Source organism: Pseudoalteromonas sp. NFXS53, assembly GCF_056629255.1.
Genome location: NZ_JBWVBR010000024.1, coordinates 1 through 57671, shown reverse-complemented (window position 1 = coordinate 57671; position 57671 = coordinate 1). Strand labels below are relative to the sequence as shown.

At 42.4% G+C, this 57671-nt stretch carries 56 protein-coding genes and 1 tRNA gene (1 of these 57 running past the window's edge); 29 read left to right on the top strand and 28 right to left on the bottom strand.

The window, feature by feature from the left end; all coding sequences use genetic code 11:
* The 11 genes from rpoC to deoC all read right to left on the bottom strand — a co-directional run.
* Nucleotides 1–3795, bottom strand: partial view of a DNA-directed RNA polymerase subunit beta' gene (gene rpoC / locus AC1HJP_RS19510; protein ID WP_480363204.1) — the 5' portion only. 387 nt of this gene lie to the left of the window's left edge; the window shows 3795 of its 4182 coding nt (coding positions 1–3795); the start codon lies at nucleotides 3793–3795; the stop codon falls past the left edge of the window.
* 96 nt (nucleotides 3796–3891) lie between these two features.
* Nucleotides 3892–7917 (bottom strand): DNA-directed RNA polymerase subunit beta, encoded by a 4026-nt coding sequence (gene rpoB / locus AC1HJP_RS19505; RefSeq protein ID WP_480363203.1) that lies wholly within the window; start codon nucleotides 7915–7917, stop codon nucleotides 3892–3894.
* Between the two features lie 263 nt (nucleotides 7918–8180).
* Nucleotides 8181–8543 (bottom strand): 50S ribosomal protein L7/L12, encoded by a 363-nt coding sequence (rplL, locus tag AC1HJP_RS19500; RefSeq protein ID WP_058028511.1) that lies wholly within the window; start codon nucleotides 8541–8543, stop codon nucleotides 8181–8183.
* A gap of 77 nt (nucleotides 8544–8620) precedes the next feature.
* The gene (rplJ, locus tag AC1HJP_RS19495) at nucleotides 8621–9115 is read right to left on the bottom strand and encodes a 50S ribosomal protein L10 (protein ID WP_058028510.1); all 495 of its coding nucleotides are present in this window, start codon (nucleotides 9113–9115) and stop codon (nucleotides 8621–8623) included.
* A gap of 332 nt (nucleotides 9116–9447) precedes the next feature.
* On the bottom strand, nucleotides 9448–10152 hold the full coding sequence (gene rplA, locus AC1HJP_RS19490; RefSeq protein ID WP_138483556.1) for a 50S ribosomal protein L1: 705 nt from the start codon (nucleotides 10150–10152) through the stop codon (nucleotides 9448–9450).
* A gap of 6 nt (nucleotides 10153–10158) precedes the next feature.
* The gene (gene rplK, locus AC1HJP_RS19485; RefSeq protein WP_010387320.1) at nucleotides 10159–10587 is read right to left on the bottom strand and encodes a 50S ribosomal protein L11; all 429 of its coding nucleotides are present in this window, start codon (nucleotides 10585–10587) and stop codon (nucleotides 10159–10161) included.
* 162 nt (nucleotides 10588–10749) lie between these two features.
* Entirely contained in the window at nucleotides 10750–11307 is a 558-nt protein-coding gene (gene nusG, locus AC1HJP_RS19480) for a transcription termination/antitermination protein NusG (protein ID WP_130256507.1), read from the bottom strand.
* Nucleotides 11308–11311: 4 nt separating this feature from the next.
* Nucleotides 11312–11689 carry a preprotein translocase subunit SecE gene (gene secE, locus AC1HJP_RS19475; protein ID WP_058028507.1) on the bottom strand — a complete coding sequence of 126 codons (378 nt, stop codon included), beginning with the start codon at nucleotides 11687–11689 and terminating at the stop codon, nucleotides 11312–11314.
* A 132-nt stretch (nucleotides 11690–11821) separates the two neighbouring features.
* A tRNA-Trp gene (locus AC1HJP_RS19470) sits at nucleotides 11822–11898 on the bottom strand.
* A 141-nt stretch (nucleotides 11899–12039) separates the two neighbouring features.
* Nucleotides 12040–12540: a hypothetical protein gene (locus AC1HJP_RS19465; RefSeq protein ID WP_480363202.1), complete on the bottom strand. Its 501-nt coding sequence runs from the start codon at nucleotides 12538–12540 to the stop codon at nucleotides 12040–12042.
* On the bottom strand, nucleotides 12533–13276 hold the full coding sequence (gene deoC / locus AC1HJP_RS19460; protein WP_480363201.1) for a deoxyribose-phosphate aldolase: 744 nt from the start codon (nucleotides 13274–13276) through the stop codon (nucleotides 12533–12535). The genes AC1HJP_RS19465 and deoC overlap by 8 nt, the downstream gene beginning before the upstream one ends.
* Nucleotides 13277–13815: 539 nt before the next feature.
* Here deoC and cysG point away from each other — a divergent pair.
* The 6 genes from cysG (at nucleotide 13816) to cysQ (ending at nucleotide 20856) form a co-directional block, all read left to right on the top strand.
* On the top strand, nucleotides 13816–15237 hold the full coding sequence (gene cysG / locus AC1HJP_RS19455; RefSeq protein WP_480363207.1) for a siroheme synthase CysG: 1422 nt from the start codon (nucleotides 13816–13818) through the stop codon (nucleotides 15235–15237).
* Between the two features lie 37 nt (nucleotides 15238–15274).
* A complete protein-coding gene (cysD, locus tag AC1HJP_RS19450) occupies nucleotides 15275–16174 on the top strand; it encodes a sulfate adenylyltransferase subunit CysD (RefSeq protein ID WP_058028504.1) in 900 nt (299 codons plus the stop codon).
* Complete coding sequence (gene cysN / locus AC1HJP_RS19445) at nucleotides 16174–17589, top strand: sulfate adenylyltransferase subunit CysN (RefSeq protein WP_058028503.1); 1416 nt, start codon at nucleotides 16174–16176, stop codon at nucleotides 17587–17589. The genes cysD and cysN overlap by 1 nt, the downstream gene beginning before the upstream one ends.
* A 159-nt stretch (nucleotides 17590–17748) precedes the next feature.
* The gene (locus AC1HJP_RS19440) at nucleotides 17749–19473 is read left to right on the top strand and encodes an SLC13 family permease (protein ID WP_480363200.1); all 1725 of its coding nucleotides are present in this window, start codon (nucleotides 17749–17751) and stop codon (nucleotides 19471–19473) included.
* A gap of 12 nt (nucleotides 19474–19485) precedes the next feature.
* Nucleotides 19486–20082: an adenylyl-sulfate kinase gene (gene cysC / locus AC1HJP_RS19435; protein WP_421965662.1), complete on the top strand. Its 597-nt coding sequence runs from the start codon at nucleotides 19486–19488 to the stop codon at nucleotides 20080–20082.
* Between the two features lie 3 nt (nucleotides 20083–20085).
* Nucleotides 20086–20856: a 3'(2'),5'-bisphosphate nucleotidase CysQ gene (cysQ, locus tag AC1HJP_RS19430; protein ID WP_480363199.1), complete on the top strand. Its 771-nt coding sequence runs from the start codon at nucleotides 20086–20088 to the stop codon at nucleotides 20854–20856.
* A 310-nt stretch (nucleotides 20857–21166) separates the two neighbouring features.
* Here cysQ and AC1HJP_RS19425 read toward each other — a convergent pair whose 3' ends face one another.
* Together AC1HJP_RS19425 and AC1HJP_RS19420 are read right to left on the bottom strand one after the other, a co-directional pair.
* Nucleotides 21167–22501 (bottom strand): tetratricopeptide repeat protein, encoded by a 1335-nt coding sequence (locus AC1HJP_RS19425; RefSeq protein WP_480363198.1) that lies wholly within the window; start codon nucleotides 22499–22501, stop codon nucleotides 21167–21169.
* A gap of 84 nt (nucleotides 22502–22585) precedes the next feature.
* The gene (locus tag AC1HJP_RS19420; RefSeq protein ID WP_480363197.1) at nucleotides 22586–25300 is read right to left on the bottom strand and encodes a putative bifunctional diguanylate cyclase/phosphodiesterase; all 2715 of its coding nucleotides are present in this window, start codon (nucleotides 25298–25300) and stop codon (nucleotides 22586–22588) included.
* Nucleotides 25301–25458: 158 nt separating this feature from the next.
* On the opposite strand from AC1HJP_RS19420, the gene AC1HJP_RS19415 reads away from it, so the two are divergent.
* Nucleotides 25459–26340, top strand: coding sequence for an extracellular solute-binding protein (locus tag AC1HJP_RS19415; RefSeq protein WP_480363196.1), 882 nt, complete (start codon nucleotides 25459–25461; stop codon nucleotides 26338–26340).
* Here AC1HJP_RS19415 and AC1HJP_RS19410 read toward each other — a convergent pair.
* Nucleotides 26337–27023: a hypothetical protein gene (locus tag AC1HJP_RS19410; RefSeq protein ID WP_480363195.1), complete on the bottom strand. Its 687-nt coding sequence runs from the start codon at nucleotides 27021–27023 to the stop codon at nucleotides 26337–26339. The two genes, AC1HJP_RS19415 and AC1HJP_RS19410, sit on opposite strands and share 4 nt — an antisense overlap.
* Before the next feature lie 96 nt (nucleotides 27024–27119).
* Entirely contained in the window at nucleotides 27120–27395 is a 276-nt protein-coding gene (locus AC1HJP_RS19405) for a hypothetical protein (RefSeq protein WP_480363194.1), read from the bottom strand.
* 170 nt (nucleotides 27396–27565) lie between these two features.
* On the opposite strand from AC1HJP_RS19405, the gene AC1HJP_RS19400 reads away from it, so the two are divergent.
* From AC1HJP_RS19400 to AC1HJP_RS19370, 7 genes are all read left to right on the top strand, one after another.
* Nucleotides 27566–27931 carry an RNA-binding S4 domain-containing protein gene (locus AC1HJP_RS19400; RefSeq protein WP_475158322.1) on the top strand — a complete coding sequence of 122 codons (366 nt, stop codon included), beginning with the start codon at nucleotides 27566–27568 and terminating at the stop codon, nucleotides 27929–27931.
* A gap of 28 nt (nucleotides 27932–27959) precedes the next feature.
* Nucleotides 27960–28415, top strand: coding sequence for a PaaI family thioesterase (locus AC1HJP_RS19395; protein ID WP_480363193.1), 456 nt, complete (start codon nucleotides 27960–27962; stop codon nucleotides 28413–28415).
* A 153-nt stretch (nucleotides 28416–28568) separates the two neighbouring features.
* The gene (locus AC1HJP_RS19390; protein WP_480363192.1) at nucleotides 28569–28817 is read left to right on the top strand and encodes a hypothetical protein; all 249 of its coding nucleotides are present in this window, start codon (nucleotides 28569–28571) and stop codon (nucleotides 28815–28817) included.
* A gap of 33 nt (nucleotides 28818–28850) precedes the next feature.
* Complete coding sequence (locus AC1HJP_RS19385) at nucleotides 28851–29948, top strand: NAD(P)/FAD-dependent oxidoreductase (RefSeq protein ID WP_480363191.1); 1098 nt, start codon at nucleotides 28851–28853, stop codon at nucleotides 29946–29948.
* 112 nt (nucleotides 29949–30060) lie between these two features.
* A complete protein-coding gene (locus AC1HJP_RS19380) occupies nucleotides 30061–30777 on the top strand; it encodes a helix-turn-helix domain-containing protein (RefSeq protein ID WP_480363190.1) in 717 nt (238 codons plus the stop codon).
* A gap of 91 nt (nucleotides 30778–30868) precedes the next feature.
* A complete protein-coding gene (locus AC1HJP_RS19375; protein WP_480363189.1) occupies nucleotides 30869–31897 on the top strand; it encodes a helix-turn-helix domain-containing protein in 1029 nt (342 codons plus the stop codon).
* Nucleotides 31898–31983: 86 nt separating this feature from the next.
* Entirely contained in the window at nucleotides 31984–33120 is a 1137-nt protein-coding gene (locus AC1HJP_RS19370) for a nuclear transport factor 2 family protein (RefSeq protein ID WP_480363188.1), read from the top strand.
* Between the two features lie 56 nt (nucleotides 33121–33176).
* On the opposite strand, the gene AC1HJP_RS19365 is transcribed toward AC1HJP_RS19370, so the two are convergent.
* Nucleotides 33177–33581: a hypothetical protein gene (locus AC1HJP_RS19365; RefSeq protein WP_480363187.1), complete on the bottom strand. Its 405-nt coding sequence runs from the start codon at nucleotides 33579–33581 to the stop codon at nucleotides 33177–33179.
* 190 nt (nucleotides 33582–33771) lie between these two features.
* On the opposite strand from AC1HJP_RS19365, the gene AC1HJP_RS19360 reads away from it, so the two are divergent.
* Entirely contained in the window at nucleotides 33772–34245 is a 474-nt protein-coding gene (locus AC1HJP_RS19360; RefSeq protein ID WP_480363186.1) for a redoxin family protein, read from the top strand.
* Between the two features lie 90 nt (nucleotides 34246–34335).
* Here AC1HJP_RS19360 and AC1HJP_RS19355 read toward each other — a convergent pair whose 3' ends face one another.
* A complete protein-coding gene (locus tag AC1HJP_RS19355; protein ID WP_480363185.1) occupies nucleotides 34336–35124 on the bottom strand; it encodes an amidohydrolase in 789 nt (262 codons plus the stop codon).
* On the bottom strand, nucleotides 35112–36206 hold the full coding sequence (locus AC1HJP_RS19350; protein ID WP_480363206.1) for a methionine aminotransferase: 1095 nt from the start codon (nucleotides 36204–36206) through the stop codon (nucleotides 35112–35114). The genes AC1HJP_RS19355 and AC1HJP_RS19350 overlap by 13 nt, the downstream gene beginning before the upstream one ends.
* 145 nt (nucleotides 36207–36351) lie before the next feature.
* On the opposite strand from AC1HJP_RS19350, the gene AC1HJP_RS19345 reads away from it, so the two are divergent.
* The 4 genes from AC1HJP_RS19345 (at nucleotide 36352) to AC1HJP_RS19330 (ending at nucleotide 40594) form a co-directional block, all read left to right on the top strand.
* On the top strand, nucleotides 36352–36966 hold the full coding sequence (locus AC1HJP_RS19345; protein ID WP_480363184.1) for a methylthioribulose 1-phosphate dehydratase: 615 nt from the start codon (nucleotides 36352–36354) through the stop codon (nucleotides 36964–36966).
* An 82-nt stretch (nucleotides 36967–37048) separates the two neighbouring features.
* Nucleotides 37049–37735, top strand: coding sequence for an acireductone synthase (mtnC, locus tag AC1HJP_RS19340; RefSeq protein WP_480363183.1), 687 nt, complete (start codon nucleotides 37049–37051; stop codon nucleotides 37733–37735).
* Nucleotides 37732–38274, top strand: a complete 543-nt coding sequence (locus AC1HJP_RS19335) for a 1,2-dihydroxy-3-keto-5-methylthiopentene dioxygenase (RefSeq protein ID WP_480363182.1) — start codon at nucleotides 37732–37734, stop codon at nucleotides 38272–38274. The genes mtnC and AC1HJP_RS19335 overlap by 4 nt, the downstream gene beginning before the upstream one ends.
* Nucleotides 38275–38413: 139 nt before the next feature.
* The gene (locus tag AC1HJP_RS19330; protein ID WP_480363181.1) at nucleotides 38414–40594 is read left to right on the top strand and encodes a winged helix-turn-helix domain-containing protein; all 2181 of its coding nucleotides are present in this window, start codon (nucleotides 38414–38416) and stop codon (nucleotides 40592–40594) included.
* A 2-nt stretch (nucleotides 40595–40596) separates the two neighbouring features.
* Here the strand turns inward: AC1HJP_RS19330 and AC1HJP_RS19325 are convergent, their stop codons facing one another.
* Both AC1HJP_RS19325 and mtnA read right to left on the bottom strand, forming a co-directional pair.
* On the bottom strand, nucleotides 40597–40800 hold the full coding sequence (locus AC1HJP_RS19325; protein WP_480363180.1) for a hypothetical protein: 204 nt from the start codon (nucleotides 40798–40800) through the stop codon (nucleotides 40597–40599).
* Between the two features lie 297 nt (nucleotides 40801–41097).
* A complete protein-coding gene (gene mtnA, locus AC1HJP_RS19320) occupies nucleotides 41098–42123 on the bottom strand; it encodes an S-methyl-5-thioribose-1-phosphate isomerase (RefSeq protein ID WP_480363179.1) in 1026 nt (341 codons plus the stop codon).
* 120 nt (nucleotides 42124–42243) lie between these two features.
* Between mtnA and mtnK the strand changes: the two genes are divergently transcribed.
* The gene (mtnK, locus tag AC1HJP_RS19315) at nucleotides 42244–43446 is read left to right on the top strand and encodes an S-methyl-5-thioribose kinase (protein ID WP_480363178.1); all 1203 of its coding nucleotides are present in this window, start codon (nucleotides 42244–42246) and stop codon (nucleotides 43444–43446) included.
* 101 nt (nucleotides 43447–43547) lie between these two features.
* Here mtnK and hemE read toward each other — a convergent pair whose 3' ends face one another.
* Nucleotides 43548–44612 carry a uroporphyrinogen decarboxylase gene (gene hemE / locus AC1HJP_RS19310; protein WP_058028479.1) on the bottom strand — a complete coding sequence of 355 codons (1065 nt, stop codon included), beginning with the start codon at nucleotides 44610–44612 and terminating at the stop codon, nucleotides 43548–43550.
* Between the two features lie 462 nt (nucleotides 44613–45074).
* Between hemE and rsd the strand changes: the two genes are divergently transcribed.
* Nucleotides 45075–45545, top strand: a complete 471-nt coding sequence (rsd, locus tag AC1HJP_RS19305; RefSeq protein ID WP_480363177.1) for a sigma D regulator — start codon at nucleotides 45075–45077, stop codon at nucleotides 45543–45545.
* A gap of 97 nt (nucleotides 45546–45642) precedes the next feature.
* Here the strand turns inward: rsd and fkpA are convergent, their stop codons facing one another.
* Complete coding sequence (gene fkpA / locus AC1HJP_RS19300; RefSeq protein ID WP_480363176.1) at nucleotides 45643–46401, bottom strand: FKBP-type peptidyl-prolyl cis-trans isomerase; 759 nt, start codon at nucleotides 46399–46401, stop codon at nucleotides 45643–45645.
* A 237-nt stretch (nucleotides 46402–46638) separates the two neighbouring features.
* Between fkpA and AC1HJP_RS19295 the strand changes: the two genes are divergently transcribed.
* Together AC1HJP_RS19295 and AC1HJP_RS19290 are read left to right on the top strand one after the other, a co-directional pair.
* On the top strand, nucleotides 46639–47628 hold the full coding sequence (locus AC1HJP_RS19295) for a WD40 repeat domain-containing protein (RefSeq protein WP_480363175.1): 990 nt from the start codon (nucleotides 46639–46641) through the stop codon (nucleotides 47626–47628).
* Nucleotides 47625–47837 carry a SlyX family protein gene (locus tag AC1HJP_RS19290; RefSeq protein ID WP_480363174.1) on the top strand — a complete coding sequence of 71 codons (213 nt, stop codon included), beginning with the start codon at nucleotides 47625–47627 and terminating at the stop codon, nucleotides 47835–47837. The genes AC1HJP_RS19295 and AC1HJP_RS19290 overlap by 4 nt, the downstream gene beginning before the upstream one ends.
* A 39-nt stretch (nucleotides 47838–47876) precedes the next feature.
* Here AC1HJP_RS19290 and AC1HJP_RS19285 read toward each other — a convergent pair whose 3' ends face one another.
* A complete protein-coding gene (locus tag AC1HJP_RS19285) occupies nucleotides 47877–48077 on the bottom strand; it encodes a YheV family putative zinc ribbon protein (protein ID WP_058028474.1) in 201 nt (66 codons plus the stop codon).
* Nucleotides 48078–48252: 175 nt separating this feature from the next.
* Between AC1HJP_RS19285 and AC1HJP_RS19280 the strand changes: the two genes are divergently transcribed.
* The 5 genes from AC1HJP_RS19280 (at nucleotide 48253) to AC1HJP_RS19260 (ending at nucleotide 52386) form a co-directional block, all read left to right on the top strand.
* A complete protein-coding gene (locus tag AC1HJP_RS19280) occupies nucleotides 48253–50169 on the top strand; it encodes an ATP-binding cassette domain-containing protein (RefSeq protein WP_480363173.1) in 1917 nt (638 codons plus the stop codon).
* Nucleotides 50169–50615 carry a TIGR02444 family protein gene (locus AC1HJP_RS19275; RefSeq protein WP_480363172.1) on the top strand — a complete coding sequence of 149 codons (447 nt, stop codon included), beginning with the start codon at nucleotides 50169–50171 and terminating at the stop codon, nucleotides 50613–50615. The genes AC1HJP_RS19280 and AC1HJP_RS19275 overlap by 1 nt, the downstream gene beginning before the upstream one ends.
* A gap of 134 nt (nucleotides 50616–50749) precedes the next feature.
* On the top strand, nucleotides 50750–50890 hold the full coding sequence (locus AC1HJP_RS19270) for a DUF3149 domain-containing protein (RefSeq protein ID WP_083496476.1): 141 nt from the start codon (nucleotides 50750–50752) through the stop codon (nucleotides 50888–50890).
* A 254-nt stretch (nucleotides 50891–51144) separates the two neighbouring features.
* Nucleotides 51145–52122 (top strand): hydrolase, encoded by a 978-nt coding sequence (locus tag AC1HJP_RS19265; RefSeq protein ID WP_480363205.1) that lies wholly within the window; start codon nucleotides 51145–51147, stop codon nucleotides 52120–52122.
* Nucleotides 52123–52386, top strand: coding sequence for a YheU family protein (locus AC1HJP_RS19260; RefSeq protein WP_058028470.1), 264 nt, complete (start codon nucleotides 52123–52125; stop codon nucleotides 52384–52386).
* Between the two features lie 42 nt (nucleotides 52387–52428).
* Here the strand turns inward: AC1HJP_RS19260 and AC1HJP_RS19255 are convergent, their stop codons facing one another.
* The 3 genes from AC1HJP_RS19255 to AC1HJP_RS19245 form a co-directional block, all read right to left on the bottom strand.
* Nucleotides 52429–53160: a LytR/AlgR family response regulator transcription factor gene (locus tag AC1HJP_RS19255; RefSeq protein ID WP_480363171.1), complete on the bottom strand. Its 732-nt coding sequence runs from the start codon at nucleotides 53158–53160 to the stop codon at nucleotides 52429–52431.
* Complete coding sequence (locus AC1HJP_RS19250; protein ID WP_480363170.1) at nucleotides 53150–54211, bottom strand: sensor histidine kinase; 1062 nt, start codon at nucleotides 54209–54211, stop codon at nucleotides 53150–53152. Before AC1HJP_RS19250 ends, AC1HJP_RS19255 begins: the two co-directional genes overlap by 11 nt.
* A gap of 61 nt (nucleotides 54212–54272) precedes the next feature.
* The gene (locus AC1HJP_RS19245; protein ID WP_480363169.1) at nucleotides 54273–54923 is read right to left on the bottom strand and encodes a hypothetical protein; all 651 of its coding nucleotides are present in this window, start codon (nucleotides 54921–54923) and stop codon (nucleotides 54273–54275) included.
* Nucleotides 54924–55108: 185 nt separating this feature from the next.
* Here AC1HJP_RS19245 and AC1HJP_RS19240 point away from each other — a divergent pair, with 185 nt between their 5' ends.
* The gene (locus AC1HJP_RS19240) at nucleotides 55109–56317 is read left to right on the top strand and encodes a dipeptidase (RefSeq protein ID WP_480363168.1); all 1209 of its coding nucleotides are present in this window, start codon (nucleotides 55109–55111) and stop codon (nucleotides 56315–56317) included.
* 118 nt (nucleotides 56318–56435) lie between these two features.
* On the opposite strand, the gene AC1HJP_RS19235 is transcribed toward AC1HJP_RS19240, so the two are convergent.
* Nucleotides 56436–56936 carry a hypothetical protein gene (locus AC1HJP_RS19235; RefSeq protein ID WP_480363167.1) on the bottom strand — a complete coding sequence of 167 codons (501 nt, stop codon included), beginning with the start codon at nucleotides 56934–56936 and terminating at the stop codon, nucleotides 56436–56438.
* Nucleotides 56937–57009: 73 nt separating this feature from the next.
* On the bottom strand, nucleotides 57010–57174 hold the full coding sequence (locus tag AC1HJP_RS19230) for a hypothetical protein (protein WP_480363166.1): 165 nt from the start codon (nucleotides 57172–57174) through the stop codon (nucleotides 57010–57012).
* Nucleotides 57175–57671: the final 497 nt, after the last annotated feature.

Sequence of the window (57671 nt, the reverse complement as noted above, 5' to 3'; positions counted from 1 at the left end):
TTGTTCACCAGCTAAGAACTCAGTATCACCACCGTCTAGGATGATGCACTTACGTAGCATTTGGCGAATGATCGTTTCAATGTGCTTATCGTTAATCTTTACACCCTGTAAGCGGTAAACTTCTTGTACTTCGTTAACGATGTAGTTAGATACATCAGTAACACCACGAAGACGAAGGATGTCGTGCGGAGACTCTGGACCATCGGCAATAACCTCGCCTTTAGAAACCTGCTCACCTTCGAATACGTTAAGCTGACGCCATTTAGGGATCATCTCTTCGTATGCATCACCCTCTTCAGGTGTGATAACAAGACGTTTCTTGCCTTTTGTCTCTTTACCGAAGCTCACAACACCTGTGATTTCTGCAAGGATTGCAGGATCTTTTGGCTTACGCGCTTCGAATAAGTCAGCAACTCGAGGTAGACCACCCGTGATATCACGAGTCTTCGAACCTTCTTGTGGAATACGCGCTAGAACCTGACCAGGTGCCGCTGTTGCGCCATCTGTGATTTCAATCGTTGTGAATGAAGGTAGACGGATCTCTTGAAGACCACGTTCTTCGTTCTCAATGATTAGTTTAGGCTCTTTCGCATTAACCTTAGATAGGTCTTTAACAACAACACGTGTTAAACCTGTAAGGTCATCAGTCTGCGCTTCTGTGTTGCTATCATCAATGTCAGAGAATGACACTTTTGACTCATGCTCAAGAATGATTGGGTGACTGTGCGGATCCCATGTTGCAACGATATCGTTACCTTTAACTTCTGCACCATCTTGTACAGAAAGTACAGCACCGTAAGGTACCTTATAACGCTCTTTCTCACGACCGTGATCATCAATGATTGTGATCTCAGTTGAACGTGAAGTGATAACAATCTTACCGTCAGTATTTAATACATATTTTGCATTATGTAACTTCAGGCTACCGTTATTTTTAACTTGTACGCTGTTTTCTGCTGACGCTCTTGATGCCGCACCACCAATGTGGAACGTACGCATCGTAAGCTGTGTACCCGGCTCACCGATTGACTGAGCAGCGATTACACCTACAGATTCACCTGCGTTAATGATGTGACCACGTGCTAGGTCACGACCGTAACAGTTAGCACATACACCATAGTCGTTATCACATGTGATAACTGAACGTACACGTACTTCGTCAACTGAGTGCTCTTCTAAAAGGTCACACAGTTTTTCGTCAAGCATGATGTTACGCTCAACAAGTACTTCGTCAGTACCTGGCTTTAAGATGTCTTCAGCAACAACACGACCTAGTACACGCTCGCGAAGTGGCTCAACAACGTCACCACCTTCGATTAGTGGCTTCATTGTTAGACCGTCTAACGTGCCACAGTCCGCATTAGTGATAACTAAGTCTTGTGCAACGTCTACTAGACGACGAGTTAGGTAACCCGAGTTCGCTGTCTTAAGTGCCGTATCGGCTAGACCTTTACGCGCACCGTGCGTCGAGATGAAGTACTGTAGTACGTTTAGACCTTCACGGAAGTTCGCCGTGATTGGTGTTTCGATGATTGAACCATCTGGACGTGCCATTAGACCACGCATACCCGCTAACTGACGGATCTGAGCAGCACTACCACGTGCGCCTGAGTCGGCCATCATGAATACCGAGTTGAATGAAGGTTGCTCTTCTTCTTCACCCTGTGCATTCACAACTGTATCTTTCGATAAGTTCGCCATCATTTCACGTGAAAGGTTTTCGTTAACACGTGACCAGATATCGATTACTTTGTTGTACTTTTCACCCGCAGTTACAAGACCTGATTGGAACTGTTGGTTAATTTCAGATACTTCCGCTTCAGCTGCTTCAATGATGCCCGCTTTCGTCGGTGGGATTACCATATCGTTAATACCGATAGATACACCTGACTTCATCGCGTAGTGGAAACCTGTGTACATCACTTGGTCAGCAAATACGACTGTGTCTTTAAGACCTAGACGACGGTAACACTCATTTAGAAGTGCAGAAATCTGCTTCTTACCTAATGCACGGTTGATAAGCTCAAATGGTAAGCCTTCAGGTGTGCTTAGAGAAAGGATCGCACGACCAACAGTCGTATCTACAACAGAAGTCTGTTGTGAACGCTCGCCAGTCTCTTCGTCGATAACAGTTTCTGTAATACGAACTTTTACGCGAGCATGAAGTTCAGCAACACCTGTACGGTATGCTTTTTCAGCTTCTTTCGCATCTTTAAATACAATGCCTTCACCTTTGGCATTGATGCGATCACGCGTCATGTAGTAAAGACCTAATACAACGTCCTGTGAAGGTACGATAATAGGCTCACCGTTCGCTGGTGATAGAATGTTGTTCGTTGACATCATTAGGGCACGTGCTTCTAGCTGTGCTTCTAATGTTAACGGTACGTGTACCGCCATTTGGTCACCATCGAAGTCAGCGTTATATGCCGCACACACTAGTGGGTGTAGGTGGATTGCTTTACCTTCGATTAGAACTGGTTCAAACGCTTGGATACCAAGACGGTGAAGTGTTGGTGCACGGTTAAGTAGAACCGGGTGCTCACGAATAACTTCGTCTAATACGTCCCATACCTCTGGTACTTCACGCTCAACCATCTTCTTCGCAGCTTTGATGGTTGTCGCCATACCACGACGCTCTAGCTTACCGTAGATGAATGGCTTGAATAGCTCAAGTGCCATCTTCTTAGGAAGACCACACTGGTGAAGTTTAAGCGTAGGACCAACTGTGATTACAGAACGGCCTGAGTAGTCAACACGCTTACCTAGAAGGTTTTGACGGAAACGACCTTGCTTACCTTTGATCATGTCTGCAAGCGATTTAAGTGGACGCTTGTTAGAACCTGTGATCGCACGACCGCGACGACCGTTATCAAGTAGCGCATCAACCGCTTCTTGTAACATACGCTTTTCGTTACGTACGATGATGTCTGGTGCAGCTAAATCAAGTAGACGCTTAAGACGGTTGTTACGGTTAATAACACGACGGTAAAGGTCATTCAGATCAGACGTTGCAAAACGACCGCCATCTAGTGGTACTAGAGGACGAAGATCTGGTGGAAGAACCGGAAGCACGCTCATAATCATCCACTCAGGGTTGTTACCTGATTGGTGGAAAGATTCCATAAGCTTAAGACGCTTAGTGATCTTCTTACGCTTAGTTTCAGAGTTGATTGTTGGTAACTCTTCACGCATTTCTGCGATAAGCTGACCTAGGTCTAGTTCTTTAAGTAGATCAAGTACAGCTTCTGCACCCATCTTAGCTTCAAACTCATCACCGTGCTCTTCAAGTGCATCTAGGTACTCTTCTTCGCCTAATAGCTGACCGCGCTCAAGCGTTGTCATACCAGGCTCAGTTACTACGAATGATTCGAAGTAAAGTACGCGCTCGATGTCACGAAGTGTCATATCTAGCATCAGGCCGATACGAGACGGTAATGACTTAAGGAACCAAATGTGTGCCACTGGGCTAGCTAGCTCAATGTGACCCATGCGGTCACGACGTACTTTAGTTAAAGTAACTTCTACGCCACACTTTTCACAAATAACACCACGGTGCTTTAAGCGCTTATATTTACCACATAAACACTCATAATCTTTTACTGGGCCGAAAATACGGGCACAGAATAAGCCGTCACGCTCAGGCTTGAACGTACGATAGTTAATTGTCTCAGGCTTTTTAACTTCGCCGTAAGACCAAGAACGTACCATGTCTGGTGAAGCAAGACCGATGCGGATCGCATCAAATTCTTCGGTCTTATTTTGTTGCTTCAAAAACTTAAGTAAGTCTTTCACCTTAGCTCTCCTGTCGGAGTTAATCTCGAGGGCAAGCATTGCTTGCCCCTACATTCTTTCAGTCCGGGGAGCCGCAGCTAAGCTGCGGCTGTCGGATTAATTTTCTTCCAACTCGATGTTGATACCTAGTGAGCGGATTTCTTTCAACAATACGTTGAATGACTCTGGCATACCCGGTTCCATCTTGTGGTTACCGTCAACGATGTTCTTATACATCTTAGTACGACCATTTACGTCATCTGACTTAACTGTCAGCATCTCTTGAAGAGTATAGGCAGCACCGTATGCTTCTAATGCCCATACCTCCATCTCACCGAATCTCTGACCACCGAACTGTGCCTTACCACCCAGCGGCTGCTGAGTTACTAGGCTGTAAGAACCAGTAGAACGCGCGTGCATCTTGTCGTCTACTAAGTGGTTTAGTTTCAGCATATACATGTAACCAACGGTTACTTGACGCTCAAACGCATCACCAGTACGACCATCATATAGCGTTACCTGACCGCTACGTGGGTAACCACCTAGCTCAAGAAGGTCTTTGATCTCTGATTCACGTGCACCATCGAATGCTGGAGTCGCGATAGGTAGACCACCTTTCAGGTTGTTCGCAAGACGACGAACTTCATCATCAGAGAAGCTAGCAATATCGACTTTCTGACGGCAATCACCTACAGCGTAAGCTTTTGCAATGAAATCGCGCATTTCGTGAATTTCACGCTGCTCTTTCATCATCTCTTCTAGCGTTTCACCGATACCACGTGCAGCCAGACCCATGTGTGTTTCTAAGATCTGACCGATGTTCATACGAGATGGTACACCCAGCGGGTTAAGTACGATATCTACAGTACGACCTTTGTCATCGTATGGCATATCTTCTACTGGTACGATTGTCGAGATAACACCTTTGTTACCGTGACGACCAGCCATCTTATCACCTGGCTGGATACGACGTTTAACAGCTAGGTATACTTTAACAATCTTAAGTACGCCTGGTGCTAAGTCATCACCTTGAGTGATCTTGCGACGTTTGTTTTCAAACTTCTTGTCGTACTCAGCTTTAAGCTCATCGTACTGTGCAGCAAGTTGCTCAAGATCAGCTTGTTGCTGTTCATCAGCTAGGCTTTGAGTTAGTAGCTTGTCAGTACTTAATTCAGCTACTTTATCTTCACTTAGACCCGCTTGTACAAGCAATGTACGAACGCGTGTTAAGATACCGCCTTCAAGGATTCTGAACTCTTCGTTGAAGTCTTTCTTCGCTTCACGAAGCTGCATTTCTTCAACTTCTAACGCACGCTTGTCTTTTTCAACGCCGTCACGAGTGAATACTTGTACGTCAATTACAGTACCAGTTACAGAGTTTGGTACGCGTAATGAGCTGTCTTTAACATCAGATGCTTTTTCACCGAAGATAGCACGTAGTAGCTTTTCTTCAGGAGTAAGTTGCGTTTCGCCTTTAGGTGTTACTTTACCTACAAGGATGTCGCCACCTTTTACTTCTGCACCGATGTAAACAACACCAGACTCATCCAGTTTACCAAGTGCAGACTCACCTACATTTGGAATATCAGCTGTGATCTCTTCAGGACCAAGCTTAGTATCACGTGCGATACACTGAAGTTCTTGAATATGGATTGTTGTTAGACGATCTTCTTTTACAACGTTCTCAGATAGTAAGATTGAATCCTCGAAGTTATAACCATTCCATGGCATGAATGCCACGCGAAGGTTTTGACCTAGTGCTAAGTCACCTAAGTCAGTCGAAGGACCATCTGCTAATACGTCACCACGTACAACCGGCTCACCAACCATACAAGTAGGTTTCTGGTTGATACATGTATTTTGGTTAGAACGTGTGTATTTAGTTAAGTTGTAAATGTCGATACCCGCTTCACCTGGGATGCGCTCTTCTTCATTTACGTTAACTACGATACGGCTTGCGTCAGCATATTTAACAACACCGCCACGCTTAGCAACGATTGTTACACCAGAATCTTTTGCTAGTGTACGCTCGATACCTGTACCTACTAACGGCTTATCAGCACGTAGTGTTGGTACTGCTTGACGTTGCATGTTCGATCCCATTAGTGCACGGTTAGCATCATCGTGTTCTAGGAATGGGATTAGTGCTGCTGCAACTGAGATAACCTGCTGAGGTGATACGTCCATATATTGGATGTCATCACGACCCATAAATGTCGATTCACCTTTGTGACGACATGGGATTAACTCATCAATAAATTCATTGCTGTCGTTCAGGTTCGTGTTCGCCTGTGCGATTACGAATTGACCTTCTTCGATAGCTGATAGGTAATCAACTTCGTCGCTTACTACACCATCAACAACCTTACGGTATGGTGTTTCTAAGAAACCATAGTCGTTAGTACGTGCGTATGTAGAAAGTGAGTTGATTAGACCGATGTTTGGACCTTCAGGCGTTTCGATAGGACAAACACGACCGTAGTGCGTTACGTGTACGTCTCGAACTTCGAAGCCTGCACGTTCACGTGTAAGACCACCCGGACCTAAAGCAGAAATACGACGCTTGTGCGTTACTTCTGAAAGCGGGTTGTTTTGGTCCATGAACTGTGACAGCTGTGAAGAGCCAAAGAATTCTTTAACTGCTGCTGAAATAGGTTTTGCGTTAATTAGGTCTTGAGGCATTACATTATCAAGATCACCTAAGCTTAAACGCTCACGAACAGCACGTTCAACACGTACTAAACCAACACGGAATTGGTTTTCAGCCATTTCACCTACAGAACGGATACGACGGTTGCCTAGGTGGTCGATATCGTCCACTTCGCCTTTACCGTTACGAATATCGATCAATACTTTCATTACTGATACGATATCTTCTTTGCTCAGTGTACCTGGGCCTGTATCTGAATCATAACCTACACGGCTATTGAACTTCATACGACCTACAGTTGATAGGTCATAACGCTCTTCAGTAAAGAATAAGTTTTCGAATAAAGCTTCTGCAGCTTCTTTCGTTGGTGGCTCACCAGGGCGCATCATACGGTAGATTTCTACAAGCGCTTCTAAACGGTTTGTAGAAGAATCAATACGTAATGTATCTGAAATGTATGCACCACTGTCTACATCATTGATATAAAGTGTGTCGATTTGCGCGTGACCTGCTTTAACAAGCTCAGCCATTAGCTCTAGTGAAAGTTCAGCATTCGCTTCTGCGATGATTTCACCAGTCGACTCATCGATGTAGTTTTTCGCTACTACACGGCCAATGATGTACTCATGTGGTACTTCAAGTTGTGTAATTTCTTTCTTTTCAAGAGTCTTGATATGACGAGCAGTAACACGACGACCGGCTTCAACGATCACGTCACCGTCTTTGTCTTTAATATCAAATGCAGCTGTTTCACCACGAAGACGTGAAGGAACAAGCTCCATTAATACTTTACCGTTAGCAACTTCGAACGTTGTCGTTTCGAAGAACATTGCTAAGATCTCTTCAGATGTAAACTCTAAAGCACGTAGAATGATAGACGCCGGTAACTTACGACGGCGGTCGATACGTACATATAGGTTATCTTTTACATCAAATTCAAAGTCTAACCATGAACCACGGTAAGGAATAACACGTGCGTTATAAAGTACTTTACCTGAAGAGTGTGACTTACCACGGTCGTTATCAAAGAATACACCAGGTGAACGGTGTAGCTGAGAAACGATAACACGCTCTGTACCATTGATTACAAAAGTACCGGTATCGGTCATGAGCGGGATTTCGCCCATGTAAACTTCTTGCTCTTTAATGTCTTTAACTGTGCCTGGTGCTTCTTTATCCATTAGCACAAGACGTAATTTTACGCGAAGTGGAGCAGAATAAGTCACGCCGCGAATTTGACATTCTTTTACATCGAATACTGGCTCGCCAATACGGTAACTTACGTATTGGAGCTCAGAATTACCCGAGTAGCTTTTAATAGGGAAAACAGAGCGGAATGCAGCTTCCAGTCCATAGTCGCCTACAGCGTCAGGATTCAAGAATTTTTTGAACGATTCTAACTGTGTAGACAGTAAGAAAGGTATATCCAAAACTTGTGGACGTTTACCAAAATCCTTACGGATACGTTTCTTTTCAGAATAAGAGTAAGCCATGGGGTTCCTCAGCTTGCTGATCTTTGACCCAACCTGTTCTTGTAAGAACAGCATTACTGGCATCTAAGCCATGATAACAACATCTCATTGTTGCACTAAATGCCACTGCTATTAGCAAAAACTTAAGTTATTGAAATAAAAGTGAAATTTAGAGTTTTTTGCGTCTAGCAAATATGATCATACTAGAGCGCAAAAGGGCCGGTGATTAAATAATCACCAGCCCTTGCCTGATTGCTCAGGCAGCGAACCTAGCCGTAGCTAGATTACTTGATCTCAACTTCAGCACCAGCTTCTTCAAGATCTTTCTTAAGTGCTTCAGCTTCTTCTTTAGAAACAGCTTCTTTGATTGGCGCAGGAGCAGACTCAACAAGAGCTTTTGCTTCTTTAAGGCCAAGACCAGTTGCACCACGTACAGCTTTGATAGCAGCAACTTTGTTACCGCCAGCAGCAGCTAGGATTACGTCGAACTCAGTCTTTTCTTCAGCAGCTTCAGCTGGACCAGCAGCAACAACAGCAGCAGCTGCAGTTACGCCGAACTTTTCTTCCATTGCTTCAACTAGTTCAACAACTTCCATTACTGACATTTCAGCAATCGCGTCAAGGATTTGGTCTTTAGTTACAGACATTGTAAATTTCCTAATTAATTACGAACCCATGAGGTTCAAAAAAATTTTTAAATGAGAAAGTGAATAAAGGCTTAAAATTAAGCAGCTTCTTCTTCTTTCTTAACGCGAACTGCTTCAATTGTTTTACACAATTTGCCAGCAGACGCTTCTTTCATAGCGCTCATTAAGCGTGCAACAGCTTCGTCGTAAGTAGGTAGCTTAGCAAGCATATCTACGTCAACGATATTGCCTTCGAATGCAGCAGACTTAAGCTCGAATAGCTCATTCTTTTTCGCGAAATCTGAGAAGATACGCGCAGCAGCACCAGGGTGCTCTGAAGAGAAAGCGATTAGGCTTGGGCCTACTAGAGACTCGTTAAGACACTCATAATCAGTACCTTCAACAGCACGTTTAGCTAGGGTGTTACGAACAACCTTCATCCAAACGCCTGCTTCACGAGCTTCTTTACGAAGAGCAGTGATAGCATCAACTGTCACACCACGAGAATCTGCAACTACTGCAGATAGAGCACCTTTGGCAACTTCATTAACTTCAGCAACAATTGCTTTCTTGTCTTGAAGGTTTAAAGCCATGGGTGTTACTCCTGGTTAATTAAAAACCTAATGGTTTTCAGTTCTACTCTTACCTCAACAAAATTGCTGAGGTGCTTTTTACGGCGAGAGCCAGAAGATTAGGAAAATCTAGCTGGGATTCACACCGTCTACGTAGGAATTATTAAGGCTTTCACCACCTACGGTCTTGGACGGAAACGCAATTTATCGTTTGATTGTAGACCAACTGGTTAACAATACACGAAATTATGCGCTTCAACCCGAATTCTTTACTTCGTTAGAGAACAAGTTCTCAACGAAATGGCGCAAAATTATAGTTCAAATTTTACGCCATGTAAATGCTAATTTCTAAATTACGCTACTTGCGTGTTTAGAGTAGCTTGGTCAACAGCAACACCTGCGCCCATAGTTGTTGAGATGCTTACTTTCTTCAAGTAAGTACCTTTCGCTTGAGAAGGCTTAGCCTTCTTAAGAGCAACAAGTAGTGCTTCAAGGTTTTGTTGTAGCTGTTCAGCAGTGAAGTCAACTTTACCGATAGTCGTGTGAACGATACCGTTCTTGTCGTTACGGTAACGAACCTGACCAGCTTTAGCATTTTTAACTGCTTCTGCAACGTTAGGTGTTACAGTACCAGTTTTAGGGTTAGGCATAAGACCACGTGGACCTAGGATTTGACCTAGTTGACCAACAACGCGCATTGCATCTGGAGAAGCAACAACAACGTCAAAGTTCATTTCGCCTTTCTTAACTTGCTCAGCAAGCTCTTCCATACCTACTAAATCAGCACCCGCTTCTTTAGCAGCTTCAGCGTTTGCGCCAGCTGTGAATACAGCTACGCGAACGTCACGGCCAGTACCGTTTGGAAGTACAGTTGCACCACGAACGTTTTGGTCAGATTTACGTGCATCAATACCAAGGTTAACAGCAACGTCAACACTTTCAGTGAATTTAGCAGTAGCTAGTTCTTTAAGAAGAGCAACAGCTTCGTTGATTTCGTACTCTTTAGTTACGTCAACTTTTTCGCGGATTACGCGCATACGCTTAGTTAATTTAGCCATTCTCAATTACCCTTCTACATTCAAGCCCATTGCACGTGCAGAACCTGCAATCGTGCGTACAGCTGCATCCATATCAGCAGCAGTAAGATCAGGACGTTTAGTCTCAACGATCTCTTCTAGTTGAGCACGTGTTACTGTACCAACTTTTTCTGTGTTAGGACGGCCAGAACCAGACTTGATGCCAGCTGCTTTCTTAAGAAGGTAAGAAGCAGGTGGAGTTTTCATGTCGAAAGTGAATGAACGGTCGTTGTAAACAGAGATGATTACAGGAACCGGAGCGCCTTTCTCGATAGACTCTGTACGTGCGTTGAACGCTTTACAGAATTCCATGATGTTTACACCGTGTTGACCTAGTGCAGGACCTACTGGAGGACTAGGATTAGCCATACCAGCAGCAACTTGTAGCTTGATTAGAGCTTCAACTTTCTTTGCCATTTTAAATAACCTCGTTAGTTGGGTCTTTGCCTTGTGCGCGCGAGGACGCGTACTCAAGCGGCTTCCCAAATTAAAAAAATCTGTGCTTTTGCTATACCAGATAACAAAAGGCCGCTGATTATAGATTAACCAGCGGCCTTTTTCAATCTCTTCGAAAAGAAATTATTTGTCTTTTTCTACTTGACCAAATTCTAGGTCAACTGGTGTAGAACGACCGAAGATAAGAACAGACACTTTTAAGCGGCTCTTCTCATAATCAACCTCTTCAACTACACCACTGAAGTCTGCAAATGGACCATCGTTAACACGTACCACTTCACCCACTTCAAATAGTGTTGCAGGCTTAGGCGCTTCAGCATTTTCTTGAATACGGTTAAGAATACGATCAGCTTCTTTCTTGCTGATTGGTGCTGGACGATCAGACGTACCACCAATGAAGCCCATTACACGTGGCGTGCTGTTTACTAAGTGCCAGCTTGCATCGTTCATGTCCATTTCAACTAGAACATAACCTGGGAAGAACTTACGCTCAGATTTGCGCTTTTGACCAGCACGCATTTCAACTACTTCTTCAGTAGGGACTAGTACTTCACCAAAGCTATCTTCTAAGCCTTCGATCTTAATGTGCTCAATAATTGTTTGAGCAACGCGCTTTTCGAAACCCGAAAACGCTTGAATTACGTACCAGCGTAATTTCTTTTCTTTGTTCTCATCCGACATGGGATCAGATCTCCAATCCAGTTAAAAAGCCAACAATACGGAATAAAATGCCGTCTAAACCCCAAAGGATTAACGCCATTACTACTGTTGCTAGCATTACGATAAAAGTTGTATGCGTTGTTTCTTGACGCGTTGGCCAAACAACCTTGCGTACTTCAATTCTAGACTCTTTTGCAAAAGCAATAAAAGTACGACCTTTTTCAGTAGTTGCCAGTAGACCTAAAGCGGCTGCTACTGCAACAACAACACCTACCGCACGCACTAACACAGATAGGTCAGCGTACATGTAATTACCTACAACTGCACCTAATAGCAATGCAATTGATACTAGCCACTTAACCGTATCCATCGAGTTTGACGGAGTTTCTACATTCGTGCTCATAAAAAATTTACCTTAAATACAGACACAACGACCCTGCATATGGCAGGGTAAATCCATTAATCCAAATCTACAAATAAGCGAGAGGTTCATTGAACGGCCACATTATTTTAGGTTTAGACTAGCTGTATGAATTGGCAGGGGCGGCAGGACTCGAACCCGCAACCATCGGTTTTGGAGACCGCTGTTCTACCAATTGGAACTACGCCCCTGCAAAGTGGATGCCCATTATACTGACGAACAAAGCGAAAACAAGAGTAAAAGATGCGCAAATTTTAATTTTGTCAAATCTTGCGTTATTGTCACGCCAGTAATGGTTATAAATTAAACAGAACAAACACAAATTTTAATGGTTAAGCCAGCTGTAACAGCTCTCCATGATGAAAATCACACAATAACCAGATTTGTTCAAATGGATGGGTATCTGGAAAGCTTAATTGTGCCTGCACGTTTTTAAAATCATCGTAGTGCCAAATTGGGCTGGCGTTACGGATCAACAACCATGTCCGCTCTGAGTGATAGCTTTTCTTGGCTTTTTGATTTAATAACCGTCCTAACGCCACTCTAAGTTGTTGCTCAGATGGCGCCTGTGACATCGCAGCTAGCTCTCGTTGCATCGATAACGATAGCGGTCTACCAAGCACTGCCATGGCCTCGGTTTCACTGGCATACAAATGCGCCACTTCAATGTCGAGTTTTTGATCGCCTTGGTAACAGCTGACATCTGGCTTACGTGGTTCGTTATGCCAAATATGGCGCATAGGAATACCATACGCCTTTTCGTAACATCTTAAAAATAACTTGGCAGCCTCATGCTCAAGCTCTATTTTTTCTTGCTCGCTGTATCTATGCATCTAAAGTGTTATGGATATCTTTTAATAAGCCTGATGCACCAAACCTGAATTGTGCTGGCATCAAACTATCGCATTCTAGTTTTTGTTCAGCAAGTCGTAAGTAAGCACTCGCATCATTCACTGTTCTTACCCCGCCAGCAGCTTTAAAGCCCACTTCGCGCCCTGATGAATTAATTGCGTCAAGCATAATTTCAGTTGCTTCTAAAGTGGCATTAACAGGCACTTTGCCGGTGCTGGTTTTAATAAAATCTGCACCGGCTTCTATCGCTGATGTACTTGCTTTGCGAATAAGCTCAGGCGCTTTTAGCTCACCACTTTCTATGATCACTTTTAAACAAGCCCCATACTGTCTGCAGAGCTGCTTGCTTTTTTGTACATACAACTTGGCATTCTCTAGCTCGCCCTGTATCACTTCTCTATATGGGATCACTAAATCAATTTCGTCAGCCCCGTCTAATAAAGCTTGTTTTGTTTCAGTAAGCACAGATTTTAATGACTGCTCGCCATCATAAAAGTTTGTCACTGTTGCAACTTTAACTGACTGCCAATTTCTTCGTGCCAGTTCTTTTTTTACTAAACCAACAAATCGTGAATAAACGCAAATGGCAGCTGGCAGACCAACCTCAGGGCGCACACTATCTAGCAATGCCAATATAGATTGCTCTGTGTCGTTTTCATTTAAAGATGTGAGGTCCATTAGGGACAATGCTTGTGCTGCATCTTGTTGTATTGTCATGGTACTTTCCCGTGTATGTAAAAGTCATTCACCTTAGTTAACCTGAGCTCTGGATAATAAATCTATCTCCAGCGGCTACTTTCAACGTTAACTGCGTTGAATTTACTTGCAATAGACCAGCTATTGACGCGTAAATTCGCCTTGTTATCACTAAAAGTCTCCGGCTGCAGACTTGAAAAACCACTCATCATTTCAATATGAATGCGCTAGTAAATCTCTTAACCAAAGCTCAGGTTATTTAAGTGAATGTATCACCTCAATCCTAGGGCATTTGTCCGCTAAAGACTCTGCTTAAAATCAAATTTATCTGTTTAGCATATCTCATAACCAAACATAATAAGCTAAATTAGACAGCTAAAACTTAGCTCAAGGGCTTGTAAATAAAGCCTTAAACCAAATCAAACCCCCTTCTATAACTTTTAGTTATATAGACTAGGTTTTAATTATTTTTTCCTGTTTCAAAGCCGCTATATTCTGCTGCTCTGTAATGTTCTGCACGATAAAAATAGCAGAATATGAATATAACTAAGGGGCAAATGGTGCAGTACTTACCTATCTTTACCAAACTTGATAACAAACCGGTGCTGGTTGTCGGCGGCGGTGATGTTGCACTTCGTAAGGCGCGTGCGTTTTTAAAAGCTCGTGCGGATGTAACGATTGTGGCCCCTGAGTTCTGCCAAGAGTTACTCGATGCCGAGCAAGAAGGCGAAGTAGCACTCATTAAAGACTATTTTAATGAGTCACATCTTGCAGGCAAAATGCTTGTTATTGCCGCTACTGATGTTGAGTCTGTTAATAACACCGTATTTGAATTAGCAAACCAGCATAATATTTTTGTCAACGTGGTAGACGACCAGCCTAAGTGCTCGTTTATTTTCCCGTCTATTGTTGACCGTGATCCAATTACCATTGCAATTTCAAGCGCAGGCACTGCACCGGTTTTAGCTCGACGTTTACGTGAGAAGTTAGAAACCCTTATTCCACAGCACATTGGCCCATTAGCAACCTTAGTAGGCAGTTTCAGAGATAAAGTGAAGGCACGCTTTAAGCATTTTGCCGATCGCCGCCAGTTTTGGGAAAGCGTGTTCGATTCAAGCGTGGTGAGTAAAGTACAGGTAGGCGATACTGAAGCTGCGACCGAACAGCTACACGAAATGCTCGACGCTAAAGCTGAGCCGGAAGGTGAAGTATATGTAATTGGTGCCGGCCCGGGCGATCCTGAGCTACTAACACTCAAAGCGTTACAACTTATGCAACAAGCCGATGTTGTGGTGTATGACTACCTCGTCTCTGATGAGATTATGGATTTAGTACGCCGCGATGCAGATTTGATTTGTGTCGGTAAGCGCCTTAACTACCACAGTGTTAAGCAAGAAGACACCAATCAAATGTTGGTCGACCTTGCGAAACAAGGCAAAAAAGTTTGCCGTATCAAAGGTGGCGATCCGTTTATTTACGGCCGTGGTGGTGAAGAAGTACAAGTACTGAAAGCCCATGATGTACGTTATCAAATCGTACCGGGCATTACTGCCGCAGCTGGGTGTAGCGCTTATGCAGGTATTCCTTTGACGCACAGAGATCATGCACAAGCAATCCAGTTTGTAACGGGTCACTGTAAAAAAGACGGCCAAGAACTAGATTGGCAAGGGCTTGCTAAGCCTAACCAAACGTTGGCAATTTATATGGGCGTGATCAAATCACCGCATATTCAGGCTAAATTACTTGAACATGGCCGCAGTGCTAACACCCCAGTTGCAATCGTTGAAAATGGTACCCGTAAGAATCAACGTGTGGTTAGAACCGAATTAGGTCAATTGGCCGAACAAATTGAGGCACATGAGATTGTCTCACCAGCACTACTGATCATCGGAGAAGTAGCTGCTTTACATGAAGAGTTAGCTTGGTTTGGGCAAAGTGCACAGATCAGCAGTTTTGCTCAGCCACTGACCGATGTGGCGTAACGATTTTATTTTTTAATTTTTAAGTAGGACGACGACAATGGCTTTAACACACCTTCAGCAATTAGAAGCTGAAAGTATAAAGATTATTCGCGAAGTCGCAGCCGAGTTTGAAAACCCAGTGATGCTTTACTCTATTGGTAAAGACTCATCGGTACTTTTACACTTAGCGCGTAAAGCATTCTTCCCAGCGAAAATTCCTTTTCCTCTACTACACGTAGACACAGATTGGAAATTCCGCGAGATGATCGAATTCCGTGACCGCTTAGCAAAAGAATATAACTTTGACTTAATCGTCCACAAAAACCCAGAAGGCATTGCTATGGGTGTGGGTCCGTTTACGCACGGTTCAGCAAAGCACACTGACGTGATGAAAACACAAGGCTTAAAACAAGCACTAGACAAATACGGCTTTGATGCTGCTTTTGGTGGTGCGCGTCGTGACGAAGAAAAGTCGCGTGCAAAAGAACGTGTATATTCATTCCGTGATAAGCACCATCGTTGGGATCCTAAAAACCAACGTCCTGAGCTTTGGAACACCTACAACGGTCAGGTTAACCCGGGCGAATCAATCCGTGTATTCCCACTATCTAACTGGACTGAGCTAGATATTTGGCAATACATCTATCAAGAAAATATCGAAATCGTGCCATTGTACCTTTCTGAAAAGCGCCCTGTTGTTGAGCGCGACGGTACGTTAATCATGGTTGACGATGAGCGTATGCCATTAAACGAAGGCGAAGTGCCTGAGATGAAATCAGTGCGTTTCCGTACGTTAGGCTGTTACCCACTAACTGGTGCGGTTGAGTCAGAAGCAAACACGCTGACTGGCATCATCGAAGAAATGTTGCTTTCTACCTCTTCTGAGCGTGAAGGCCGAGTAATTGACCATGATTCATCAGGCTCGATGGAGAAGAAAAAACGTGAGGGGTATTTCTAATGTCTACGGCAAATGAAGTAAGAGAATTAGGTATCGACGCTTATCTAGCGCGCCAACAAGACAAAAGCCTTTTACGCATGATGACTTGTGGTAGCGTAGATGACGGTAAATCAACGCTGATTGGTCGTCTATTACACGACAGTCACCAAATTTATGAAGATCAGCTGGCTGCACTTCATAAAGACAACGAAAAAGTGGGTAACGCAGGTGAAGAGCTAGACTTAGCACTGCTGGTTGACGGTCTTCAAGCTGAGCGTGAACAAGGTATTACCATTGATGTTGCGTACCGTTATTTCTCGACGGCGAAGCGTAAATTCATCATTGCGGACACACCAGGACACGAGCAATACACACGTAACATGGTAACGGGTGCGTCTACGAGTGACTTGGCTATCATCTTAGTTGATGCGCGCTACGGTGTGCAAATTCAAACTAAGCGTCATAGCTTTATCTGTGATTCATTAGGTATCAAGCAGTTCGTTGTTGCCATCAACAAGATGGACATCGTGGACTTTGACGAAGCCGTATTTGAAAAAATCAAAGCTGACTACTTGAAGTTTGCTGAGCAGTTAAACGTATCTGACATCAAGTTTGTGCCTATGTCGGCGCTTAAAGGCGACAACGTCGTAACGCGTTCTGAGCACACACCGTATTACACAGATAAGCCTCTGCTTGAGCTACTTGAAGATTCTCCAGCAGCACAAGCAAACACAGACTTTGAAGCACGCTTCCCTGTCCAGTATGTGGTTCGTCCTAACCTTGATTTCCGTGGCTTCCAGGGCACATTAACATCGGGCTCACTAACGGTTGGTCAAGCGGTTAAGGTATTACCATCTGGCAAGCAATCTAGCATCAAAGAGCTAGTGACCTTTGACGGTAACTTAGAGCAAGCGCAAACAGGTCAAGCATTCACAATTACATTAAACGATGAAGTTGATGTAAGCCGTGGTGATGTGATCGTGCCTGCTGACTCAACAGCTGCTGTAACAAACCAAGTACAAGCAAAACTTGTATGGATGCACGAAGAGCCATTAGTGCTAGGTAAGAGTTATAACTTCAAGCTAGGTAGCAAAAACACTGCGGCTATCGTGAAGAAGATTGACCATACCATTGATGTAAACACTTTAGAGCAAGGTCAAGCTGACAGCCTACAGTTAAACGAAATTGCGATTGTGACGCTGGAGCTGACTGAAAGCATTGTGGCTGATGTATATCGCAACAACCACGAAACTGGCGCGTTCATCCTGATCGACCGTCTATCAAACCTGACGATTGGTGCAGGCATGATTGAAGCATTACTTTCAGAGCAAGCAACACAAAACTCAGAGTTTAGCGACTTTGAAGTTGAGTTTAATGCCCTAGTTCGCAAGCACTTCCCGCACTGGCAAGCGCTTGACATTACTAAGCTTAAATAAGCTGTTTATTACCTTATGAAATTCGTAATGCACGTAGGCGGCAAGCAAATGAGACCAATGAGCATAGTTAATCTATGTGATTTGGCGAATGCGCGAAGCCAACAACCGTGCATTGTGAAGGACAACGGGTAATTGCCTGTTATGTGGAGCTAAAGCTAGATGTACGAACAGATCATATTAACAGGCATTATGCTGGCATTGGTGGGTTGCCTTTTTGGCACTCGCCTAAATCCAGCTTGGTTATTTGTCGGTGCCATTGGCACCGGCTATTTAACTGGTCTCATTGAGTTAGAAGAGATGTTAGCCAACTATGCTAACCCATCTCTTATCACCCTTATTCTGTTGATCTTGGTGTCGATTGCCATCGAGAAAACAACCCTAGTGCAAGGCCTTGCACAATCGTTAGCAAAAGGCAGTCTTTCTAAATCGGTGATGAAGCTTGGCTTATCTACTGCGTTTTTATCGTCTTTTACTAATAATACCGCAGTGGTGGCGTCGTTAATTTCAGCGATAAAAGACAGCCCAACCCACTCGCCTTCCAAATTATTATTACCGCTGTCTTATACCGCCATTTTAGGGGGCACCTTAACCCTTATCGGCACCTCAACAAATTTAATCGTCAATGGTTTTGCCGTTGAAGCAGGTATGCAACCGCTAGGCTTTTTTGATTTTACTTTAGTGGGCTTAGGCGCATTGAGTGTCGGTTTAATTACCATCATTGTAATGCTGAAGTATTTACCTGATCACGGCAAGCAAGACCAAGAAGTGGTGCCTTTTTACCTTGAAGGCAAAGTCGAAGCTGGTTCAAAACTGATTGGCCGCACCGTAGAAGAAAACGGTCTGCGTGATTTAAAAGATTTATTCTTAGCTGAAATCATTCATGGCGACCGCCGTATTTGTGCCGTGACGCCTCAGCAAATTATTCAACAAGGCGACATTTTATTGTTTGTTGGTGACATCAAATCAGTGCCTTTATTACAACGTTTTGATGGTTTGAAAATCGTCCATGACAAGCATGAAAAAGACGTTGAGCATTTAGTCGAGGTGGTGATCAGCCAATCGTCGCGCTTTGTCGGTAAAACTGTCAAAGAAGTGCGTTTTCGCGAACAAGTACATGCAGCCGTTATTGCTATCCGCCGTGGTCATGACCGATTGCAAGGGGGTCTAGGACAAGTGCGATTACAGGCTGGTGATTCTCTTATTTTGGCACCGGGCTCAGAGTTCTATCAGTTGCCTAACTTGAAGCGTGAGTTCGTTTATATTTCAGGCCTTGACTTACAAACTCACCTTAAGTCGAAAAAGTCTAATTTGGTATTAGCAGGTTTTGTGGCCGTTATCGGGTTAAGCATTTTTGATGTGGTCCCACTGGTTAAAGGGTTGCTGGTATTTTTAATCGCGCTATTTGCAATGGGCGCGGTAAAAGTGACAGAACTAAAGCGTCGCTTCCCGATTGAACTACTTGCTATTGTCGGAAGCGCCATTGGTTTGGCCAAACTCATGATAGACACCGGGCTTGCCACGCAAATATCAGATGCGCTGTTTTATCTACTTGGCGACTTCGGTCCTTATGGCGCTTTTATCGCTATTTTTGTAATGACCGTGGTTTTCACTGAGCTTATTACCAATAACGCAGCGGCAGCGCTTTCTTTCCCTGTAGCCTTTGCACTCGCCATTGGTTTTGATGTGAGCCCATTACCCTTTGTGATGGCAGTGGCATTTGGCGCATCGGCGAGTTTTATTTCACCATTTGGCTATCAAACCAACCTCATGGTGTACAGTGCAGGTAACTACCGTATTAAAGACTATGTTACGGTCGGCTTACCGCTTTCAATTATTTATTCAATCACGGTGTTGACCTTAATACCGCTGGTTTTCCCTTTTTAAATAGGTGATGCAATGGATGAAAATATCGTTTGGCATAACTATGCCGTAAACAAGTCACAACGCAGCGAGCAAAAAGGTCACAAACCAGTGATTTTATGGTTCACCGGCTTTTCAGGCTCAGGTAAAAGTACCGTTGCCGGCGCACTAGAAAGTGCCCTTCACCAGCAAGGTGTGCACACTTACCTACTCGATGGCGACAACGTGCGCCATGGTTTATGTAAAGACTTAGGCTTCAGCGATGCAGACCGCGTCGAAAATATTCGCCGTGTTGGTGAGCTAAGCAAGCTTATGGTAGATGCGGGACTTGTGGTGCTCACCGCGTTTATCTCGCCTTTCCAAGCGGAGCGCGACATGGTACGTAACCTTGTCGGTGACGGTGAATTCATCGAAGTCTTTTTAGATACGCCGTTAGATGTCTGTGAGCAACGCGACCCGAAAGGCTTATACAAGAAAGCACGTGCCGGTGAAATTAAGCACTTCACTGGTATAGATTCAGATTACCAAGTGCCTGTTAATCCTGAGATCCGCATCGATACCAGTGCGAATAGCCTTGAACAATCAGTACAACAACTGGTAGCGTATCTGAAAGACAAGCAAGTAATTGGATAAGTAATGAATCAAACGGATCTGTTAGAAGAAATTTTACAACTGAGCGTTGAAGCAGGCGATGCCATTATGGGCATCTATGCGAAAGACTTTAACGTTGAGTACAAAGAAGATGAAAGTCCAGTGACCGATGCGGACCTGGCTGCGCACAAAGTCATTGCGACTGGCTTGCAACAACTTACGCCTGATATTCCGGTACTAAGTGAAGAGAGTGCTGGTATTGATTGGGCAACACGTCAAACTTGGAACCAGTATTGGCTAGTCGACCCAATTGATGGCACCAAAGAGTTCATTAAGAAGAATGGCGAGTTCACCGTTAATATTGCGCTTATCAAAGCGGGCAAACCTATTTTAGGTGTGGTGCACGCACCCGCTTTAAATGTCAGTTACCTTGCTGCAGAAGCCGTCGGTGCATTCAAGCAATGCGACGAAGCACGTATAGAACTCAAAGTCACTAAGAAAGCCAATACTGGTCTTATCAAAGTAGTTGGCTCTCGCTCACACCCATCACCTGATTTAGCCGCTTATCTTGAGCAGTTTGATGATGTAGAAATGGTACCGAAAGGCAGCTCACTAAAACTTTGCCTAGTCGCAGAGGGCGAAGCAGATATTTACCCGCGTTTAGGTCCTACGTCTGAATGGGATACAGGTGCAGGTCATGCTGTGGCAGAAATTGCAGGTGCGACCATTTCCCAAGTTGATGGTTCAGCACTGACGTACAATCAAAAAGAAAGTTACCTTAATCCTTACTTTATTGTATCGAGATTAGAGGCTTAATCGTACTTGCTGGACTTATAGAACGAGTTACTCGCCCGAATGATTCGCCCGATTAATTGATCCAGGTAACTTGTACAAATTAAATAAAAAAGCGAAGCACTTTTGAGTAAGGCTTCGCTTTTTTAATTTCTAAGAGCAGCTTTTCTATTATACCAATCCTCTTAATTAAGCGATCTATTTTGAGGCAAGTAAAACTTGTCGATAACGAGGCGGAAATTTTGCTATTTAGTTGCTCTAAATAAGAAATTTTCAACGAAATTAGCGTCAGTTTTAGTCCCTCAAAATGATTAAGTATTATTGAGAGTTGGTATTAAATCCCGTACAGCACCTGCATCGCTTTATAGTCCACCCCAAATGTTTGCTGAACCCAACGGTTCACAAAGTCATTATTTGGCTCTATCTGGGCACAGCGTAATGCTTGCTCTGCGACAAATGACTGATTAACCATAGAGCAATACTTTTGCTGCCAAAGCTTATTCAGGTCACCACTAAAGTCAGCACTTAATTGCGTTAAATGCTGCTCAAACTTTTGTAATTGATTCAGATAATCCGCACTGAGCGGAGTGACATCAGCTTCTGCAAACTCAATATTATGACTGCGGGTGAGATTATCGTAAGAGCCTGATTCACTGTTGGATAAACGCAGTCCCAGCAAATTACCCGAGTAGCTTACATTCACAGAATAGGTTTCTTGATGCTCTTTTAGCTGATAGGCGAATGCCTTTTCAACATCTGTCGCCAACTTATTATTTGCATCTTTTGGATCAGGCTTTAGCTCAGTCACTACATATCGCTTTTCAACCTGTCGGTAAGACGTTTGTTTGCGGTATTGTGCTTTGCCCTCCAAGGTGAGAGATAAAGCAGCGGCACCTGTGTGGCTAAACCACGGGCTAGACTGAAAGGCTTGCTCAAGCTCTGCCTGTGTATTACTCAACGCATAACGATGGGCCTGAGCATTGGGTGTTTTAAAACGTTCTCGCTTGCTCACTCTCAAACCAGTAAAGCGTGATTTATCAGATTTATCTAAGGTTAAGCTCACAGGTTGTTGCCAAAGAGCACAGTATCGTTGCGTCAACTCATGTAAATAAAAGCGTTGACCTTGCACTTGCTCAGCCAAAGCTAAGCATTGTTGTTTACCGGCTTTACTTAGAGTGTCTCTGTATTGTTGTAATTCACCTGTAAGCTGTGCATTGGCAATTAAATTACGATACTCATGCTCAAACCACTTAAATGGATCCGGTTGCGATAAACCTGCAAGTTGCTTGGCTTCAGTTTTTAGCCACCCTTCTACGGCTTGCACTTCTTCACGCTGAGTAGCAGCCTGTGCCCCCATGGTCTCAACATGCCATTGGTTTTGACTAGCCAACAATGACTCCAGTTTACTGGCAGCACCTCTATAGTTCGCCCCCAAGCGCAACATGCGTACTTCAATCAAGCCTCGGTCGATGATTTTACTGCGAGTTTCTGCAAGACGCTGTTTTGCTTCTACGTCTTCAGGGTCCTCTAAAAGCGCTTTTTCGTAGAACTCTGCAGCCTGCTGGTACATGCCTTTACCATACAGCTTGTCACCTTTCTCAACCAAACTAGTACAAGCCGAGAGCATCAGCGCAGCCACCAGCCCGATAGATATTTGTGATACTTTCATTCTCTTCCCTTTATTCTAGCCAAACTCATCGCTAAAAATCGTTCTTTGCATCGCAATATATATCAGCCTAAATTGAATGCCAATTTAACTGACTATGGATAATCTTCGCTGAGCACACAATGAACTGGCATCATCAATATTCAATGGACGACTCATATAGTATCCCTGAGTTTGTTGACAGTGTAGTTTCACCAACACATCTAATTGCTCGGATTGTTCAATACCTTCTGCTGTCACTACCAAATTAAAACTTTTGGCGATTGCACAAATGGCTTCTATTAATTGTCTTGGTTTTTCGCCACTTTCTATCCCTTCAATGAACGCTCTATCTATCTTCAGACCGTCAACAGGTAAATGATTTAAACGTGCCAAGCTTGAATAGCCTGTGCCAAAATCATCAATATAAATACCGAACCCTTGTTCATGTAGTGCTTCGAGCGGTTCAACCAGATTATCTTCGGTTGCCATCATCGCCGACTCTGTTAATTCAATTTTAAATTGCTCTGGTTTAAGCGCTGAGTGGGTAAACTGCTGGGTCAACCAAGCCATAAATTGCGGGCTTTGTAACTGCAGCGGTGAGACATTGACACTCATAAATATATTGCTGCCACTATGTTGCGTCATAAACGCCATGGCTTTTGTAAACACCCACTGACCTAAAATAGTGATCTTGGCGCACTCTTCTGCAATTGGGATGAACTCTGCAGGACTTACAAAACCCAAGCTTGGACTGTGCCACCTAAGTAAAGCTTCAAAACCTTTTAATGCTTTGCCACGTTGGCAAAAGATCGGTTGAAAGTTTAAAGACAGCTCTAAATCTAAATTGAAATCTTGCAATGCACGCTCAATCTCAATTTTGCGCGCAGCCTGACATGCAATATCTCGGGTATAGATATGAAATGCATTTTTGCCGCGCTTCTTCGCCTCATACATCGCAATATCCGCATCATGTAGCAGTTTTTCAGCTTTAACATTAGTACAAGGCGTTGTGAATGTGCGCACCCCAATACTGCCACTTACGCTATGGGTATGCTGTTTATAGGTAAATGGTTTGCGGATCTCAGATAACATATCTTCAAGTATGCCTTCGAGTGGCCTTTCTAAGTTTTCTAAATCAAATAACACAGCAAACTCATCGCCACCAAGGCGAGCAATGTCTGCAAAACTACCGAGCAACAGCTGCATACGACCCGCAAACTCCACCAGCAATTTATCACCCGCTAAGTGCCCTAAGGTATCGTTTATGAGTTTAAATCTATCTAAATCGATATAAAGTAGGATGAAGGTTTTACCTATACTCTCTCTGGCTTCATCAACTAATTTTAAGAATGCTAATCTGTTTAGTAAGTCAGTCAAACTGTCATGACGCGCTTTGTACTTAAGCTGCTCGTTAAAGAGTTTATCTTGGGTAATATCGGTGATCCTGCCTTCGTACAAAACAGCATCAGGGTGATGTAACCAATGTCCGCTCTGTCTTAGCCAAATCGTACCATGCTGCTCACTGCGCGCGAGCCAATCTAATTCTTTATGCTGCTGTTTATCAGCAACCACTTGCTGCCACAAAGCCTTCACATCGTCGTCGAGTATGTAGTCTTCTAGTGCGGTTCCATCTAAAGGTTTATTTTCGTCTATTAGCAACCGCTTAAATGCAGGGTTAGCCTCAATAATCAGGCCTCGATGATTGAGTACGAACAACCCCTCTCGGCTGTTCAAAAACAAACTTTTGTACTTGCGTTCTGCCACGACCTGTTGCTGTAGTGCTTGTAAACGCTTGTCTGATTCTCGCAAAACTTTTTGATTGGCTTGATCTAAGCTTGCCGTGCGTTCAATGACCAGATTATTAATGGTCTGATTTCGGCTTGCCAATGCTTTGAGTTGTAACCAGACCAAAACTCCGCAAATACTCGCAACTATCACAAAGCCGATAATGATGAGTTGACGACTAACTAAAAGGTTAGAGCTCAACTGCTTTTTAGTATAAAGCTGTAAAGTTAAGGTTTGACCGTAAAAATCAACATCCCTCGTCACCTTAGGGGACAAGGTGGCTAAGTTAAAGTTATTTTGCCAATCACTATTAAATACCGCTCGTTCTTCGACTATTACTCGCACATGCTGCTTTGTATTTTGATATACCTGACTAAACAGACCCTCTAAAAGTAAAGACAATTCGAAACTTAAGCCAATCGCTGTTTGTAATTCAAACTCTTGTGGTCTCGGCAGCAACAAGCTCCATTTATCACTATTTCGCCAACTGAGCGCTTGTAATGTTTGACTAGTATATAAATGATGGCTGAATGCGGGCTTTGTCGCAGTACTTTCACCTAATGTATGGCCATATTCAGACAATGGCGCAGCATTAACGATAGTGAAAAAGTGCTTATCTGCAGGAAGCGATTCTGGTATTTGCACTCTAAAGTCAAACGACCCCCTTTGCTGATAAAGCCGCTCTACTTGCGAAACTTGCGCCTTAGTGATGTCATGATAGACCTCTAAACTAATCGGTAGTTCGCTATTTGAGAGTTGCGAATGAGCAACTTGATGAAATAGAGATTGTGTTGAGGTCGCCGGTAAAAAGGCATCAATGGCATAGAGCAGATGACCTAACTGGTCGAGTTTTGAATTAAGCTGGTACTCATATTGAGTGAGTTGCAGTTCAGCACTTTGCTTTTCTTGTTTATGGTAATAGTCATTTAAAACCACCCCAATGTAGGCCATTAAGCAAATAAACAGTACACAATAAATGGTACCTGATTGAAAGGGCGAGCGAAGCAAAGAAATAAATCGGGTCACTATAGACATCGTATAAAAAAGCACTGTATCCTATATGGAACCGATAATAATTCTTATTTGCAATGAAGAAAAGCTTTCTTTTAATTTTATCCCTATTAATGGGACAAGCAACGGCTGTATACGCTCAATCTCCGCAAATTAACATTTATTCATTTAGAAAGTATGAGTTGATCAAACCAGTTTTGACCCAATTTGAAGCTGAGTCCGGCATCAAGGTGAATCTAGTCAATGGTAAATCAAAGCGATTACTTGCTCGTTTAAAACAAGATGGTGAAGCGTCTCAAGCCGATGTAATTTTGAGCTCAGATCTAGCACAACTTCACAATCATAAGGATTTATTACAACCCATAGAAAACAGACAAAGGTGGCAAAATATTGCTGATGAACTTTACGATGAAAATGGGTATTGGGTCAGTATTTCAATGCGCACGCGTGCATTATTCAGCCTGTCAGAGCAAACATCACAACCGATCCCAAATTCATTTGCACAGTTAAAGCAAACTGACTATCAAAGTGCGCTATGTATTCGAGATTGGCAACATAACTACAATGCAACCTTAGCCGCAGCTCTTCTGACAACAGACAATAAAAATGACAGTGACTGGTTAAAGCTCGGTAATAAATTGTTAGCTAAACGACCAAGCGGTGGAGATCGGGATCAATTACGCGCCTTGGCCCAGGGACATTGCAAACTGGCCTTCGCCAACCACTATTATTGGCACATGATGAAGCGCGCCGATAACAAGCGTGACCAAATGTTGGCGAAAAAGCTCAGTATTCACTTCTTACAGACTGAAGACGGCCTCACGCCAGTTTCTACCACTTCGGCCGCCATTGCTAAACACGCCCCTAACAAGCAAAACGCGGAGCGATTTATCGCTTTCTTATTAACGCAAAAAGCCCAAGAAATTTATGCACAAAGCTTACACGAATTCCCGGTGTTGAATGGCATGATGGCCAGCCATGTACCTTTTAAGCCCAACTTACCGGCCATAAAACAGGGCCTGTTGCGCTTAGTTGATGCCAATAAATTATTGGCACAACATTAGTCAGCAAATATCGCCTGCAGGTCACAATTGAATAAACTAAATGAATAGGTGCGGTGTCCTAATGCTTCATAGGTCACCGCAGGTTTGTAGCCTTGCAATGTTTTAACTTGATGTTGTTTAGCTTGATAGGCCTGCTGTTGATATGTGCCATCATCAAAGTGTCTTCTGAGCGTCAGAAATGGTTCGCTAAACTCCCACTCTAACTTTAGGCCTTTTATATCAACTGGGCTGTTCATCGCTGTCCATTGCCCGTTAGTTTTAATATTAATTTGAAAGTCTTGATCACCACAGTTATGGGCAAACAATAATTCAGGCAACACCCGCTCCGAGTAAGCACTAGGAAAATAAAGACCTAGATTACCTTTTGTGTAGTAGTGGCCTGTATGACTAAATATTTGGCTATCAAACCTATCGAAGCCCAGACCTTTGACTATACGTTCAACATTTTGAATATAAGCTTCTGTTACATCGCCCGGAAAATACAGTAAGTGTGGCGTGTTGTATTTATCAGGTGTAGCTAACTCAGTAAATTCATAGTTAATTTGCTGCTGCTCAAACTGTTGCTTTAATTGAAAGCGCTGTGTATCAGATAAACCTTCATGATAAATATGCACAACCGGCTGTTGGCAGGCCGAAAGCATCAACAAACCAATAATAGAAGTAGAAAGGTTTTTAAAATTCAATGGACTGGCTCCATGCCTATTTTTAAAGCCAGCCTACATAACATGTCTCTATGCTGTCAATTGTTGCGACTTAACCGCCCTAACAATTACTTTTAATTAATGTACCTTAGAGAGCCAAGCCTGAACAGAGTTACGTGGATATAAAACTTCTTTAAACAATTTGTGCTGTTGATGCTCAAGGCCCTTTTCATGACTTGGTAACCCAGCCAACACTTTATTGTGGTGGGCATTAAATCGTGCCACCAAACTTAGAGCGGTTTGACGAACGAGCGCTTTAGACTTCATTAAATGCATTCTTACATCCTCTGCGGTCATTAGCCCATTAGCATCTAGGTTCATTAACTCACGTCTTAGCTGACTTCTTACGCCCATGCTCACCCTACTCCTAACTGTTTAAAAGCGATGCGCAAGTTACCTGCTATTTGCTGCAGAAAAATGACAAGCGCAATAAAACTTAAGACCGAATGTCTCGCGAAAAAGTTTCGTCATTCGCCCCAGCGAGGCGTTATACTGTCGCAAAGATGATTTTGAAGATGAACGCCATGTCTGAATACGAACCTGAATACATTGAAATTGAACTAGAAGAAGAACCTATAGAGCTATGTAACCTGCTAAAAGTGCTAGATTTAGCCGAAACAGGCGGGCAAGCAAAACAGTTGATCGCCGATGGCTACGTAGGCGTTAACATGGAACTATGCACCGTTAAGCGCAAAAAAATGTACTCAGGTGACAGCCTGCATTTTAATGGCGAAGATTTTTTACTGACCTTGGCTGAGGGTGTTACACCTGCAGTAAAAGCAGAGCCTACGCCGCCAATAGAAGAAGCCCCCACTAAACGCAAACGTAGTCGTAGCCGTAAGAACAAAAAAGACAGCGATACAGGTCGCCGTCCTATCTCTTTTGGTTAACCAACTCTCAATAAGCAGGTAAATTAAAATGGCCATTTGGTATCATCCAATCACCCTTGAGCTATGCCAAAAACTGGATACGGGTTTGCATGGCAAAGGCACCCTAATGAAAACCTTAGGGATCGAAATTTCTGAAATTGGTGATGACTACCTAGTTGCCACCATGCCTGCAACAGCCGGTCATCATAACCCAATAGGTATGGTGCATGGCGGTGCAAATGTCGCCCTTGCAGAAACTGTCGCCAGTTACGCCGCTAATTTTGCTGTCGATTTTGAGCGGTTTTATTGTGTGGGCCAAGAGATCAACGCCAATCACCTCAAGGCGTCGCGTAACGGTACCTTAACAGCTATAGCGAAACCGCTGCATTTGGGTAAACGTACCTCAGTATGGGAAGTTAAAATCACCAATGCAAAAGGCGAGTTGTGCTGTATTTCACGTATGACAGCGGCAGTTATTGAGCGTTCCAACAAGTTGCCAGTTTAAAGCACCACTCAGCTTTCTCTGCAACACATTACCTGTTTATTATTCTTTATTTGATTTAACACAATAATAGACAAAGTAGTTTATCGCGCACTACGTTTTTACAAGTTAGGCTCTAAATATCTCCTTAGTGGAATATGTATTTGGAGCCCAGTTGTGACCGCTAAAGAACAAATAAAACTGCTAAAAGTCTTCATCATGATTGGTTTAATCCTGATCGTGACAGGCCACTTTATTATCAGCAAAGAGTGGTTAATCCATTTAGGGCCACTTGGTTTTATCATAGGCGCGTCCTGCATTGCGATAGGCCTAATCTGCTCATTACCCACTAAGATTTACCTCACCATTTTACTGATGAAAAATGAAGAGCACCAATCACTGACAACGCATCGCTCTGCTTGTTAAACTCATGACATATTAGGTTAAGGGCATGATGTTTTGGATAAAGTAGAAACCTTAGTAATTGGCGCGGGGGTCATTGGTTTAGCAATCGGAGCTGAACTCAGTCAATCACAAAATGTATTAGTGATTGAGCAAAACACCCACTTTGGCGAGCATACATCAAGCCGTAATAGCGAAGTCATACACGCAGGTATTTATTACCCCACCGAAAGCTTAAAAGCGTCACTCTGCGTGCAAGGTAAAACACACATTTATAAACACTGCCAAGCATTTCATGTGCCCGTCAAACCTATTGGTAAGGTATTAATTGCACAAAACCATGATGAAGCAGAAAAACTCGAAGCCATTCGCCTGCAGGCTCTTAACAATGGCGTTGATGATTTAATCTGGCTTTCAAAGCAAGCACTAACAAACTATGCGCCAAACCTTAAGCTATGCGAGGCACTCTACTCTCCTTCTACTGGTATTATTGATAGCCACCAGCTGATGTACTCTTTTATCACGCAGATTGAACAAAATCAGGGTCTGTATGTTGCAAACACACGCTTTGTGAAAGCCGTACCGGATGAGAATGGGTTTGTGGTCTATTTACGCTGTGATGGCGAAGAAATGCAATTGCATTGTAAGAACCTTATTAATACTGCGGGGCTATTTGCACAAGATGTTGCACGCCATATTGAAGGAGTGGATCACGCTTTTATTCCTGAGCTGCATTACTGCCGAGGACAATATTTTACCTATCAGGGTGAACACCCATTCAAGCACCTTATTTATCCCATACCTGAAAAGCATGGCCTTGGGATCCACGCGACCCTAGATATGGCTAATCAACTCAAGTTTGGCCCTGATACCGAATTTATCGATAACCTGAATTATCAAACTGACGCGACACAAAAAGCCAAATTTGTATCGGCGATAAAACGCTACTGGCCCAACTTAGACGAAACCAAGCTACATTGTGACTATGCAGGCATTCGCCCTAAGCTCACTTTAAGCGGCCAGCAAGATTTCGTCATTCAAACAGAGCAGCAACACGGTATAACGGGTCTAGTAAATTTATTTGGTATTGAGTCGCCCGGACTCACCGCCAGCATGGCCATCGCAAAACATGTCAAAAACGCGCTGAAAACATAGAATTAAAATAAAAAAGCTTAATATTCATAAACATTCCTAAATATTCATGTTGGTATTTATGGATGAATTACCAAGAATAAGGCGTCAATTACCACAATAACAGGAATCGGTTATGACACTCGGACAATATATCAAACAGCTGCGTACAGATATGGAATTAAGCCAACCGCAGTTTGCTGAACGTATGCAGGTAGAGCAAAGTTATTTATCAAAACTTGAGAATGATAAATCTACTCCCTCTAATGAGGTTTTTAGGCAACTGCTCAGTGCGCTATCAATGGATGTCGATGCATTTATGTCGGGTTTAAAAGACAAAGGCAATATGGCGTCACTAAGACAGATCCCAGATTTAGATAGCTGGTACGCCTCGCAGCAAGTTACCTCTGAGCATAAGCAGCGTAAATTACTTTATAGCGCCATGCTTTTAATTGCCCTAGGTTCTGCGGTCTTTTATATCGGTTTTCAAAAAGTACTCTTACCAGAGCGTTTATATGAATATCGCTCTGAAGGCGTTGTATTAGCAGGCGAACCTGAGGATATTTTTGCTATTTGGCCACAATTCACCGACTCTCATGAGCAAAGAGAAATTAAAAAACGAGAAATGCATCAAAGAGAATCTATTGAGATTATACTCACCTATACCTATCAAGGGAGACAATTCACAACTTCAGATGGAGATAACAGAAGATTGTATAGACAGGTTGTTACATCAGAAAGAGAGCAAGCTCGACTAGGCAATGTACTGATGCAATTCTTCGGCTTACTGAGCACGATTGCTGGCTTGGTGCTACTTATTATCGAGCCTAGGCTTTCGCGTCAAAGCCGTTAGTTTTTATACGGCTCTAAAGAAACGCTTACATACTTTAAATTGCACTTACTAGAACGATTTGGGATAGTAAAGAAAAACACAACCAAATAGTATGAGCGTTTCTTCACACCTGTTATTTTTCTTCTCATCACTGGGCGCATTTAATGGCCTGCTGTTAGCGCTATTCCTACTTTTCAAGAAAGATAAACAAGAAACCGATAATTGGTTAGCTATATTGCTGATTTTGTTGAGTGTCAGAATTGGTAAGTCGGTAGCGTTTTATTTCACGCCTACTTTAGATCGGAGCATTTTACAGTTAGGGCTGACTGCTTGCCTGCTAATTGGCCCTTGTATCCTTGCTTATGTTGCACAGTCGACCTTAAATAACTCGACTATGAAGCGGCTCACAATCACACTGAGTTGCTTTACTATCGCAACAGTGATCGCTGGCATACTCTTCCCTTATCAAGGTTATCTAGAGCTATGGCAATATTGGATCTATCGCGGTTCGAGTTATTTATGGTTGATTAGTCTAGTCGTTGCATCTGTAATGTATGCTAGAAAAAACACCCACAAATTAGCGTTATCAAAGCAATTATTAACACAACAGCCTGTTGTCGTATTAGCGGGTAGCTGGCTAATTTGGATAGCCTATTTCACCGCCTCTTATACTTCTTATATTATGGGGGCATTAAGCTTTTCACTGGTGTTATATCTTACCCTACTATTGGCACTTAAATCTAAATGGCAAGAGAAGGCGTCGACCACGCAAAACAAGTATCAAAATAATAAACTCAGCACTGAGCAAACTAATCGCTTCTCAAGCTTACTGAATAATGTAATTGAGACTGAGCTGGTTTACTTAGACCCGCAACTAACTCTGCCGCGACTTGCAAAGCGCATGGGCGTAACTCACACACACCTCTCTCAATTACTTAACGATCACTACCAAATGAACTTTAAGCAGTTCATCAATACACAACGCATAACCAAAGCAAAAGAAACTTTGAAAGCTTATCCTGAGATGCCTGTAGAAGAAGTTGCAGAGCGATGCGGTTTCAGCGCGTCATCTACGTTTTATAGTACCTTCAAGCAACAAACGGGTATGACACCGAACCAATATCGAACTACTGAAATATAAGGTTGGACTCTTAGAATATAACCTAGCTTATTGTTATATATAAATATAATTTAATTTTGTGCAGACATTAATTATGGAGCACAAAGATGAAATGGTTATATCTAATTTTAATCACCACCTTTTTAAGCCCGACTATTGGTTGGGCTAATAATCGCCTAGCAGACAACTTAGCGGTAAAACAGGTTGTTCAAAACTATCTTGACGGTACAAGTAACGCGGATCCAACATTAATAAAGTCGGCTTTTCACCCGCAGGCACAGTTGTTACTTAACCACAGTAAAAAACCTTTTTGGCAAGTATCAGCGTCTGAATACGCGAGTTGGTTTAGTAAAAAATCAAAGTCTAGAACTGGTCATTTATTATCGCTAAAAGTAGACGGTGATACAGCAGTCGCTAGAGCCAAAATCACCACTGACAAGCCAGTAAAACAGTATATTGATCAGTTTTTATTAAAACGGTTTGATGACAAATGGCTAATCGTCAGTAAAACGGCTACTCAAATTGAAAATGAGAAAAACAAAGACCAGCTTAAGCTTGCAGCGGGTAAACGCGTGTTGTTTATTGCCTCGAGTGCCGATTTTCATGGGGACTCAAAGCTGGCGACAGGCACCAGCTTTTCAGAACTCGTTCATGCCTACGATGTATTTATCAAGGCTGGTTATCAAGTCGACTTCGTAACCCCGAAAGGTGGTCAGTTACCACTTGCATACATCAATACCTCAGATCCTATGCATCGCAAATATATCTACGACCGAGACTTTATGTATGCGTTGGCTAACACTGCAAAGCCAGAGCAAATCGATGCCAGTCAGTATTTAGCCGTGCACTATGTTGGTGGTGGTAATGCCATGTATCAAGTCGCTGAAAATAAAGTACTTCAGAAAATTTCAATGCAGGTATATGAACAAAACCAAGGAATAGTGTCATCGGTGTGTCATGGCACTGCGGGCATTGTGAATTTAAGATTGAGTAACGGCGAGTATTTAGTGTCAGGTAAAACCATCAGCGGTTACCCTATCGCTTTTGAAAAAACCGATGCCGCTTATTACCAAGAGTTTCCATTTGAAATCGAAACGCGCATAAAACAAAGAGGTGGCGAATTTAAGTATGGTGAACGCAATCAATCTTATGTTGAAATTGATGGCAGAGTGATAACTGGCACCAACTTTCAATCATCTAAGGCTGTTGCAGAAGCAATGGTGAATGCTTTAAATAAGCTGTAGACCTAATACAAGTGCCATAACTATGGCACTTGCTTTTACATCATCTGAGAAACGTATTAGTTCCACATACCTGAACGTGAATACATGTACTCAGCATCAGCGCACCAGTTTACATCAGCCCATGTGTAATCTTTATAATAGATTTTGTCTACACAAGCAGTCATGTAACCTTCTTCGATTTTGTATACATCAACAACACATGTCGTACCTGTACACTTACTTGCACTTGAACGGTCATAAATACCACTGAACGTCCAATCAACTCGAGCAACTTCTTTTGAAGTATTCACCTTAAACGCAACTTTTGGGTAAAAACTAGGGTTTGACTCAGCTCCCCAACAACGGTTTTGCGTATAGTTATCGTACTTCATTGTATCTACATAGCATGATACAGAGTTAGCGTAAGAGTTAACTGAGAATAGGCCTGCAACAAGCGCCATCAAAGCGATTAGTTTTTTCATCTTAATTATCCTTATTAATATTTTAATTTCACTCAATAATGAGCAAGGAATAACCTACCACCTAGAAAAACAAAAATAAACACCTTGTTTACATTAATTAAACACCAAATAAACCTTACTCTTTCTCGGTGTTTATCTATCAATTTTAAAGCTACACTCTTTAAAATTAATTACATTAAGAGAAAATATCATGATCGAACAAGGCCAAGCTCTACCAAATGTTGTGCTAACAGAACTGACTGCTGATGGCATGAAAAACCACCAAGTGACTGAATTATTTGCAGATAAAAAAGTGGTTTTATTTGCAGTTCCTGGCGCTTTCACACCAACTTGCTCTGCCGCCCACCTACCTGGTTATGTGGTACTTGCAGATCAAATCAAAGCAAAGGGCGTTGATATTATTGCTTGTGTGTCTGTAAACGATGCATTTGTAATGAAAGCTTGGGGCGAAGCACATAATGCGAGCGAGTTAATGATGTTAGGTGATGGTGATGCGGCATTCACTAAAGCCATTGGTCTAGATAAAGAAACAGGCAGCTTTGGCGGTGTGCGCTCACAGCGTTATGCCATGATCATCGAAAATGGCGTGGTTACTGAGCTTGCAGTAGAAGCGGCGGGTGAATTTGAAGTATCAAAAGCAGAGTCTATTTTAGAAAAGCTATAATGCATCTTAAGTAGAAAAGAGAAAGTAATAAAAATGGGCGCGCATTTACGCGCCCATTTTTATTTGATTAACCGGATTAATAAATAGAAATCAAAAATTAATAGAGAAATCATCCGCATCTAGATGGGCTGGAAAGCTTTTTCTAAATTGCTCAAGTTGCTCTTTGTTAAGTTCGGTGATCACAATTCCAGGCTTGTTATCTTCAACCTTCGCCAAAGTTTCACCAACAAAATCATAGGCAGCCGTTCCACCGTTATGCACAACGCCATTGCCATCATCACCTACGCGATTACTAGCTAACACATAACATTGGTTTTCAATAGCGCGCGCTTGTAACAAGGTATCCCAAATACGACGGCGCGCCGCTGGCCAGTTTGCCACATTAACCATCACATCATAGTCATTGCGATTTCGCTGAAACACCGGGAAGCGTAAGTCATAACAAATTTGCGGCAACAATCTAAAGCCCTTAATTTTGAAAATCTTACGGCTATCGCCTGCACGCACATAGTCACCCTCTTTGCCTAAGCAAAATAAATGGCGCTTATCGTAAAACTCAAAGCTGCCATCAGGCCAGCACCAATAAAAGCGATTGGCTTTCTTGCCCTGTTGTTCAACCAGCACAGAGCCGGCAACTACCGCATTATGCTCAGTAGCTTGAGTTTGTATCCAATTAAAAACAGGACCTTGCTCAGCTTCTGCAACATCTAAGTTAATCGCAAACCCTGTGGCAAAGGTTTCAGGTAAAAGAATTAAATCAACCGACTCAATGTGCTGCAATTGCATCGTTAGGTTGTCTAGATTTTGCTGCGGCTGTAACCAAACAATATCGCTTTGCACTAAGGCAACTTTTAAGGTTTCTGAGTTTATAGCTGACATAACTTCTCCGCAGCAGCAATCAGAGTTGGATCTTCTTTGGCAAAACACAAACGGATCACTTTGTCGTTCGGTGCTTGGTTATAAAATACGCTCAACGGGATCGCAGCAACACCCACTTCTTTGACAAGGTATTCGCAAAACGCCACATCGTTTAATTCTGAAATATCGCTATAGTCGAGAAGTAAGAAATAAGTGCCTTCGCTTGGCAAAATTTTAAAGAGACTCGGTGCAAGCGCTTCGATTAACAGGTCGCGCTTTTGCTGATAGAACGCGCTTAACTCGTCAATGTGCTCAGGTTGCTGAGCCATCACATCGGCGATAGCCAACTGTGCTGGCGTGAAACTCGAGAAGTTTACATACTGATGGATTTTACGAAATTCCGTCATCAATGACGCAGGCGCAACACAGTACCCCATTTTCCAACCAGTACAGTGGAATGTTTTACCAAAACTCGACACCACAAAACTGCGGGCAAATAAGCTTTCATCACGTAAAGCACTTAGATGCGCTTGCCCATCAAAGCAAATATGCTCGTAGACTTCATCGCTGATCAGATATAAGTCATGCTGCTCGAGTAAATGTTTTAACGTCTCGATGTCAGCTTGCTTTAATGTCTTAGTGCTTGGGTTATGTGGGGTGTTGATAATAATTGCTTTGGTTTTATCTGTAATTTCCTCAGCCACTTGCTGCCAATCAACTTTATAATCTGGTGCGGTTAGCGCGATATGCACGGTTTTACCGCCAGCTAACTCAATCGCTGGCTTATAAGAGTCGTAAGCGGGGTCAAATACAATCACCTCATCTTCAGGACTGACTAATGCCTGAATAGCTACATATAAGGCTTCAGTTGCACCCGATGTCACCGTAACAGAGTGTTCTGCATTCACCGTCAGGCCATACTTGCGCTCAACCAACTGCGCAATTTGCTGTTGCAAAGCAGGTATACCACTCGATGGCGCGTATTGGTTGAAACCACTTTGACTGTAATGCGCCAGTCTCTCTTTTAACAGCGTTGGTGCATCAAATTCAGGAAAACCCTGAGATAAATTAAGTGCTTGATACTGATTTGCCAAACCAGTCATTTGCGAGAATATGCTCACGCCTAAATTAGGTAATTTACTTTGCACAAGGGCCCCTTTTTTGTTGATGGTGCTTTCGCACGAGCGATGCTATCATTGCCAAAAATAGATGTATAGCCGTCTAAAATCATTTTTGAGATTCTTTATTATGCAGAATAATGCCGCAAAAAGCGCACTGATAGAAGCGGGTCGTTGGGTAAGTCAAAAAGGCTGGGTACCCGCAACAGGTGGAAACTTCTCAATTAAAACAGAAGCAGGCTTTGTTGTGACTGCCAGTGGTTACGATAAAGGCCACTTAGCACCTGAGCATTTCTTAGAACTTAATCAACGAGGCGAAATCACCGCCGGTAGTGGTAAGCCTTCAGCCGAAACAGCCCTACATTTAAAACTATATCAACTTCAGCCTGATACTGAATGTATATTACACACTCATTCAGTAGCGGCCACTGTGCTATCACGCTTTATTAAAAATGACACCTTGTCTATACAAGGCTATGAGATGCAAAAATCGTTACGCGGCATTACCAGTCATGCAGACGCATTAAAAATTGCTATTTTCGACAATGATCAAGACATCGACAGACTGGCCGAGCTTGTCGCACAGCGCCATCAATCTGAGCCTGTAGTACATGGCGTGTTGATCCGCGGTCATGGTTTATATGCCATGGGTAATAATGTGGCAGAAACCCGTCGCCATATTGAAGGGCTCGAATTTTTATTCGCCTGTGAACTAGAACGCATTAGATTAAGTGCAAAATTATGAACAAATTTGTGCAAAAACCTAAAGCTGTTCTAAAGCTTTTATTTGCCAAATTGCTTAAAAGTAATATATTGGAGTCTGCTTTATGATCAAAGCCATCATCACAGATATTGAAGGCACCATTACTCGTATCTCATTTGTGAAAGACATTCTTTTCCCGTACGCCGCTCAACACCTTGAACAATTTGTCGAGCAAAACCAAGACAAGCCAGAAGTCGCAGAGCAAATACAGGCGGTAGAAACCGAAATCGCACAGCCTGACGCGCCATTAAGCACAGTCATTGATGCTCTACTTGGCTGGATAGCCGAAGATAAAAAAATCACGCCACTTAAACAACTGCAAGGTTTGATCTGGCAAACGGGTTATCAGCAAGGTGACTTTACCGGCCACATCTACCCAGACGCGCAACAATTTCTTGCTGAGCAACAAGCCACAGGACGCAAATTGTATGTGTATTCATCGGGTTCAGTAAAAGCACAACATTTATTGTTTGAATACTCTGATTTTGGCGATATTCGCCCGTTATTTAGTGGCTATTACGACACCAAAGTCGGTGGTAAAAAAGAGCAAATGTCTTATGAAAATATCTTGGCGCAGATCCCTTTTGCGGCCAATGAAGTGTTATTTTTAAGCGATGTGTTAGCAGAGTTAGACGCAGCGAAAGCGGCGGGTATGCATACCTTACAGCTGTGGCGCGATGACCAAGCCCGTAGCGAAACACACCCATTTATCGAAGATTTTACACAATTTAATGAAGCGTTATTTGTATGAGTAATTTAACCATCTACCGTCATGATGAGCCTGCGCAAGCAATCTTCCAAAGCGCAGATTTTAAAGCCATTCAAACCGAGTTAAACAAAGCTGGCGTGTTATTCGAGCAATGGCAAGCAAATGCCGAAATTGCAGCCGAAAGTACACAAGAAGATATTATTTCAGCCTACGCAGATGACATTGCCCGCGTACAACAAGATGGTGGCTACCAAACCGTTGATGTTATCTCGTTGGCCAAAGGCAACCCAAATGCCGCCGAATTAAGACAAAAATTTTTATTCGAGCATACTCACAGCGAAGATGAAGTACGCTTCTTTGTGAAAGGTCAGGGACTATTTTGTTTGCATTTAAACGAGCGCGTTTATCAAGTGTTATGCCAGCAAGGTGATTTAATTTCTGTACCTGCAAACACTCAACATTGGTTTGATATGGGCAGCGACCCTGAGTTTACCGCTATTCGCTTTTTCAATAACGAAGCCGGTTGGGTTGCACAAAGTACTAACAGCGACATTGCCACACAATTTCCTATTTTAGATTAAGCAATCTCAAAATCTATCAAGCCTCTTCGCGAGGCTTATTCACTTTTATTAACAGTATCACCCTTGAAATATCAGCTATTTCAGTTTTTAATTGCGCCTGTCAACAAAGCACTATTAATAAAATTGCAAGGAAACGAACTTGAGTTCGACAATGGCACGTTACAAGATTGGCGCCTGGATCTGTGACTTCGCAACACAATCCATCACTGATGGCGCACAAAAACGAGAACTTGATCCTCTATCATTTAAGTTGCTCGAGTACTTTATTCTAAATAATGAACGCATCATCACGCGACAAGAGCTTATAGAGCAGGTTTGGCAAAAAGGGTTTGTTGATGATAATGCGATTAATCGCGCCATTTCTGAACTCAGAAAGGCCTTAAAATCAGAGCTCGAACCGGGTCTATCAATAAAAACTCACTACCGAAAGGGCTACTCACTGTTCTTGCCTGTTGAGGCGCTTTCATTCACCACAGAGCAAACGCGTAATGCGTTAAAGCCTACGAAACCCAGTATTACCGATAAAGAGGTAGGAAAATCTAGTAATAACCGGTTTTACTTTTCTGCAGGGACAGTGTTTTTTGCCGCTATTATGGCTGTCATTTTTCTTTTTCCAAAAGAATCAGCAAAAGAAGTACCGACAACCAACAACACACAAAGTATCCAGCTAACACCCACCCCGTTATCATGGTATCAAGGAGGTCATTATAATCTCCATTTATCACCTAATAAGCAAACCCTAGCCTATCAACTCTATAAAGAGATAGAAGAGTTATCAACGACTGAAATTTATCTTTTCGACTTTGCGACTCAGACACATAAGAAAATAAACTTACCCTACTCTGAAGTAAGTTTAAAAGGCTGGTCTGCAGACAATCAAAAAGTATTTTTCTCTATTTTTAAGCCTGTGCCTAATAATGAAGTTACACAACAAACAACCTGTGGTGTTTGGTCAATCACGGACTTTCACTCAGACTCCCCACATATCAGCGAACTGCTGAGTTGTGATAAATTCACTAGCCTTCCTAGGTTAGGGAATATTTTCTCTCTTACACCAAACAACATTATTCATGAAAAGAGCATGCAAAACGAAAATGGTTATACCAACGCTCTTTTTAAGCATAACCTAAAGGATAACAGTAGCTTTAGGATCACAACGCCAAGCTCTATCGGGCAGGGTGACTATATAGTAGGGATCACAACCAAACCACAAAGAATCATCTTCGAAAGAGAAACAACTTCTGGATATCAGCTCTTTATGATTGGCGAAAATGGCCATAACCTAGAAAAAGTCGCGGATCTCAGTGAGCGGATATGGTCAGCAAGTTTTAATGAAAAAACGGGAATATTAAGCTGGTTTACCCGCGGTGCCCAATTAATGCACCAGTTTGATATAAAAGAAAAGAAGTTATTAGGCACGATTAATATGCCTATGCCTCTAAAGCAATATACCATTCCAATTGATAGTAAAACGTTACTAACTTCTACCTATCCATATCATCACGATAGCTTAGAATATAATATGACGAGTAAACGCTTCACTCATTTTGCTCGCCCCGGTGTGTATGAAAGCACAACTCATTATATTGGCAACAATACCCATATTGCTGCAGTCGCAGGCGTCGATGCAAAAGAGTACAAACTAGTTAAGATTAAAGGTGGCAACTATCACCACATTAAAACCGCAGAAGAAGTGGATTGGCCATATGATAGTGACAATGAAAGTAACACAGTCTTTGCTCGCTCTTTGCATAGTGGCAAGTATTTTTTATTGAATACACCTGAACTTTCGGTCGAAAAAGAGATAACGCTTAACCATAGAGTTTTGTCTGCGAGGCTCAAAAATAACCTAATCGCAGCGATTGTTTCAGACCAAGAACTCGGACAAAGAAAAGTACTGGTTCACAACGCCAAGCTAAACACCACACTTGAAGTCGATATCGCTCAACCGATCAGTATTGATTGGCTAAATAATGACACGCTTATTGTGCTAGATAAACAGCATACTGTTCATTTTCTCGATCTTAATGCCGAACACAAAGGTGAATCATTTTCTTTAAAAGAAATAAATAGTGAATTTAACACTGCTGAAAAAGTATATTTAGCAAGCAGCGAAAATGGCATTTTTCTAACCATAGATGATGGCAAGGTATTCAAGTTAAAACTGAATGAATATCCTTCTCTTGAGTTCATGTTAGATATTTCCAAAGAGCTTAAATCTGATGTATATGTCTCTAAATTTAATATCCAGAATGATCGTTTATTGTTTTCAGTTTTAAATAACAAATACAACGAAATAATACTCTACTCAAGTTTATAACCTCACTTATGCTGCTCTAATCGCTCCATTGTGCCTAATAGCAAATCCGATGGAGCGGCTTCACTTTGGTGCCTTTTATCTCCTGCTACCACTTGCGTTGTCTCTGCTGATGTTTGTGTTTGGTTCATTAATTCGTCGAATGCGTCTGAGCATGATTCCAGTGAACTTGATAACATTAATGTAAACACGATTGGACTGAACTTCATTATTACTTCCTAAGCATAAAATGCTCACTCTTATTGGAAGCACTTTTTAGCTTTTAATTTGCTGCGATAGGGCTAATTTACTCAGGAGTGTAAAAGAAGTCGCTTATCAAACTCATATAAAAGAAACAATAAGATATTATTAAAACTTATCTATAAATAACAACACCTTAAGTTTAATAAACATCTTCTCTTTGACCAGCACAATGAATTACTTGGGAAGATTTAGGTGCTCAATGCAAAACATTAAACACCTAAAAAACAGAGTTTAGGCTAGTTAAAAAACGTAATTATCAAATTTCAACTTACAAGGCTTAATGCACCTGCAGCCACTTGGCCTTGATCATATACACCAGTATTGAGCACCCAACCTGTTACGAGCTTTGCAGGGGTGACATCAAATGCAGGGTTGAATACTTGTGCATTGTTTGGCGCCCATTGGCAATTACCAAAGCTACCACTGACGCCTGTTACCTCTGTCGCTGTACGTTGTTCAATAGGAATATGCTGACCATCGGGACAATCAACATCTAGGGTGGTTGTAGGCGCAACGACATAAAATTCGACGCCATGGAAATGCGCTAATACCGCCAAGTTGTAAGTCCCCACTTTATTGGCAAAGTCACCGTTTGCAGCAATTCGATCTGCACCAACAAAGATTTTATCTACCTTACCTGCCGCCATTAGGCTAGCTGCCATATTGTCACAAATTAAGGTGTATGGAATTTGCCAACTTTCAAGTTCAAACGCGGTTAAACGACCGCCTTGTAGTAATGGTCTGGTTTCATCTACCCAGACATGAATATCACCATGCTGTTGATGCGCGTGATAGATGACCCCAAGTGCCGTGCCGACACCAGCGGTGGCCAACGCACCGGTATTACAGTGGGTTAAAATTTGCTCGCCAGGTTTCACAAGCTCAGCGCCCAGTTTCGCCATTGCATCACATAGCGCAACATCTTCATTGAATAAACGCTCAGCTGCTGCGACTAACGCATCGACAAAGGCTGTTTGTTTTAGCGCCTCACGCATCTGCTTCATACAATGCATTAAATTAACAGCAGTCGGTCGGGTGGCTTCTAACTCATCGATCGCTTGGGCTAATTCAGTTTGGCTCATGCCTTGTTCGGCAAGATGTGCCACCAACAATGTGGCAGCCAGGCCAATTAGAGGTGCACCACGCACTTTTAGCGACAGAATTAATGCTTGCATCTCAGACACACTAGAACATAGGTGCCAATGTTGCTCATGCGGCAGAAGGTATTGATCTAAAACGTATAGTTTTCCATCTTGATATTTAAGGCTGCGCGCCAGCAAATTTTGCATATAAGTCACTCCACAATGATAGCCGCTAGATTTTACATAAAGACACAAAGAAGTATAGACATCTAAACATTTAAAAATATAGAATGCCGCAATTATGTTCTTCACTAGTGATAAAAGAGTATGGCTGACTATATTGCCTTTGATAACACACAAGCCCTAAGTTATGTCGAGCAGCTTGACGAGTTTTTTGAACCAAACTCACAACTCACTTGTAATGAGTTTGGCGACGGTAATTTAAATTTAGTGTTTCGTATTGCGGATCAAAATGGCAACAGTATTATTCTTAAGCAAGCCTTACCCTATGCCCGCTGTGTAGGTGAATCCTGGCCGTTAACCCTAGATAGAGCGCGTATTGAAGCATCCGTTCTAAAAAAGCATGGGTTAGTGTGTGAGCAACATACTGCCAAAGTGCTGCACACCAACGATGACCTTGCTGTTACTGTACTTGAAGACTTGGGCCACATGGCTATTTTGCGTGGAGAATTAAACCAAGCAAAAACGTTTACGCGTCTAGGTTCAGATGTCGCGACTTATCTAGCAACGACCAGCTTTTATTATTCAGATTTTTATTTAAAGCCAGCTGATAAGAAAGCCTTGGTTCAAGAGTTCACAAACCCTGAGCTATGTTCAATCACAGAAGGCTTGTTCTTTGACGATCCGTACCGAACGTCTGAACGCAATAACTACCCGGTCGAGCTAGAAACCGATGTGCAACGTTTACAACAAAGCCCTCAATTGCTTCGCCAAGTTGCGCAATTGAAGAGCCTATTCTTCTCTGCACCACAAAGCTTATTACATGGTGATGTGCATACAGGCAGTATTTTTGCTGATCAAAGCAACACCAAATTAATCGATCCAGAGTTTGGCTTTTTCGGCCCAATAGGTTTCGACTTAGGCTCATTCATCGGTAACCTATTACTTAACTATTGTGCGCAAAATGGCCGTATTAAAGAAACCCCTAAGCGTCGTCAAATGCAGTCTTATCTATTGACTCAAATACAACAGTGTTTAAATGACTTTGAAAATATTTGGCTAACATTAGCAACGCAACATACCCGTGATTTAGCTCTACAAGCACCTGGTTATGCTCAACAGTTTGTAGAGAAAATTATTCAAGACGCGTTAGGTTACACAGGTACTGAATTAATTCGCAGAACCATAGGTCTTGCACACGTTGTAGATATTGATGGTATTGAAGACGACAACGCGCGTCTGCAAGTACAAAAGCAAACCTTATTACTGGGTGAGCAACTGATTTTGCATGCTGAAGAATGTGAAAACAAAGAGTCGGCTTATCAGTTAATTGTGAGCTTGATCCAATAGAACCTTGCTCGCTATGAGATGCACAAAGACAAAGAAAAAAGCCTTAACGATGAAGTTAAGGCTTTTTTAATACAAATTCTAAAAGCTTATGCCATTAGCTATTACTTATGGTATTGACCACTGAACTCATGTACTGAGTTGATGAATACGCCTGCATTTTCTGGGTCTACGTCAGGAGTAATACCATGACCTAGGTTGAATACGTGGCCAGAACCTTCACCATAGCTTGCTAGAATATTTTGTACTTCTTCACGAATACGCTCAGGTGTACCGTGTAGCATTGCTGGATCCATGTTGCCCTGAAGTGCAACCTTATCACCAACACGACGGCGTGCATCACCAATATCAATCGTCCAGTCTAGACCTACCGCATCACAGCCAGTTGCTGCAATCGCTTCAATCCACTGGCCGCCATTCTTAGTGAATAAGGTTACTGGCACTTTACGGCCGTCGTTTTCACGAATTAGACCATCAACAATCTTGTGCATGTATTGCAATGAAAACTCTTTGTAATCACGTGGGCTTAATACACCACCCCAAGAGTCAAAGATCATAAGCGATTGTGCACCTGCTTTTACCTGTGCATTTAGGTAATCAATTACTGAATCAGCAACTTTGTCTAGCAATAGGTGCAGTGTTTTTGGCTCAGCAAAAGCCATCTTTTTGATCTTACCAAAGGTTTTGCTCGAACCACCTTCAACCATGTAAGTAGCTAGCGTCCAAGGAGAACCTGAGAAACCAATCAGTGGCACTTCACCTTTCAGCTCACGACGAATAGTGCTAACTGCGTTCATTACATAGCCAAGCTCGTCAGTCGGGTCGATATTTGGGATCTTTTGAACATCAGCTAAAGAGCTGATCGGACGCTCAAATTTCGGGCCTTCACCGGTTTCGAAGTACAGACCTAAGCCCATTGCATCTGGAATCGTTAAAATGTCGCTGAACAGAATTGCCGCGTCTAACGGATAACGACGAAGTGGTTGCAAAGTAACTTCACATGCCAATTCTGCGTTTTTACACAAACTCATAAAGTCACCAGCTTGCGCACGTGTTGCGCGATACTCTGGTAAATAACGTCCAGCCTGACGCATCATCCATACTGGCGTTACATCAACAGGTTGTTTCATTAACGCACGTAAATAACGATCGTTTTTCAATTCGCTCATAGCGTATCTCGATTCCAAAGCCTAAAAAATTGCGCAAATTGTATCACTAATTATGCGCAGGCTCTATCTAAACGCCCAAGCAAAGTGATTTGTCATGATCTAGATTAAATCATCAATGCTTCAATCACTTATGGAAAGACAAGCAAAAAAATTAAAAAACATCTTGTTAAACTATTTGCAACAACAAAAAAAGCTTGATATAACTTGCCCCGCGTTAAAAAAATAACAACAAAACACCTTTAATAATAAAAATAATTTTAAATTTTAATAATAATAAAAACTGCTAAACCTATTGATAAACCACCTTCGGGTGGTTTTTTTATTCCCTCAAATTAAACAAAAATATAACCACCAACATTTCAATAACTTACAAATCCTCCCGCACAAAAAATGAAAATAATGGTTGACCTTTGAGCAAGATTTTCTTCTTATAGAGTCATAGAAACGCGAAAGGAGGTTACTATGCTATCTAGATTTGAACAGGCACAACAAAAATGGGGTGGCAGTCATAGTGTCATCGATGCATGGTTAACTGAGCGTCAAGAATTGTTATTACAGTTTTGTAAATTAGCAGGTTTTGCGCCATACGATAAAAAAGATCACGCCCTGCCAGATCAGGTTCAAATTCAAGGGTTTTGCCAAATCCTCATGGATTATTTATCAGCAGGTCACTTTGAAGTGTACGATAACATCGTTCAGGCATGTAAAGAAAAAGGCCCTAAGAGTGTCGCACTCGCTAATGCGCTCTACCCTCGTATCTCTGAAACGACTGATGTGGCTTTAGATTTTAATGACAAATATGCAGAAGTAACACAAGACAACATATTGTCAGATTTTGACTCTGACTTATCTAAGCTGGGTGAAATTTTAGAATTACGCTTTGAACTAGAAGATGAGTTAATCGAAAACTTCTACGCGAATCATACTGATTAGAACAGAATTAAGATAAACTTTAGACACAAAAAAGGGTTCCATTAGAACCCTTTTTTTATTTTAAGCCTTTCGGTTTGAAAGGCCTAATTAATCAATATTACTCAGCTGCTGCCGCTTTTTTCTCTTGTTGGATCTCAAGTAACTCAACTTCAAATACTAGCGTTGAGTTTGCAGGGATCTTACCAAGGTCACGTTCACCGTAAGCAAGCTCTGAAGGGATCGTAAATTTAAACTTAGAACCTTCGTGCATTAGCTGAAGACCTTCAGTCCAGCCTTTGATTACTTGTTGTAGACCAAATGTCGCTGGCTCGTTACGTGAGTATGAGCTATCGAACTCAGTACCATCAATTAAAGTACCTTTGTAATGTACTTTTACTACGTCTGTTGCAACTGGCTTTTTACCGTCACCTTGAGTGATCACTTCATATTGAAGGCCAGACTCAGTCACAGTTACACCTTCTTTCTTAGCGTTGTCGGCTAAGTATTGAATGCCTTTCTCTTTGCTTTCTTTTGCTAACGCTTCGGCTCTTTCAGCTTGCTTAGCACGAACCGTCGTATCAAGCGCAGTTAATACTTCACGAATTTTCGCTTCATCTAATTTTGCTTCACCCGCTAATGCATCTTTAAAACCACGCATCAGAAGCTCTTGGTCAAGCTCTACACCGATCTCTTTTTTATCAGCAAGATCTTTTTGCAAGAAATTACCAACAGACGCACCAATACCATAAGCTTGTTGTTGTAGTTCTGTTTCTAGTTTTACTTCTGCTGGCTTTTGTTCAGCTTCTGCTTTTTGATTACATGCAGTTAGCGCCAATACCGACGCTGCAATTAAAGACAGTTTAATCGTCTGTTTCATTCTATTTCTCCGGCTCACTTATGTGGCCTTGTCTATTTACTTGAAAGGTTAAATTTATGTATCCACATTATCATTCATATGCTTGGATGCCAATCCTCATGCGGCTATCGTCATCCAAGCTTCACAACGCGACTTTCCGGCTTTGATGCGCTACTATCAATAAAAAGCGCCCTTATATGGACATGAGCGCAAGTGTACCCTTTGTGAAACAGAGCGTTAAGGGAAAAAACCTAAACTATGCAAAGTATTCGACTCTTTCTTATTACTGTAATCTGTACCTTGCTACTGGCATGTACCCCTTCGGCGAAACAAGCGTCACATACCGTGGAGCATGCTGTGCGAGGCTCATTTGCAGCCGCTATCTCTGCAGACGGTCGATATTCTTTAATCTCATCGGTCGAGCATGGCGTTAGCCTATGGGACAATCAAAGTCATGGCTTAAAATACCAATGGCAGCATTCTGCAGATCCCGAAAACCTAGTGCATTCACTCGCCATCGCCTATGACAACAGCTTTGCTGTGACTGCCGCCAACGATACATTTGCCGTTTGGAATATTCAAACCGGTAAAAACCAAGGCTATTACCAAATAAAAACTGCCACGATCCGCGATATCGCAATTAGCAATCAAGGCCGCTATGTAATGTATGGTCGTAGTGATAATGTCATCGTCCATCTCGACTTAGTCAACGGCAGACGCTTAGAGTTCCTCGGCCATCAAGAAAAAATCAATAGTATTGCGTTATCACCTAACGGTCATTTCGCGTTAAGTGGCGGTAATGATTACACCGCCTATTTTTGGGACACTAAAACTGGGCAAGTACTCCACCGTTTTAATCATCCCAGCCGCGTCACCAAAGTGGCTTTAGATGCCAGTGGTCAATATGCCTTTACCGCCGACAGTTTAAAAAAAGCCAGTGTCTGGCAGCTCACTTCAGGTGATCTCGTATCACAATTGCAGTATATTGCTCGCCAGAAAATCTTTAGCGCCGTTCGCTTCAATGAAAGTGCGACACTCATTGCCACAGGTTCACCGAATCGCGAATTATCGCTTTGGCGGGTGAATAACGGCCAACAACTAGATACCTTTTTAGTGAAGCCAAGAGAAGGCAGCCGTCCTAAATCAGCGGTGGTGTTTGATGTTGCGTTTACTGATAACGAGCGCGCTTTAACCACAGAAAGCTCAAGTGGTTTGCTAGAAATATTTACCGATTTGGATACACAATGACAGATTTAGAAAACCGCTTAATGGAGTTAGAAGCAAAAGTTGCTTTTCAGGACGATACCATTGAAACGCTAAACGATGAGCTTCGCACCCATCAAAAACATTTAGCAAAAATGCAGCGCCAGTTAGAATTATTAGCGCAAAAGATTAAAGAAGGGGGTGACAGTGGGTTAATGCCACAGCATCAAGAGCCACCACCGCCGCATTACTAACCGAGCTCCTGGTTAGTAATAAATACGTTTAAGCCAGCGTTATTCTGGCTTAAATACGCCAATTACTTGCTCAAATTGACGTGTTGATGCTTGCACTGCATCTTTTGGTTGCGTCATCTTGTGACCACACTCTACACATTCTACTTTTTCTACATCATGCTCTTTGTATAGCATCATGACATCTTGCTTATTACACTCAGGACATACTGCCCCAGCAATAAAGCGTTTCTTCTGTTTCATCTTCGTCTCGACCCGCGATTAAGTTATGCTCTATTCTATCTCAATACCCGATTTATACGAAACATGTTCACTCTGTTTACAGAAATAATACCGACCTTCAAATGGAAGATAGAGTTGAGCCCCACAAAGCACTTCATGCTATGATAGCCCCATTATTTATTGTTGCTGTAACACTATGATCCAACTGTCAGATATCGAGCTACTTCGCGGTGGCAAAACCCTACTAAAAAACGCCAGTGCAACACTTTTTCCAGAGCACAAAGTCGGCCTTGTCGGCGCCAATGGCTGTGGTAAATCATCTTTGTTTGCATTGCTAAAGGGCGAACTACAGTTAGATTCGGGTGAGTTTCAATTTCCAAAAGATTGGTCAATCGCCTCGGTAAAACAAGAAACCCCAGCACTTGAGATCAGTGCCCTTGATTATGTACTGCAAGGTCATCCTGAATATTACGCCTGCCGCATTGCACTGCGTGATGCAGAAGCGAGCGATGACGGCGCAAAGCAAGCGCAAATACACCAACAAATTGAGCACCTCAAAGGCTACAGCATTGAAGCAAAAGCCGGTGAACTTCTGCATGGTTTAGGCTTCAGCAACGAGCAAATCGATAATCCAGTAAGCGCATTTTCAGGTGGTTGGCGTATGCGCTTAAACCTTGCTCAAGCACTTATTCGCGATGCAGATTTACTGCTACTCGATGAACCTACTAACCACTTAGATTTAGATGCCGTTTACTGGTTAGAGCGCTTTTTACGTGCGTACACAGGCACGCTGGTGCTGATCTCTCACGACCGCGAATTTTTAGATGCTGTGGTGGACCAAATTTGGCATATCGACCGTAGTCTTATTAATGTTTACAAAGGCCATTACTCCCAGTTCGAACGTCAAAAAGCAGAACGCATGGCACAGCAACAAGCCTTGTTCGACAAGCAACAAGAGCAAATTGCTCACTTAGAAAAATTCATTACTCGCTTTAAAGCCAAAGCCAGTAAAGCAAAACAAGCACAGAGCCGTGTAAAAGCCCTAGAGCGAATGGAAAAGCTGGCTCCGGCGCATGCTGATTCGCCATTCGATTTTGAATTTGCCGAGCCAAGTGCACTACCCAACCCACTGATGACGCTAGATAACGCGCAAGCAGGCTATGGCGACATCACCATCTTGCATCAAATTAAGCTCAACCTAGTACCAGGCAGCCGCATTGCACTACTTGGTCGCAACGGTGCCGGTAAATCAACCCTGATCAAATTGCTTGCCGGCGAATTGCAGCCACAATCTGGCGAAGTCTTTCAACATCAAGGGTTGAAAATTGGTTACTTCGCGCAGCACCAACTTGAGTCACTAGATTTACAAGCGAGTGCTGTGACACATTTACAACGCCTAGCACCCGATGCGCCGGAACAGTCTCTACGTGACTTTTTAGGTGGCTTTGCCTTTAACGGTGATCGCGCTCTAGAGCCAGTAGCCCCCTTCTCAGGAGGTGAAAAAGCCCGTTTAGTTCTAGCCATGTTGGTATTCCAAAAACCAAACTTATTACTACTCGATGAGCCAACCAACCACTTAGACCTAGAAATGCGTCATGCCCTTGTTATGGCGCTGCAGGGCTTTGAAGGCGCGATGGTGACGGTATCGCACGATAGACACATGCTAAAAAATACAGCCGATGAATTTTATCTGGTAGATAACGGCAGCGTATCGCAATTTGGCTATGATTTAGATGAGTACTATCAGTGGTTATTGAATGCCAATAAAGCCGACAGCAAGAAAGAGCAAGTCGAAGTTAAAGCGCATTCAAGCAGTAACCGTAAAGAAGTGAAACGCCTTGAAGCTGAGTTTAGAAAGTCAGTTCAACCTTTGAAAAAAGAAATTGATAAGCTTGAAAAGCAACTAGACAAGTTTTCAGAGCAGTTATCTGACGTTGAAACCCAGCTTGGCGACAACGATTTATACAGTGATGAAAACAAAGCCAAACTCACCGAACTGCTTGGCAAACAAGCTGAGTTAACGCCAAAAGTGAACCAAATAGAAGAAGACCTATTAATGGCGCTTGAAGAGATGGAAGAAAAGCAAGCTGCATTTGAGGCAAGTCTCGCCTAATGTCTAAACTCACGGCCGATACATTTTGGCAATTTGCATGCGATATATATAGCAAAAATGGCGTGCAACCTTTGCTGCTCGAGCTACAAGACGAGCAGCAAAAAAACGTAAATGTGTGTTTATTACTGTTATTCCTCGACAGTCTGAAGCTACAACTAACACCAACTCAGTTTTCAGCGCTCGACAATGCCGCTGCGCTCAGTGATGCTCAGTTACTAAACCCACACCGCTTAACCCGACAAAACCTAAAAAAACACCATTCTCACCGCACTGACTATGCGGTTATTCGCAGACAGTTGCTCGAAAACGAGTTAGCCCTTGAGAAATTACAGCAAAGCTTATTATTAGACGCGCTCCCTAGTTCAATCAGCGTCAACAGCGGCGCTAATAACCTCGCTCTTTATTTATCTGAGCAAGATAAAAACCGCCTTTTCCAGTGCCTTTAGCGGCAAAAAGCATGATCAAGATCAAGCTCTGAACCTAAGCCAAGCTGACCAGAAAACAAACTTGATCTCGATCATATCAAGCCCGTCATCCCTCACCTATGATTACTTCATCGAGTGATTAGGAGGCCAAGGCCATGAACGTATTCTTTAGAGATTTTTTTAGCGACCCAGTGTTGTTTCTTTCATTTGGTATCTTGGGCACAGTGATTGTGCTATGCGCTTACTACGTTTATTACTTCATGAAGAAGATTAACGAGTCAGAAGCTCCTGAATAAAAGTTTTTTGTGGTCTTGCCTTTGACCCACTTTAAATAAAGGCATTTGTTCCCCGATAGAGACGAATTAAGCACGACGCACAAAGCACCTTACTAACCTAGTTAGTCGGGTGCTTTTTATTTGTGAAGCAGAAAGATTGTGTACAATATTCGGCACTTTCTCACCCATTCTCAGCTTTATCTCGACAGTTCTACTTATTTAACCCATCTCGACTCTTTGCTACACTGCCTGCGAGTATGCAAATAAGAAGAATTATGAGTTATCAGTTTGAAAGTGCTTGGTGGATGTCGAATCGCCATGCACAAACTATCTTGCCCCGTTTTTTTAGGCCTTTTCAGCGCGTTGATGTGGAATATGAAGAACTGACGACGCCCGACGGTGATTTTTTAGAGTTAGCCTGGAGTCGCACAGGCAAAAAAGACTCACCTCTTGCCATTGTGCTACATGGCCTAGAAGGCAACTTAGATAGTTTTTATGCCAAAGGCATGCTCAAAGCCCTGACTCAACAAGGCTTTGATACTGTGCTCATGCACTTTAGAAACTGCTCACGCTTACCTAATCGCTTACCGCGCGCTTATCACAGCGGAGAAACCGGTGACTTACAGTTTTTAATTCAAACATTAAAAGCACGTTTCAACCCAAGTTCTTTATTTGCCGTTGGCTTTTCTCTTGGTGGGAATGTACTTGCCAAATATTTAGGTGAGCAAGGTAAACAGAGTGTTCTCAGCGGTGCAGCGGTTGTTTCAGCACCCCATCATCTTTCTTCTTCGTGTCAGGTGATCAGAAAAAGCTGTTTTGGTTTATATCAAAAATACTTGTTAGACCGTTTAAAAAAGTCATCAGCCAGAAAATACCCGCAGATCGGTGAAGCGATTAAATTAAACAAGCAAGAATTGGCCAGTATTAACGACTTGTGGCAGTTTGATAATCAATTAACAGCGCCACTACATGGCTTTGAGGGTGCTGAAGATTATTATGCACAAGCAAGTGCTCAGCCTTTCTTAAAACATATTGCGACACCCACTTTGCTGATCCATGCCGAAGATGATCCTATGCTGTCTTTAGAGGCTGTGCCGAAAGCCGAACAAGTCAGCGACCAAGTCACTTTGGCGGTGTCTAAAAAAGGCGGTCATGTCGGCTTTATTGGGGGTAAGAATCCATTCAAACCCGAGTTTTGGCTTGAAAAAGCTGTTCCCCATTATTTTCAATCGCTCCTTAAAGGTCAGAAGTAGATGCTCATTCCATACCAGCAACTTGATCCAAATACGCTTAATAACCTCATTGAACATTATGTACATCGCGAAGGCACCGACTACGGTGACGCTGAGGTAAACACTGAAACAAAAGTGGAGCAAGTAAAAGCTCAGCTCAAATCAGGTGAAGCTCTAATTGTGTTCTCTGAACTCCATGAGTCGGTCAATATCGTCTCAAAAGCCCAATTCAACGCCATGCAAAGTGAAGAATATACCGAAGGCTATGACACTGATTACGCTTAAGTGTAATCATTGTCTATCTAAGCGAGCTTTTTTAATCCGCTATTAAAACGCTGCAAAGCTCATTTGTTTTTTCAACGCAGAAGCTTGGCGGCGAGATATGTCGACTTCTGAGCCATTACTCAGAGTTGCAGTTAACCCATAGTTGATGCTTTCTTCTAGATGAACCACCGCATCCAAACGAATTATTTCACTGCGACTTGCGCGCAAATACACACTAGGGTCAAGTTTTGCTTCTATTTTACTCAGCGAACTATGAATATAAGACTTGCCAAATTCGGTGTAAATTGCCGCATGGTTACCAACACTTTCAAAACGTAATATGTCTCTCAACAAGATGATTTTCATTTTGTCTGCAAATTTCACCATCAATTTAAAATCATCTTCAAGCTGTGTGCTTTCTGTTTCTGATAGCAGACTTGTGAGCTTTTCAATGGCTTTCTCTAACCGCGCTGGGGCTGCGGGTTTTAGTAAATAATCTACTGCATTGAGTGAAAAGGCATCCACCGCAAACTCGTTATACGCTGTACAGAAGACGATAGGAATTTCACCTTTTAATTGCTCAGCGAGCTCAAGCCCTGTGCCTCCCGGCATTTCAATATCTAAGAATATTGCGTCTGGCGCTAAGTCATCGACTAAGGCTTTCCCCTCGATAATATTTTGCGCTTCAGCCAGCACCTCTATTTGCTTATGCTTTTTTAATAAACGCTGTAACTCTGCACGCGCCAAGGGCTCATCATCAATGATGAGTACTTTAATTGTTGCTTTAGGCTGCATGGGGCACCTCCATAATGGCTTTAAATTGCTGACGTTCTTGTGAAATCAACAGCTTTGCCTGTTGCCCAAACATAAGCTCTAATCGAGATTGAATGTTTGCCAGCCCCAACTGGGTGCCACTTTTAACCCTAGCTTCATCAAAAGGGTTAATGACTTGTACCAGCACTTTACCTTCGCGCTCTGATACATGGATCTTTAGCTCTCCTCCGTTAGGAAGATGAGCAATACCATGCTTCACTGCATTTTCAACGAGTGTAAGTAGAGACATACTGGGCAAAGTTGCTTTAAGCAGTGCCTTCGGACAATCAAAACGTACTTTTAGTCGCTCACCAAATCTCACTTGCTCAATAGCCAGGTAGTTTTCGCAAATTTGCCACTCATCCTCAACACTGACATGTGTCCGTAAGTCTGTTGTCAGGTTATACCTAAACAACTCTGAAAGCTGAGTGACGATATCTGCGGCTTTATCTTGGTCTTGGTAGATCATGCCGCGAATAGTATTCAACGAGTTGAATAGAAAATGTGGGTTTATCTGATTTTGTAAGCTGGCGAGTTGCTGCTCTTTTAACTGCTTTTTCAACATTTTCTTCTCCCTGCGAGATACGATTGCTAAATAACAGAAAGCCCATACCAAACTCTTTAGGTAAGTACTTATAAACGAAGCAAATAAACCGGCACTCTCGTTATTGAGATCAATTTTATCCCCGCCTTCAATCTGCATTACCACATCTGAAATTCCCTGAGGAGACAAGAATGGAATCACTGTATGTAACGAAACTATTTGTAAGCTCGCCACACCAAGGCTTAGTACTGCCATATGCCAAATAGTAATACGGGCCGATTTCATTTTATCAGCGAGCCAATTACCACCATGCTTTAGAATTAAATGGGTCAATAATATAAATGAAGCTATTTGAACACTCGAGCGCCAAAGTAACCCATTCAGAATATCAACTGACACTTTCAATACTGTTATAGCCATTATCAATTCAAAAATAAAAATAAAAATAAAAATAAAAACAGCTAACTGACACAGCCAATACTTCTTCATAGGTACAATACTCCTTGTTTCAACGCGATGAATTGTACCCATGCGCGCTTTCATTACCAACTTAGAACTTTGAAAAAATTGAAATAAACAGTGAATCATTGTCACCCACACTGCTAAACCCCATACCTACTGAGTAAGCATCTTTCTTGGTTGATTCTACAGCGATGCGATACCCTAATTCGTTCTGATCGCCATTTCTATGAATTGCTGCACCATTGATTACAAAATTCTTTTTAAAGTTGTAGCGTGCACCTAAACGCGTGACATCATAGCTGCGAGTAAAGCTTTGCGGTTGACCTGACACATCTTGTTGTAACATCGCTGACTCTAAATAAACGTGCAACTTGTCAGAGTGAGCGAAATTCAAACCCAGTGTGATATCAGCCTGAGCAAGCTGAGCATCTTCATCACTGCGGTTGATTTGATAATGCATTCGGCCATAAATATTTAAACGCTCATCATGTGCTGTTAGCAGGTTACCAAAGTTCGTCTGATAACTTATGCCCAGGCCACTACCTTCAAAAACATTATCAATTTCATTACTTTGCATACTGATATTGAAACCTTCCTTAAGCTCAAGCTTGGCCGCAGCTTCTACCTTCTCTTCTTGTTGTGTTTGGGTACCCTCCGCCGCAATCGCTGCACTTGATGCCGAACCTAAAATAGCTGCAATTAAAGTACGACGGATTGTTTTAGCATTGAATGTAGACATGTTGTTTTCCTTAAATTTTTAATTTTTTAGGCTGTGTGCCTCTGTTGGGTATAACTATATGGAAAACACCCCATGGCTATTTGCGAAATGTGACAAGTGGTCAGAAAAGAGGATAAGCGGAGAATATACAGGACGAAGAAATTGTTGTTACAATCAAAGTACTTAAAACAATAAAAGACTGAGCCATGAAAGCAACTTTTACTCTTGCCGCACTCGCGTTAGCGATTGCCAGTGCAAACCTATCAGCAGCAGAAAAGCAATATACAGCATCAGAGCGTGCCGAGCGTATTGCTAAACAAAGCATTCTAATCGATACCCATATTGATGTGCCTTACCGTATCGCCGACAAATGGGATGATGTCAGTAAGGCAACTGAAGGCGGTGACTTTGATTATCCTCGTGCGAAAAAAGGCGGCTTAAATGTACCATTTATGTCAATTTATATTCCTGCCAGTTTAGAGTTTGAAGGCAAGGGTAAAAGCTACCAATTAGCGAACCAATTAATTGATGGCATGGAAGCACTGGTATTCCGTGCGCCTGAAAAGTTCGCGATGGCTTATTCATATAAAGATGCATACAAGCACTTCAAGCAAGGTAAAATGTCGATTGCCATGGGTATGGAAAACGGCTCGCCGATGGAAGGCGACATGAAGAACCTAAAGCACTTCTATGATCGCGGTGTTCGCTACATCACTTTGGCACACTCTCAAAGCAATCATATCTCAGATTCTTCTTATGACTTGCGACGCAAATGGAAAGGCTTAAGCCCATTCGGTAAAGAGCTAGTAAAAGAGATGAACAATATCGGTATGCTGATCGATGTATCTCACATTTCTGATGACGCGTTTTATCAAGTTATGGAACTATCAAAAGTGCCAGTCATTGCATCACACTCTTCATTACGTAAATACACGCCAGGCTTTGAGCGTAATATGGATGACGACATGCTGTTAGCTCTAAAGAAAAATGGCGGCGTGATCCAAATTAACTTTGGTTCAAGCTTTGTGACTAGTGCATCACGTGGTTGGTACGACAAACGTAACGCAGCGAAAAAAGAAGCCGAAGACAGAGGTAAAGCAACGACTGATTTCGCCGCAGCTTACCGTGCTAAAAATCCATTCCCGTTCGCAACACTAGAGCAAGTTCTTGATCACATTGACCATGTAGTCAAACTTATTGGTATTGATTATGTTGGTATTGGCTCTGACTACGATGGCGTGGGTGACTCACTACCTATCGGGCTAAAAGACGTATCAACTTACCCTAATCTAGTGCAAGGGTTATTAGACCGCGGCTATAACGAAGCGCAAATTAAGAAAATCTTAGGTGGCAACACCATGCGCGTATGGCGTCAAGCTGAAGAATACGCAGAGAAAGTAAGCACGAAAGGTTAGTGATAGAGCGCATAGAGAAATGAGCTTATTTAAAGCTCTTTCTAGCACTTATTCAAAAGCAAAACCGAACTTCTGAAGTTCGGTTTTTTTAACTACTGTTACTAGCTTTGCCTGAGGTTTACCTTACCTTGACCCACTTATTCGATGCTAAAAGCCCAAGTCCAAGCGCTAGTCCATTCATATGATCAATAGCACTGTTTAAACTCATAGTTAAGAGCCCTGCGATTGGATAAAGAAGTAAAAACCCAATACCAACTATTTGTATAGGTCGCCTATTTTTCAAAAACAACACCACACCGTTATTTTCTTTACTGCCTATTACGACCCAATACACAAGCAATAAACTAGATAACACATATGGCAAGTACCAGTAATGTTCTAAACTGTGCTGAATAGCGAAAACGATCGACCCAATTAAAGACACCGCTAAAATACTAAAAATAATCAACCATAAAATATTCTCCTCTTTTTCAGGACCACTCATCAAGAATAAGATTGCAATAGAGGAAAACAATGTTGCTGTAATCAAGCCTTGTTTTAAGAAAGCAGATCCAAGCAACGCAAAAAAGAGGGTAAAAAATATTATTTTGAACTTATTGTTCATGGGTAATTTAGTCACTATATAGAAAACCCTAAACTTCCATTTAGGGTTAAAGTAATTGAAACATAGAGGTATAAAAAGGCTAAATTAATTAACCCATACCATATGGGTCAATACACTCAAAGTCCCATTCATCGCCTATCGGCATAGGAATGCATACCTTGCTTTGAGGCTCAATTACTGGCTCTTTCGGTAATTCACTTACAGGAGCAGTGCTTAAAAACAGTGCTGCAAAGAAGTTATAGATTGCTGTCATTTTAATTTTCCTTTTAATTGAATATCAATTTGCTAACAAATCGTTAGCAAATCACATGTTTGCATAATCGGTTCAAGAAAACAACAGCACCCATAACAAAACACAAAGTGGTAAAAATAGATCAAAAGGTTACAGACTGCGAATGAAGTGAGGGCGGTCTTTTTGCGCAAGAATGATGCAAAAGTTTAATGACAAGCACGTAGTGCTTCATTCCTTTTGCACAAGGTGAAGCAAGCCAATTTAACAATAGCTAATCTGCTATTAGATTTATAAGAGGCCTTGAGGAACCCTGCTTCATGGATGAATTACAACTTATAACTAGCTTGAAGTAAGTTTCACAACTACTAAACCTCTACCCTAAAAACAAAAAACCGAGCCTAAGCTCGGTTTTTTTAATGCTTTGTGGCATTAACTAAAGTTGATATTACTCAACGATAGTTGCTACAACACCAGCACCTATCTGGTAAAGTGCGCCACCTTCATAGGCTGCACTAAAT

What these genes read in the sequence shown, in the direction of transcription:
- rpoB (WP_480363203.1), bottom strand. Translation starts at nt 7,917, where the DNA reads ATGGCTTACTCTTATTCTGAAAAGAAACGTATCCGTAAGGATTTTGGT.
- rplL (WP_058028511.1), bottom strand. Translation starts at nt 8,543, where the DNA reads ATGTCTGTAACTAAAGACCAAATCCTTGACGCGATTGCTGAAATGTCA.
- rplJ (WP_058028510.1), bottom strand. Translation starts at nt 9,115, where the DNA reads ATGGCTTTAAACCTTCAAGACAAGAAAGCAATTGTTGCTGAAGTTAAT.
- rplA (WP_138483556.1), bottom strand. Translation starts at nt 10,152, where the DNA reads ATGGCTAAATTAACTAAGCGTATGCGCGTAATCCGCGAAAAAGTTGAC.
- rplK (WP_010387320.1), bottom strand. Translation starts at nt 10,587, where the DNA reads ATGGCAAAGAAAGTTGAAGCTCTAATCAAGCTACAAGTTGCTGCTGGT.
- nusG (WP_130256507.1), bottom strand. Translation starts at nt 11,307, where the DNA reads ATGTCGGATGAGAACAAAGAAAAGAAATTACGCTGGTACGTAATTCAA.
- secE (WP_058028507.1), bottom strand. Translation starts at nt 11,689, where the DNA reads ATGAGCACGAATGTAGAAACTCCGTCAAACTCGATGGATACGGTTAAG.
- AC1HJP_RS19465 (WP_480363202.1), bottom strand. Translation starts at nt 12,540, where the DNA reads ATGCATAGATACAGCGAGCAAGAAAAAATAGAGCTTGAGCATGAGGCT.
- deoC (WP_480363201.1), bottom strand. Translation starts at nt 13,276, where the DNA reads ATGACAATACAACAAGATGCAGCACAAGCATTGTCCCTAATGGACCTC.
- cysD (WP_058028504.1), top strand. Translation starts at nt 15,275, where the DNA reads ATGGCTTTAACACACCTTCAGCAATTAGAAGCTGAAAGTATAAAGATT.
- cysN (WP_058028503.1), top strand. Translation starts at nt 16,174, where the DNA reads ATGTCTACGGCAAATGAAGTAAGAGAATTAGGTATCGACGCTTATCTA.
- AC1HJP_RS19440 (WP_480363200.1), top strand. Translation starts at nt 17,749, where the DNA reads ATGTACGAACAGATCATATTAACAGGCATTATGCTGGCATTGGTGGGT.
- cysC (WP_421965662.1), top strand. Translation starts at nt 19,486, where the DNA reads ATGGATGAAAATATCGTTTGGCATAACTATGCCGTAAACAAGTCACAA.
- cysQ (WP_480363199.1), top strand. Translation starts at nt 20,086, where the DNA reads ATGAATCAAACGGATCTGTTAGAAGAAATTTTACAACTGAGCGTTGAA.
- AC1HJP_RS19425 (WP_480363198.1), bottom strand. Translation starts at nt 22,501, where the DNA reads ATGAAAGTATCACAAATATCTATCGGGCTGGTGGCTGCGCTGATGCTC.
- AC1HJP_RS19420 (WP_480363197.1), bottom strand. Translation starts at nt 25,300, where the DNA reads ATGTCTATAGTGACCCGATTTATTTCTTTGCTTCGCTCGCCCTTTCAA.
- AC1HJP_RS19405 (WP_480363194.1), bottom strand. Translation starts at nt 27,395, where the DNA reads ATGGGCGTAAGAAGTCAGCTAAGACGTGAGTTAATGAACCTAGATGCT.
- AC1HJP_RS19400 (WP_475158322.1), top strand. Translation starts at nt 27,566, where the DNA reads ATGTCTGAATACGAACCTGAATACATTGAAATTGAACTAGAAGAAGAA.
- AC1HJP_RS19395 (WP_480363193.1), top strand. Translation starts at nt 27,960, where the DNA reads ATGGCCATTTGGTATCATCCAATCACCCTTGAGCTATGCCAAAAACTG.
- AC1HJP_RS19380 (WP_480363190.1), top strand. Translation starts at nt 30,061, where the DNA reads ATGACACTCGGACAATATATCAAACAGCTGCGTACAGATATGGAATTA.
- AC1HJP_RS19375 (WP_480363189.1), top strand. Translation starts at nt 30,869, where the DNA reads ATGAGCGTTTCTTCACACCTGTTATTTTTCTTCTCATCACTGGGCGCA.
- AC1HJP_RS19370 (WP_480363188.1), top strand. Translation starts at nt 31,984, where the DNA reads ATGAAATGGTTATATCTAATTTTAATCACCACCTTTTTAAGCCCGACT.
- AC1HJP_RS19365 (WP_480363187.1), bottom strand. Translation starts at nt 33,581, where the DNA reads ATGAAAAAACTAATCGCTTTGATGGCGCTTGTTGCAGGCCTATTCTCA.
- AC1HJP_RS19360 (WP_480363186.1), top strand. Translation starts at nt 33,772, where the DNA reads ATGATCGAACAAGGCCAAGCTCTACCAAATGTTGTGCTAACAGAACTG.
- AC1HJP_RS19355 (WP_480363185.1), bottom strand. Translation starts at nt 35,124, where the DNA reads ATGTCAGCTATAAACTCAGAAACCTTAAAAGTTGCCTTAGTGCAAAGC.
- AC1HJP_RS19350 (WP_480363206.1), bottom strand. Translation starts at nt 36,206, where the DNA reads ATGACTGGTTTGGCAAATCAGTATCAAGCACTTAATTTATCTCAGGGT.
- AC1HJP_RS19345 (WP_480363184.1), top strand. Translation starts at nt 36,352, where the DNA reads ATGCAGAATAATGCCGCAAAAAGCGCACTGATAGAAGCGGGTCGTTGG.
- mtnC (WP_480363183.1), top strand. Translation starts at nt 37,049, where the DNA reads ATGATCAAAGCCATCATCACAGATATTGAAGGCACCATTACTCGTATC.
- AC1HJP_RS19335 (WP_480363182.1), top strand. Translation starts at nt 37,732, where the DNA reads ATGAGTAATTTAACCATCTACCGTCATGATGAGCCTGCGCAAGCAATC.
- AC1HJP_RS19325 (WP_480363180.1), bottom strand. Translation starts at nt 40,800, where the DNA reads ATGAAGTTCAGTCCAATCGTGTTTACATTAATGTTATCAAGTTCACTG.
- mtnA (WP_480363179.1), bottom strand. Translation starts at nt 42,123, where the DNA reads ATGCAAAATTTGCTGGCGCGCAGCCTTAAATATCAAGATGGAAAACTA.
- mtnK (WP_480363178.1), top strand. Translation starts at nt 42,244, where the DNA reads ATGGCTGACTATATTGCCTTTGATAACACACAAGCCCTAAGTTATGTC.
- hemE (WP_058028479.1), bottom strand. Translation starts at nt 44,612, where the DNA reads ATGAGCGAATTGAAAAACGATCGTTATTTACGTGCGTTAATGAAACAA.
- rsd (WP_480363177.1), top strand. Translation starts at nt 45,075, where the DNA reads ATGCTATCTAGATTTGAACAGGCACAACAAAAATGGGGTGGCAGTCAT.
- fkpA (WP_480363176.1), bottom strand. Translation starts at nt 46,401, where the DNA reads ATGAAACAGACGATTAAACTGTCTTTAATTGCAGCGTCGGTATTGGCG.
- AC1HJP_RS19295 (WP_480363175.1), top strand. Translation starts at nt 46,639, where the DNA reads ATGCAAAGTATTCGACTCTTTCTTATTACTGTAATCTGTACCTTGCTA.
- AC1HJP_RS19290 (WP_480363174.1), top strand. Translation starts at nt 47,625, where the DNA reads ATGACAGATTTAGAAAACCGCTTAATGGAGTTAGAAGCAAAAGTTGCT.
- AC1HJP_RS19285 (WP_058028474.1), bottom strand. Translation starts at nt 48,077, where the DNA reads ATGAAACAGAAGAAACGCTTTATTGCTGGGGCAGTATGTCCTGAGTGT.
- AC1HJP_RS19280 (WP_480363173.1), top strand. Translation starts at nt 48,253, where the DNA reads ATGATCCAACTGTCAGATATCGAGCTACTTCGCGGTGGCAAAACCCTA.
- AC1HJP_RS19275 (WP_480363172.1), top strand. Translation starts at nt 50,169, where the DNA reads ATGTCTAAACTCACGGCCGATACATTTTGGCAATTTGCATGCGATATA.
- AC1HJP_RS19270 (WP_083496476.1), top strand. Translation starts at nt 50,750, where the DNA reads ATGAACGTATTCTTTAGAGATTTTTTTAGCGACCCAGTGTTGTTTCTT.
- AC1HJP_RS19265 (WP_480363205.1), top strand. Translation starts at nt 51,145, where the DNA reads ATGAGTTATCAGTTTGAAAGTGCTTGGTGGATGTCGAATCGCCATGCA.
- AC1HJP_RS19260 (WP_058028470.1), top strand. Translation starts at nt 52,123, where the DNA reads ATGCTCATTCCATACCAGCAACTTGATCCAAATACGCTTAATAACCTC.
- AC1HJP_RS19255 (WP_480363171.1), bottom strand. Translation starts at nt 53,160, where the DNA reads ATGCAGCCTAAAGCAACAATTAAAGTACTCATCATTGATGATGAGCCC.
- AC1HJP_RS19250 (WP_480363170.1), bottom strand. Translation starts at nt 54,211, where the DNA reads ATGAAGAAGTATTGGCTGTGTCAGTTAGCTGTTTTTATTTTTATTTTT.
- AC1HJP_RS19245 (WP_480363169.1), bottom strand. Translation starts at nt 54,923, where the DNA reads ATGTCTACATTCAATGCTAAAACAATCCGTCGTACTTTAATTGCAGCT.
- AC1HJP_RS19240 (WP_480363168.1), top strand. Translation starts at nt 55,109, where the DNA reads ATGAAAGCAACTTTTACTCTTGCCGCACTCGCGTTAGCGATTGCCAGT.
- AC1HJP_RS19230 (WP_480363166.1), bottom strand. Translation starts at nt 57,174, where the DNA reads ATGACAGCAATCTATAACTTCTTTGCAGCACTGTTTTTAAGCACTGCT.